The organism is Halalkalibacillus sediminis (assembly GCF_002844535.1).
In the GTDB taxonomy this organism is placed as follows: Bacteria; Bacillota; Bacilli; order Bacillales; family Alkalibacillaceae; genus Halalkalibacillus_A; species Halalkalibacillus_A sediminis.
Window position 1 is genome coordinate 57,672 of sequence record NZ_PJNH01000004.1, and the last position, 57,671, is coordinate 115,342.

Annotated in this window: 63 protein-coding genes, 1 pseudogene and 1 riboswitch (2 of these 65 cut by a window edge); of the genes and pseudogenes, 50 read left to right on the forward strand and 14 right to left on the reverse strand. The window is 39.9% G+C overall.

Annotation, left to right across the window (positions count from 1 at the left end; translation table 11 throughout):
* On the forward strand, positions 1–1,173 hold the 3' portion of the coding sequence (locus CEY16_RS12725) for a transglutaminase domain-containing protein (protein ID WP_101332427.1). Its footprint begins 1,035 nt before the window's first position; only the last 1,173 of its 2,208 coding nucleotides appear in the window; its start codon lies off the left edge, out of view; its stop codon occupies positions 1,171–1,173.
* A 46-nt stretch (positions 1,174–1,219) separates the two neighbouring features.
* Positions 1,220–1,321: riboswitch (purine riboswitch) on the forward strand.
* A 115-nt stretch (positions 1,322–1,436) separates the two neighbouring features.
* The gene (locus CEY16_RS12730; protein WP_101332428.1) at positions 1,437–2,774 is read left to right on the forward strand and encodes an NCS2 family permease; all 1,338 of its coding nucleotides are present in this window, start codon (positions 1,437–1,439) and stop codon (positions 2,772–2,774) included.
* A 4-nt stretch (positions 2,775–2,778) separates the two neighbouring features.
* Here CEY16_RS12730 and CEY16_RS12735 read toward each other — a convergent pair whose 3' ends face one another.
* Positions 2,779–3,207 carry an Hsp20/alpha crystallin family protein gene (locus CEY16_RS12735; protein ID WP_101332429.1) on the reverse strand — a complete coding sequence of 143 codons (429 nt, stop codon included), beginning with the start codon at positions 3,205–3,207 and terminating at the stop codon, positions 2,779–2,781.
* Between the two features lie 124 nt (positions 3,208–3,331).
* Here CEY16_RS12735 and CEY16_RS12740 point away from each other — a divergent pair, with 124 nt between their 5' ends.
* Both CEY16_RS12740 and CEY16_RS12745 read left to right on the forward strand, forming a co-directional pair.
* Entirely contained in the window at positions 3,332–3,898 is a 567-nt protein-coding gene (locus CEY16_RS12740) for a DUF2179 domain-containing protein (RefSeq protein ID WP_101332430.1), read from the forward strand.
* Complete coding sequence (locus CEY16_RS12745) at positions 3,870–4,049, forward strand: NETI motif-containing protein (RefSeq protein ID WP_101332431.1); 180 nt, start codon at positions 3,870–3,872, stop codon at positions 4,047–4,049. The genes CEY16_RS12740 and CEY16_RS12745 overlap by 29 nt, the downstream gene beginning before the upstream one ends.
* Before the next feature lie 143 nt (positions 4,050–4,192).
* Here the strand turns inward: CEY16_RS12745 and CEY16_RS12750 are convergent, their stop codons facing one another.
* On the reverse strand, positions 4,193–4,429 hold the full coding sequence (locus CEY16_RS12750; RefSeq protein WP_101332432.1) for a YgaP family membrane protein: 237 nt from the start codon (positions 4,427–4,429) through the stop codon (positions 4,193–4,195).
* Positions 4,430–4,508: 79 nt separating this feature from the next.
* On the opposite strand from CEY16_RS12750, the gene CEY16_RS12755 reads away from it, so the two are divergent.
* From CEY16_RS12755 to CEY16_RS12765, 3 genes are read left to right on the forward strand one after another with little or no spacing between them, the layout of a single operon-like run.
* Complete coding sequence (locus tag CEY16_RS12755; protein ID WP_101332433.1) at positions 4,509–6,254, forward strand: adenine deaminase C-terminal domain-containing protein; 1,746 nt, start codon at positions 4,509–4,511, stop codon at positions 6,252–6,254.
* 35 nt (positions 6,255–6,289) lie between these two features.
* On the forward strand, positions 6,290–7,378 hold the full coding sequence (locus CEY16_RS12760; RefSeq protein ID WP_101332434.1) for a DUF3048 domain-containing protein: 1,089 nt from the start codon (positions 6,290–6,292) through the stop codon (positions 7,376–7,378).
* Positions 7,379–7,390: 12 nt separating this feature from the next.
* The gene (locus CEY16_RS12765) at positions 7,391–7,696 is read left to right on the forward strand and encodes a YerC/YecD family TrpR-related protein (protein WP_101332435.1); all 306 of its coding nucleotides are present in this window, start codon (positions 7,391–7,393) and stop codon (positions 7,694–7,696) included.
* Positions 7,697–7,733: 37 nt separating this feature from the next.
* On the opposite strand, the gene CEY16_RS12770 is transcribed toward CEY16_RS12765, so the two are convergent.
* The 4 genes from CEY16_RS12770 to CEY16_RS12785 form a co-directional block, all read right to left on the reverse strand.
* The gene (locus CEY16_RS12770; protein ID WP_238378852.1) at positions 7,734–9,653 is read right to left on the reverse strand and encodes a heavy metal translocating P-type ATPase; all 1,920 of its coding nucleotides are present in this window, start codon (positions 9,651–9,653) and stop codon (positions 7,734–7,736) included.
* Positions 9,654–10,234: 581 nt separating this feature from the next.
* Positions 10,235–10,627 (reverse strand): fluoride efflux transporter CrcB, encoded by a 393-nt coding sequence (gene crcB / locus CEY16_RS12775; RefSeq protein ID WP_101332437.1) that lies wholly within the window; start codon positions 10,625–10,627, stop codon positions 10,235–10,237.
* A complete protein-coding gene (locus CEY16_RS12780) occupies positions 10,627–11,013 on the reverse strand; it encodes a fluoride efflux transporter FluC (RefSeq protein ID WP_101332438.1) in 387 nt (128 codons plus the stop codon). The genes crcB and CEY16_RS12780 overlap by 1 nt, the downstream gene beginning before the upstream one ends.
* A 72-nt stretch (positions 11,014–11,085) precedes the next feature.
* Entirely contained in the window at positions 11,086–12,468 is a 1,383-nt protein-coding gene (locus tag CEY16_RS12785; protein ID WP_101332439.1) for a glycine--tRNA ligase, read from the reverse strand.
* A 626-nt stretch (positions 12,469–13,094) separates the two neighbouring features.
* Between CEY16_RS12785 and pcrB the strand changes: the two genes are divergently transcribed.
* The 6 genes from pcrB to CEY16_RS15345 all read left to right on the forward strand — a co-directional run bounded on the left by pcrB (position 13,095) and on the right by CEY16_RS15345 (position 21,502).
* Positions 13,095–13,817, forward strand: coding sequence for a heptaprenylglyceryl phosphate synthase (pcrB, locus tag CEY16_RS12790; protein WP_101332731.1), 723 nt, complete (start codon positions 13,095–13,097; stop codon positions 13,815–13,817).
* Positions 13,818–16,091, forward strand: a complete 2,274-nt coding sequence (gene pcrA / locus CEY16_RS12795; RefSeq protein ID WP_101332440.1) for a DNA helicase PcrA — start codon at positions 13,818–13,820, stop codon at positions 16,089–16,091. It begins immediately after the preceding gene.
* A gap of 11 nt (positions 16,092–16,102) precedes the next feature.
* A complete protein-coding gene (gene ligA / locus CEY16_RS12800) occupies positions 16,103–18,103 on the forward strand; it encodes an NAD-dependent DNA ligase LigA (protein ID WP_101332441.1) in 2,001 nt (666 codons plus the stop codon).
* Between the two features lie 12 nt (positions 18,104–18,115).
* Positions 18,116–19,282 (forward strand): CamS family sex pheromone protein, encoded by a 1,167-nt coding sequence (locus CEY16_RS12805; protein WP_101332442.1) that lies wholly within the window; start codon positions 18,116–18,118, stop codon positions 19,280–19,282.
* A gap of 99 nt (positions 19,283–19,381) precedes the next feature.
* Positions 19,382–20,929, forward strand: a complete 1,548-nt coding sequence (gene pruA / locus CEY16_RS12810; protein ID WP_101332443.1) for an L-glutamate gamma-semialdehyde dehydrogenase — start codon at positions 19,382–19,384, stop codon at positions 20,927–20,929.
* 396 nt (positions 20,930–21,325) lie between these two features.
* On the forward strand, positions 21,326–21,502 hold the full coding sequence (locus CEY16_RS15345; RefSeq protein ID WP_202908637.1) for a hypothetical protein: 177 nt from the start codon (positions 21,326–21,328) through the stop codon (positions 21,500–21,502).
* A gap of 12 nt (positions 21,503–21,514) precedes the next feature.
* Here the strand turns inward: CEY16_RS15345 and CEY16_RS12820 are convergent, their stop codons facing one another.
* From CEY16_RS12820 to CEY16_RS12830, 3 genes are read right to left on the reverse strand one after another with little or no spacing between them, the layout of a single operon-like run.
* Positions 21,515–22,288 carry a carbon-nitrogen family hydrolase gene (locus tag CEY16_RS12820; RefSeq protein ID WP_101332445.1) on the reverse strand — a complete coding sequence of 258 codons (774 nt, stop codon included), beginning with the start codon at positions 22,286–22,288 and terminating at the stop codon, positions 21,515–21,517.
* Positions 22,289–22,310: 22 nt separating this feature from the next.
* Positions 22,311–22,988, reverse strand: a complete 678-nt coding sequence (locus CEY16_RS12825) for a Dph6-related ATP pyrophosphatase (protein WP_101332446.1) — start codon at positions 22,986–22,988, stop codon at positions 22,311–22,313.
* Between the two features lie 8 nt (positions 22,989–22,996).
* On the reverse strand, positions 22,997–24,361 hold the full coding sequence (locus CEY16_RS12830; RefSeq protein ID WP_101332447.1) for an amidohydrolase family protein: 1,365 nt from the start codon (positions 24,359–24,361) through the stop codon (positions 22,997–22,999).
* Positions 24,362–24,461: 100 nt separating this feature from the next.
* Between CEY16_RS12830 and CEY16_RS12835 the strand changes: the two genes are divergently transcribed.
* From CEY16_RS12835 to CEY16_RS12885, 12 genes and pseudogenes are all read left to right on the forward strand, one after another.
* Positions 24,462–25,334, forward strand: a complete 873-nt coding sequence (locus CEY16_RS12835) for a helix-turn-helix domain-containing protein (protein WP_101332448.1) — start codon at positions 24,462–24,464, stop codon at positions 25,332–25,334.
* A gap of 33 nt (positions 25,335–25,367) precedes the next feature.
* A complete protein-coding gene (locus CEY16_RS12840) occupies positions 25,368–26,174 on the forward strand; it encodes a TIGR04104 family putative zinc finger protein (RefSeq protein ID WP_101332449.1) in 807 nt (268 codons plus the stop codon).
* 26 nt (positions 26,175–26,200) lie between these two features.
* A pseudogene (locus CEY16_RS15615) lies at positions 26,201–26,461 on the forward strand (TIGR04104 family putative zinc finger protein); the annotation flags it as partial.
* Positions 26,462–26,500: 39 nt separating this feature from the next.
* Positions 26,501–26,968: a hypothetical protein gene (locus CEY16_RS15460; RefSeq protein ID WP_238378853.1), complete on the forward strand. Its 468-nt coding sequence runs from the start codon at positions 26,501–26,503 to the stop codon at positions 26,966–26,968.
* 24 nt (positions 26,969–26,992) lie between these two features.
* Positions 26,993–27,490, forward strand: coding sequence for a hypothetical protein (locus CEY16_RS12850; RefSeq protein WP_101332451.1), 498 nt, complete (start codon positions 26,993–26,995; stop codon positions 27,488–27,490).
* A 192-nt stretch (positions 27,491–27,682) separates the two neighbouring features.
* Complete coding sequence (locus tag CEY16_RS12855; protein ID WP_101332452.1) at positions 27,683–28,414, forward strand: hypothetical protein; 732 nt, start codon at positions 27,683–27,685, stop codon at positions 28,412–28,414.
* A 24-nt stretch (positions 28,415–28,438) separates the two neighbouring features.
* Positions 28,439–29,218, forward strand: coding sequence for a hypothetical protein (locus CEY16_RS12860; RefSeq protein WP_101332453.1), 780 nt, complete (start codon positions 28,439–28,441; stop codon positions 29,216–29,218).
* Positions 29,219–29,239: 21 nt separating this feature from the next.
* Positions 29,240–29,857 carry a class I SAM-dependent methyltransferase gene (locus CEY16_RS12865; RefSeq protein ID WP_202908638.1) on the forward strand — a complete coding sequence of 206 codons (618 nt, stop codon included), beginning with the start codon at positions 29,240–29,242 and terminating at the stop codon, positions 29,855–29,857.
* Between the two features lie 47 nt (positions 29,858–29,904).
* A complete protein-coding gene (locus CEY16_RS12870) occupies positions 29,905–30,108 on the forward strand; it encodes a hypothetical protein (RefSeq protein ID WP_101332455.1) in 204 nt (67 codons plus the stop codon).
* Positions 30,095–30,496 carry a hypothetical protein gene (locus CEY16_RS12875; protein WP_101332456.1) on the forward strand — a complete coding sequence of 134 codons (402 nt, stop codon included), beginning with the start codon at positions 30,095–30,097 and terminating at the stop codon, positions 30,494–30,496. The genes CEY16_RS12870 and CEY16_RS12875 overlap by 14 nt, the downstream gene beginning before the upstream one ends.
* Before the next feature lie 49 nt (positions 30,497–30,545).
* A complete protein-coding gene (locus CEY16_RS12880; protein WP_101332457.1) occupies positions 30,546–31,265 on the forward strand; it encodes a nucleotidyltransferase domain-containing protein in 720 nt (239 codons plus the stop codon).
* A gap of 47 nt (positions 31,266–31,312) precedes the next feature.
* Positions 31,313–31,498 (forward strand): PspC domain-containing protein, encoded by a 186-nt coding sequence (locus CEY16_RS12885; protein WP_101332458.1) that lies wholly within the window; start codon positions 31,313–31,315, stop codon positions 31,496–31,498.
* 48 nt (positions 31,499–31,546) lie between these two features.
* Here the strand turns inward: CEY16_RS12885 and CEY16_RS12890 are convergent, their stop codons facing one another.
* Both CEY16_RS12890 and pepF read right to left on the reverse strand, forming a co-directional pair.
* Positions 31,547–31,837: a bactofilin family protein gene (locus CEY16_RS12890; RefSeq protein ID WP_101332459.1), complete on the reverse strand. Its 291-nt coding sequence runs from the start codon at positions 31,835–31,837 to the stop codon at positions 31,547–31,549.
* A 175-nt stretch (positions 31,838–32,012) separates the two neighbouring features.
* Positions 32,013–33,818 (reverse strand): oligoendopeptidase F, encoded by a 1,806-nt coding sequence (pepF, locus tag CEY16_RS12895; protein WP_101332460.1) that lies wholly within the window; start codon positions 33,816–33,818, stop codon positions 32,013–32,015.
* 203 nt (positions 33,819–34,021) lie between these two features.
* Here pepF and CEY16_RS12900 point away from each other — a divergent pair, with 203 nt between their 5' ends.
* Positions 34,022–34,336 (forward strand): hypothetical protein, encoded by a 315-nt coding sequence (locus CEY16_RS12900; protein WP_101332461.1) that lies wholly within the window; start codon positions 34,022–34,024, stop codon positions 34,334–34,336.
* Positions 34,337–34,648: 312 nt separating this feature from the next.
* Here CEY16_RS12900 and CEY16_RS12905 read toward each other — a convergent pair whose 3' ends face one another.
* On the reverse strand, positions 34,649–35,197 hold the full coding sequence (locus CEY16_RS12905) for a group-specific protein (RefSeq protein WP_101332462.1): 549 nt from the start codon (positions 35,195–35,197) through the stop codon (positions 34,649–34,651).
* A gap of 153 nt (positions 35,198–35,350) precedes the next feature.
* Here CEY16_RS12905 and CEY16_RS12910 point away from each other — a divergent pair, with 153 nt between their 5' ends.
* From CEY16_RS12910 to rlmD, 10 genes are all read left to right on the forward strand, one after another.
* Positions 35,351–35,839 (forward strand): hypothetical protein, encoded by a 489-nt coding sequence (locus CEY16_RS12910; RefSeq protein WP_101332463.1) that lies wholly within the window; start codon positions 35,351–35,353, stop codon positions 35,837–35,839.
* A gap of 554 nt (positions 35,840–36,393) precedes the next feature.
* Entirely contained in the window at positions 36,394–36,684 is a 291-nt protein-coding gene (gatC, locus tag CEY16_RS12915; protein WP_101332464.1) for an Asp-tRNA(Asn)/Glu-tRNA(Gln) amidotransferase subunit GatC, read from the forward strand.
* Between the two features lie 12 nt (positions 36,685–36,696).
* On the forward strand, positions 36,697–38,172 hold the full coding sequence (gene gatA / locus CEY16_RS12920) for an Asp-tRNA(Asn)/Glu-tRNA(Gln) amidotransferase subunit GatA (protein ID WP_101332465.1): 1,476 nt from the start codon (positions 36,697–36,699) through the stop codon (positions 38,170–38,172).
* Complete coding sequence (gatB, locus tag CEY16_RS12925) at positions 38,172–39,602, forward strand: Asp-tRNA(Asn)/Glu-tRNA(Gln) amidotransferase subunit GatB (protein ID WP_101332466.1); 1,431 nt, start codon at positions 38,172–38,174, stop codon at positions 39,600–39,602. Before gatA ends, gatB begins: the two co-directional genes overlap by 1 nt.
* Before the next feature lie 19 nt (positions 39,603–39,621).
* Positions 39,622–39,990 (forward strand): VOC family protein, encoded by a 369-nt coding sequence (locus tag CEY16_RS12930; RefSeq protein ID WP_101332467.1) that lies wholly within the window; start codon positions 39,622–39,624, stop codon positions 39,988–39,990.
* 48 nt (positions 39,991–40,038) lie between these two features.
* Complete coding sequence (locus CEY16_RS12935; RefSeq protein WP_101332468.1) at positions 40,039–40,941, forward strand: diacylglycerol kinase; 903 nt, start codon at positions 40,039–40,041, stop codon at positions 40,939–40,941.
* A gap of 169 nt (positions 40,942–41,110) precedes the next feature.
* Entirely contained in the window at positions 41,111–41,545 is a 435-nt protein-coding gene (locus tag CEY16_RS12940) for a hypothetical protein (protein WP_101332469.1), read from the forward strand.
* A gap of 157 nt (positions 41,546–41,702) precedes the next feature.
* Entirely contained in the window at positions 41,703–42,371 is a 669-nt protein-coding gene (locus CEY16_RS12945; RefSeq protein ID WP_101332470.1) for a VC0807 family protein, read from the forward strand.
* Positions 42,372–42,923: a hypothetical protein gene (locus CEY16_RS12950; protein ID WP_101332471.1), complete on the forward strand. Its 552-nt coding sequence runs from the start codon at positions 42,372–42,374 to the stop codon at positions 42,921–42,923.
* A 126-nt stretch (positions 42,924–43,049) separates the two neighbouring features.
* On the forward strand, positions 43,050–44,426 hold the full coding sequence (gene rlmD / locus CEY16_RS12955) for a 23S rRNA (uracil(1939)-C(5))-methyltransferase RlmD (protein WP_101332472.1): 1,377 nt from the start codon (positions 43,050–43,052) through the stop codon (positions 44,424–44,426).
* Between the two features lie 71 nt (positions 44,427–44,497).
* Here the strand turns inward: rlmD and CEY16_RS15270 are convergent, their stop codons facing one another.
* Entirely contained in the window at positions 44,498–44,665 is a 168-nt protein-coding gene (locus tag CEY16_RS15270) for a hypothetical protein (protein ID WP_162297938.1), read from the reverse strand.
* 169 nt (positions 44,666–44,834) lie between these two features.
* The gene (locus tag CEY16_RS12960) at positions 44,835–46,898 is read right to left on the reverse strand and encodes a S9 family peptidase (RefSeq protein WP_101332473.1); all 2,064 of its coding nucleotides are present in this window, start codon (positions 46,896–46,898) and stop codon (positions 44,835–44,837) included.
* A 211-nt stretch (positions 46,899–47,109) separates the two neighbouring features.
* Here CEY16_RS12960 and CEY16_RS12965 point away from each other — a divergent pair, with 211 nt between their 5' ends.
* The 14 genes from CEY16_RS12965 to CEY16_RS13030 form a co-directional block, all read left to right on the forward strand.
* On the forward strand, positions 47,110–47,634 hold the full coding sequence (locus CEY16_RS12965; protein WP_101332474.1) for a YehS family protein: 525 nt from the start codon (positions 47,110–47,112) through the stop codon (positions 47,632–47,634).
* A 39-nt stretch (positions 47,635–47,673) separates the two neighbouring features.
* Positions 47,674–48,072 carry a nuclear transport factor 2 family protein gene (locus CEY16_RS12970; RefSeq protein WP_101332475.1) on the forward strand — a complete coding sequence of 133 codons (399 nt, stop codon included), beginning with the start codon at positions 47,674–47,676 and terminating at the stop codon, positions 48,070–48,072.
* A 276-nt stretch (positions 48,073–48,348) separates the two neighbouring features.
* On the forward strand, positions 48,349–48,828 hold the full coding sequence (locus tag CEY16_RS12975) for a DUF2975 domain-containing protein (RefSeq protein WP_101332476.1): 480 nt from the start codon (positions 48,349–48,351) through the stop codon (positions 48,826–48,828).
* A 10-nt stretch (positions 48,829–48,838) separates the two neighbouring features.
* The gene (locus CEY16_RS12980; protein WP_101332477.1) at positions 48,839–49,072 is read left to right on the forward strand and encodes a helix-turn-helix domain-containing protein; all 234 of its coding nucleotides are present in this window, start codon (positions 48,839–48,841) and stop codon (positions 49,070–49,072) included.
* A gap of 142 nt (positions 49,073–49,214) precedes the next feature.
* A complete protein-coding gene (locus CEY16_RS12985) occupies positions 49,215–49,964 on the forward strand; it encodes an SDR family NAD(P)-dependent oxidoreductase (protein ID WP_101332478.1) in 750 nt (249 codons plus the stop codon).
* A gap of 195 nt (positions 49,965–50,159) precedes the next feature.
* Positions 50,160–51,062: a DMT family transporter gene (locus CEY16_RS12990; protein ID WP_101332479.1), complete on the forward strand. Its 903-nt coding sequence runs from the start codon at positions 50,160–50,162 to the stop codon at positions 51,060–51,062.
* Positions 51,063–51,195: 133 nt separating this feature from the next.
* Positions 51,196–51,525 carry a DUF3870 domain-containing protein gene (locus CEY16_RS12995; RefSeq protein ID WP_101332480.1) on the forward strand — a complete coding sequence of 110 codons (330 nt, stop codon included), beginning with the start codon at positions 51,196–51,198 and terminating at the stop codon, positions 51,523–51,525.
* Between the two features lie 141 nt (positions 51,526–51,666).
* Entirely contained in the window at positions 51,667–52,329 is a 663-nt protein-coding gene (locus tag CEY16_RS13000) for a CoA transferase subunit A (RefSeq protein WP_101332481.1), read from the forward strand.
* Positions 52,326–52,976 carry a 3-oxoacid CoA-transferase subunit B gene (locus CEY16_RS13005; protein WP_101332482.1) on the forward strand — a complete coding sequence of 217 codons (651 nt, stop codon included), beginning with the start codon at positions 52,326–52,328 and terminating at the stop codon, positions 52,974–52,976. The genes CEY16_RS13000 and CEY16_RS13005 overlap by 4 nt, the downstream gene beginning before the upstream one ends.
* A 13-nt stretch (positions 52,977–52,989) precedes the next feature.
* Positions 52,990–54,180, forward strand: coding sequence for a thiolase family protein (locus tag CEY16_RS13010; RefSeq protein WP_101332483.1), 1,191 nt, complete (start codon positions 52,990–52,992; stop codon positions 54,178–54,180).
* A gap of 16 nt (positions 54,181–54,196) precedes the next feature.
* Positions 54,197–55,540, forward strand: coding sequence for an aminotransferase family protein (locus CEY16_RS13015; protein ID WP_162297939.1), 1,344 nt, complete (start codon positions 54,197–54,199; stop codon positions 55,538–55,540).
* Positions 55,541–55,804: 264 nt separating this feature from the next.
* Positions 55,805–56,299: a fasciclin domain-containing protein gene (locus CEY16_RS13020; RefSeq protein WP_101332485.1), complete on the forward strand. Its 495-nt coding sequence runs from the start codon at positions 55,805–55,807 to the stop codon at positions 56,297–56,299.
* 152 nt (positions 56,300–56,451) lie between these two features.
* Positions 56,452–57,006: a cupin domain-containing protein gene (locus CEY16_RS13025; RefSeq protein WP_101332486.1), complete on the forward strand. Its 555-nt coding sequence runs from the start codon at positions 56,452–56,454 to the stop codon at positions 57,004–57,006.
* Between the two features lie 261 nt (positions 57,007–57,267).
* Positions 57,268–57,671 carry the 5' portion of a hypothetical protein gene (locus tag CEY16_RS13030; RefSeq protein ID WP_143484629.1) on the forward strand. 286 nt of this gene lie beyond the right edge of the window, so 404 of the gene's 690 nt are visible here — the first part of the coding sequence; the start codon lies at positions 57,268–57,270; its stop codon lies off the right edge, out of view.

Genomic DNA, 57,671 nt, shown 5'->3' on the forward strand with positions numbered 1-57,671 from the left:
ACGAAACTACCTTACCGTTATGGACTATCAGTACTTTTTTCTGAAAATGGAACTGAATTTGAATATAACCCGATTACCGGAGAAATCTTTCCTCTTATAGATGGCGAACGTGAATTGATTGATGGGGTGACCTCGGCGGTGGATGAGCACGCGTATCCGATAAATAAAATGCGTGAATCTACCTACGGAGAAATCCCTCAAGAATATCTCCAACTTCCAGATGATCTACCTCAGCGAGTGGTCGATTTGGCTGAAGAGATTGCAGCTAATGGAGAAAATCCATATGACAAGGCGAAATTGATCGAGAGCTATTTCTCAATGGAAGGGTTCGAATATGAAACTGAGGACGTGCCGGTTCCGGAAGAGGATGAAGATTATGTCGACCAGTTTTTATTCGAATCTCAGAAGGGTTACTGTGATAACTTTTCCACTTCAATGGTCGTCATGTTACGGGCGATCGATATCCCTGCTCGATGGGTGAAGGGCTTTACCGGTGGTGAGCCGCTTTATAATCAAGAGGTATTCGAAGATAATGAGTTGAAATCATACGAGGTTCAAAATAACAATGCTCATTCTTGGGTTGAAGTATACTTTCCAGAAGTAGGTTGGGTTCCTTTTGAACCGACCGTCGGCTTCTCCAATGAATCAGACTTTACACTTGGTGAGGATGTTGAAACGGGAGAAGATGAATCTGAAGAGAATGATCCTCTAGAAGCACCTGAACAAGAAGAGGAACTTCCTGAGCCTGACCAAGGTGAAGAAACACCTGAAGGGGAGTCTGATTCGGATAATGCTGGGGCTATCTATTTCAAATGGCAATATTGGTTATTGGGCTTGGCTTTAATTGGTCTTCTCACATATCTATTGATCAGGTATCGCTATCAATTGATGACTAAATGGAAAAAAGCGAAATTTAATCGAAGAAATGACCTTGATACCTTAACGAAATCTTATAAATACTTGTTGCAAGTCCTTGATAAAGAAGGATTTTCAAGAAAAGAAGGGCAAACATTGAGAGAGTTTGCACGTGATGTGGATCGCTTCTTGGGTAATAGTGATATGAGTCAATTAACGAACTATTATGAGCGTGCTATCTATAAAGAAGAGGATATTCACCAAAATCATGATTATATTTACCAGTTATGGCATCGTATTGTTCGGTATTTGGCTTAAAAAGTATTGACGGAGAGTATATCATTGTGTAAAGTAAGACTGTAATCAAAAAATGAATTGAAACACTTGTATAATATTGGGAATACGGCCCAAGAGTTTCTACCGGACCACCGTAAATGGTCCGACTACGAGTGATTGTAAACGATAGATGTCCGTACATCAGTGTACGGGTGATGTTTGTTGTTACAATTTCCCTCGTAGACACTCTTGGCTAATGGCTGGGAGTGTTTTTTGTGTTTCTTAATAGGGGAGGAATAGAGAGAATGAAGAATTTTTTTCGTTTTGAAGAGTATGGCACGAATTTTAAAAGAGAATCTATTGCTGGTTTAACAACATTTCTGGCAATGGCATACATTTTGTTCGTCAACCCATCTGTTTTATCACTTGGGGGTATTGAAGAGCTGCCTGAAGGTGTTACACGTATGGACCCAGGTGCCATTTTCACAGCGACTGCATTAGCAGCTGCGATTGGTACACTAATTATGGGGTTATTGGCGAAGTACCCGATTGCGCTTGCACCTGGAATGGGGCTTAACGCATTTTTCGCCTATACAGTTGTTTTAGGTTACGGGATTCCATGGGAAACTGCACTTGCTGGGGTTTTAGCTTCTGGACTTATCTTTGTTGTATTGACTGTAACAGGTGTTCGTGAACGGATTATTAATGCCATTCCGAACCAACTTAAATTAGCGGTAGGTGCCGGTATAGGTTTATTCATCGCTTTTATCGGTTTGACGAATGTCGGAATCATTGAAGCGGACCCAGCCACTTATGTAACCCTAGGTGATCTGACAAATGGTCCGACTTTGTTAGCCGTGTTCGGGGTTCTCGTCACAGTGATTCTGCTTACGTTAGGCCTTAAAGGCGGAGTCTTTTACGGAATGATTATTACAGCAGTTGCAGGTATGCTTGTAGGTTTGATTGATCCACCATCTGCTATGAGTGATGTTGTTGGGCCTGTACCAAGTTTAGAGCCGACATTTGGCGCAGCAATTACACACTTTGGTGAGATTTTCACGCTTCAAATGCTAGTTGTCATTATGACATTCTTATTCGTCGACTTTTTTGACACTGCTGGAACTCTTGTTGCAGTAGCGACTCAAGGTGGACTGATGAAAGATAACAAGCTACCACGTGCAAACAAAGCGTTATTCTCAGATTCAGCTGCAACAGTTGCTGGTTCTGTTTTAGGTACTTCGACTACCACCTCTTATATTGAATCAACAACGGGTGTTAGTGCTGGTGGACGGACAGGTTTCGCTTCCGTTGTCACCGCAGTACTTTTCTTATTAGCACTGTTCTTTTCACCACTACTTGGCGTAGTTACTGCAGAAGTGACAGCTCCTGCGTTGATAATTGTAGGTATTTTGATGGCAGCGAATTTACGCCATATCGAGTGGGACCAATTCGAAATTGCTGTTCCATCTTTCTTGACGGTATTGGCGATGCCTTTAACATATAGTATCGCGACTGGTATTGCTATTGGTTTCATTTTCTACCCAATTACGATGTTAGTTAAAGGGCGTGGCCGTGAAATCCATCCAATCATGTACGCTTTATTCCTGATTTTCATTTTATACTTCATTTTCTTGACGGAATAAACCGTTACTCTTCGTAATCGATGGAGATGGATTTGGAATCTTCGTTGTTAGAAACTAGTTTATATAATTGAATCCAGACAAGTCCGTTCTTGTAACGGGCTTGTTTTTTATCTTTCCTCACAGGGAAGGGAAGTTCAATTTCCCGTTTAAAAGCACCTTGCATGATTTCTTCTTGTACAAGTTGGAAGTCATGGGGTTCTATTTTGATTTCGCCTTTGATCAACAGACGCTGGTCATGGATTTCACAACTGATATCGTCTATTTTTTTCAAACCTGGTACATTAATTACACACAAAATTTCATATTCTTTTCGAAAAAGATTGACTTGTGGTAAGTTCGGATTTAAAATACCTTCAAATTGATTCCAAAAATTATCACCAAAAAAATGGTCCATATTTTTTTTCCAGTCATGCATGTTCTTAAATGAGTTCAACTTGCCGCCCTCTTTTCTATTGTTGGCTAAAAGTGAGTATTCTTAATTTTATATCTATGCGAAAGTTTTGGGCTGGTGCATTTTTGGGAACTAAATAGATGTTTAGATAATAGGAGGCTTTTTCATGCTTGAATCAGGGATTGTCATGCTACTGATTATTTTGTGTGTAAATATAGTTTACGTGTCATTACTGACGGTGCGTATGATATTTACCTTTAAAGGAAAAAGATACTTAGCTGCTACGATTGGTGTCTTTGAGATTACCGTTTATACCCTCGGACTAGGCTTAGTACTTGAGAACCTCGATGCAATTCAAAACTTAGTTGCCTATGCGCTTGGTTTCGGAATTGGGGTAATCTCTGGGATGAAGATCGAGGAGAAGTTGGCGATCGGTTACATTACAGTAAATATCATTTCATCTGATCCGGAAATTCCGTTCACAGAGACTCTTCGCGCAAAAGGATATGGGGTCACGAGTTGGTATGCTTATGGGATGGAAGGTGATCGACTAGCCGTGCAGGTGTTGACTCCGAGGAAATATGAACTGATGTTATATGATACAATTAAAGAAATTGACCCGAAAGCGTTCATTATTGCTTATGAACCGCGCCAAATCTTTGGCGGATTCTGGGTGAAGAAAGTAAAAGGGAGTAAGTTAAGACGTGAAGAAGAAGAAATACAGAGTCAGTGATTATAAGTCAGTAGATGAGTGTTTGGATCAGATGGCACGCGATGGTTATCGACCAGTACGTCGCATGGAAAAGCCTGTTTTCGAAGAGCGTGGAAAAGAAAGAGTTCCAGTTCAACAGGATATCGTGTTTGAAGCAGTGGAGAAGGAATAGTCACGACTATATAGAAAGCATAAATAATTCTGAGAAAAACTTGGCTTATCGCCAAGTCTAATGGCGAAAGTCTTAGTTTTTCACATACTTTAATCCTTTAACAAGGTTAAACATTCTAAAAGTAAAAAAATCAGCTGGCTTCATTAGAAGTCAGCTGACTGATTTTGGTCAGATGATTTTGTTTGGCTTTGCCACACATCGGTCACCGGGCAATAGCGCACGATTCCTTCTGCGATTTTCATAGCGGAGGCGATAATGACGACCCAATAGCTTTGGTTCCAAGGCCTTTTCGTCAATCGGACTGCTCCGTATGTTAGAAAGAATAGTCCACAAGTGATTCGGACAAGTGCATTTATCGTTCCTATGTTCTGTTTTCCCATTTAGCTCTTCCCTTCACGAATTTAATGTATTAAAATTTTACATAGAGACAAACTTTTAAAACTACTAAGGAGGGCGCTTATGAACGATCACTTATATCGATGGAGAAATCGACAAATCAGAGAACACGTTGCGGTCATAGATGGCAAGCTACCTCCTACCAAGGTACTTAAGAATGCGACTTACTTGAATGTATACTTAAAGAAATGGTTACAGGCCAACATTTGGATTTACGAAGATCGAATTGTCTACGTTGGGGAGGAGATGCCTCCTAACCATTCGAAAACGGAAATGGTCGAATGTGAAGGCCAATACTTAGTCCCGGGATATATCGAGCCTCATGCGCATCCATTTCAGTTATATAATCCCCATTCATTAGCTGAATATGCGTCAAAATCAGGAACATCTACTTTAGTCAACGACAATTTAATGTTCCTATTATTAACTAATCAAAAGAAAGCGTTTTCTTTAATAGATGAACTGGGCAATTTACCGGTCTCCCTCTTTTGGTGGTCGAGGTTCGACTCGCAGTCAGAACTGCGCGATGAAGATGAATTCTTGGACAACGATAAAGTGCTTGAGTGGCTTAACCACGAAGCGGTGATTCAAGGTGGAGAGCTGACGAACTGGCCAGATATCTTACAAGAGGATGACCGTGGATTGTATTGGATGCAGGAAACGAAGCGTCTGAGGAAAGTTGTTGAAGGTCACTTTCCTGGTGCTTCTGAGCGTACGTTGACTAAGATGAAGTTACTCGGTGCCGATGGTGATCATGAGTCAATTTCTGCAAAAGACATATACGAGCGTTTGAAGTTGGGATACTATGCTGCGATTCGGAACTCCTCGATCCGTCCAGATCTACGCAAAATCTTACAGGATCTGAAATCTTTTGAGGTGAACAAATACGATCATCTTCTCTATACGACCGATGGATCCACTCCATCTTTTCATGAAAAAGGGTTTATAGATGACTGTATCCGTATTGCTATTGAAGAGGGTGTACCTACTGAAGATGCTTATGCGATGGCTACGATCAATGCGGCGCAATATTTTTCTCTAGACCACCGTGTAGGAAGTATTGCCCCAGGGCGAGTCGCTCATATCAACTTCTTAACAGAAAAAAATGATCCTACTCCAGAATCTGTCTTATCCAAAGGAAAGTGGATAAAGCGTGATGGAGTCATTAAAATGGACCGTTTTCAAGAGATTGAATGGTCACAGTTCGGATTATCAGAATTGAAAATTGATTGGAATATTACTGCTGACGACCTTCGATTCTCGATGCCATTTGGAATGGAAATGATTAATGATGTCATTATGAAACCATATCCGGTTAAATCGGAGTCTCAAAGTACAGTGTTGAATCGTTTAGAGGATGAAGCATATGTGATGTTAATGGATCGCCAAGGTGAATGGAGGACATCCACCTTCTTAAAAGGATTTACGAAATCACTGGGGGGTCTTGTCAGCTCTTACTCTAATACAGGAGATATTATCTTTATAGGTAAAAATCAACACGATATGAAAATGGCATTTGAGCGGATGAAGGAATTAGGCGGAGCAATCGTGCTCGTTCATGAAGGGGAAGTGATTTTCGAATTACCACTCCCGCTTAAAGGGGTCATGACAGATATACCGATGGAAGATTTGATCGTCAAGGAACGTGAACTCAAGAAAATTCTAAAAGATTATGGCTACCATCATAGTGATCCTGTTTACACGTTATTGTTTTTATCATCTGTCCACTTGCCGTATATCCGCATTACACCGCAAGGAATCATTGATGTAAAAAAGAAAGAGATTCTCTTTCCTTCGGTTATGCGTTAAAATAGTAATGAATAAAAGTAAAGAGGGGAAAAAAGATGAGAAAGTGGTTACTTTTTGTTGTGATCATCAGTTTAGTGGCATTGATTGCTTGTAGTGATGATACAGCTACTGAAGATGAAGTGGAAGAACCAGAAGAGGAAACTGAAGAGACAGAAGAGGCGGAAGAAACAGATGAAACTTCCGATGAAACTGAGACTGAAGAAGAGCCCCAAGAACCAGAGTTCACTTATCCATTGACTGGTGAAGAAGCTGAGCAGGAAGTGACGAATCGAGCGATTGCGGTTCAAATCAATAATCACTCGAAAGCACGCCCGCAAACGGGATTGATTCATGCTGACATGGTTTATGAATTTCTGGCAGAGGGACCAATCACTCGTTTAGTCGGTATCTTTCACAGTACCATTCCTGAAATGGTAGGGCCGGTACGTAGTGCTAGGTATTATTATATGGATACGGCTAAAGCACATGATGCGATTTATGTGTATCATGGTGCTGCGAATTTTATTGAAGAAGATTTGAGAAATGGCTATGTCGATAATTTGAACGGCATGTATTATGATAACGACCAATTTCTGTTCAAACGTGAATCGTTCCGTCAAGCACCTCATAATTCATACACATTTTTAGAAAATGTATATGATATGGCGAGTCGGAACAACATCGAGACGGAGAGAGAGTACGAATCATATGGCTTTTACAATGAATCCGAATTAGGTTCCATTTCAGGGGACACGGCAAACCGTGTGAATGTCAGATATTTCTCTGAGGAACAGGTGACTTATGAATATGATGAAAATGAAGGTGCTTACACCAGATATTCAGATGGTCAAATGTCGCGTGATTTAAATACCGAAGAGCCTATTCAAGTTGAAAATATTCTGATCTTCGAGACAGGTCATCAAGTGATTGATGATGTGGGTCGAAGAGAGGTTGATTTAACATCGGGCGGAAACGGGTATTTGATTCAACAGGGAGTGGTTAAAGAAGTGGAATGGCGTAATGTTGACGGATTGATGAAACCATTTACAGATGGAACTGAAGCAAAACTAGTACCGGGACAAACATGGATTAACGTTATTCCGGGATCACCAGGATTGACTGAATCCGTAACGATAGAGGAATAAGGAGGCATACCTATGCAAATTGATAAACTAAGAGGTCGCGAGCTGGACCAATTGTTCGATGCCATTTTATCTTTAAAAGATCGAGAAGAATGCTACCGATTCTTTGATGACGTGGCGACGATGAATGAGATACAAGCTTTAGCGCAACGTTTAGATGTTGCACGTATGTTGACGCAAGGCCATACGTATCAACGGATTGAAAATGAGACCAGCGCATCTACCGCGACGATTTCCAGAGTGAAGCGTTGCCTGAATTATGGGAACGACGCGTACGAGCTAGTGTTAGATCGTGTTTCTGAAAAAAATAAAGAAGAATAAAAAAGAGCCTGGTAGATTATTCTCAATTTACCAGGCTCTAATTTTTTAATAATCTTAAGCCGTTCAATATGACCAAGATCGTGCTCCCCTCGTGCCCAATGACACCTAGGGGCAACGTTAGTTGTTGCATAAAGTTCGTCACAATCAAGATAAGGATGACAGCGACGGAAAATATCAAGTTCTGCTTGATGATACGGTTTAGTTTTCGTGATAGCTTGAACGTAGAAGCGATGTTCTTAAGCTGATTGTTAGTTAGTACGAGATCTGCTGTTTCGATGGCCACGTCTGTTCCGGATCCCATTGCGATACCGATATGCGCTTTAGCAATTGCTGGGGCATCATTCACCCCATCCCCGACCATAGCAACAACATCATACTTCTTAGTCAGTTTCTCAACTTCGGAAACCTTTTGCTCAGGCAGACATTCAGACACCCACTCTGATAATCCGGCTTCTTTACTAATCGTTTGTGCTGTCTGTTCATTATCTCCTGTAATCATGATCGTTTTGACGCCTTTTTTATTCAATTCAGCAATCAAAGCTTTCGCTTCAGGTCTGATTTGGTCTTTTACCGCAATCAAACCGACAATATCTCCGTTATACCCGACATACATTACGGTTTTTCCTTCGTTTTGTAATACTTTTCTCTTCGCATCAATTTTCTCAGGTATAATGTCAGTTTCGCCCATTTTTTTCATAAGACCTAAATTACCTATATACCATTCGTGTTGGTTGATGACTGCTTTGACCCCATGGCCTGTAACATCTTGAGTATGTGTAATCGTCTGTTGTCCACTGATGGATCGGGTTTCACCGTAATTGACAATCGCTTGGGCGAGAGGGTGACTGGACTGTTTTTCGACCGTTACCAAATGATCCAGGATATCCTCTTCCTGATGCCCTTCAGTTACTATAAAATCAGTGACTACAGGTTTTCCTTTAGTAATCGTTCCAGTTTTGTCGAATGCGACTGCTTTCGCTTTGGCAAATTGTTCGAGATGAATGCCACCTTTAACTAATACCCCGCGTTTAGCGCTCGCACTAATACCAGAGAGCAATGCAGGCATGATCGAAGCGACAACTGCACAAGGTGAAGCTACTACTAACAGTACCATTGCACGGTAGAAGGTCTGTTCAAAATCAGTTCCAAAAATAAAGGGAGGGATCGTCAGCATTAGTGCTACTACGATCAGCACGGTCATTACGTATGGGCCCTCTATCTTTTCAATCAATTGTTGACTAGGTGGACGGCTACTTTTCGCCTCTTGAACAAGGCGAATCATCTTTTGAAATAACGAATCTTGGTTATCCTTCTTGACTTCGACGATAATCGAACCATTGCCATTCATTGTCCCATTGAACACTTCATCACCCGCTGCTTTGTCCACGGGTAGTGATTCTCCTGTTATGGCAGATTCATCAATGGCGCTGGTTCCGTTTCGTACAATGCCATCCGCTGGAACTCGTTCTCCGTTCTTAATAAGAATTCGGTCACCTATTCTCAATTCGTCTACAGGAATGGTCATTAAAGATCCATCCTCGTTGTATCTGTGAGCTTCCTCTGGGGCTAATTGAATCAACTTAGAAAGGTCGCGTTCACTTTTTTGAAGCGAATAGGTTTCCAGGGCTCCACTTAACGAAAAAATGAAAATCAATATGGCCCCTTCATGAAAATAACCGATCGATGCTGCGCCTAAGGCAGCAATAATCATTAGGATTTCTACGTTCAGTGAACGGTTTTGGACTAAATCCAACAACCCTTCTTTAGCTTTGGAGTAGCCTGCAATTCCGTATGATAAAAGATAAAGGACTAAGGTTACAAAAGTAGCTTCATTCCTGTCGGCAATAAACGCGAACAGTAAAAACAAGCCCCCAATGATCGAAAAAATAATCTCACGGTGCGTCTGGAATTTATGTAATAGCCCAACTCGGGACTGTGTGGCTGCAATCGAGTTCATATGTGACCCTCCGAAAGATTGGTTAATTAATAGTATTGTAGCATTGTTCATGTTAGTAGTAATTTCTAATGCTTGATGAATGAGGTATATAATAGTTGATAGAAATACATAAAATGAGCCGGTATCCGTTAAAAAACGATGAACCACTACCAGGATGGTAATCGAGACTTATGGTTATGAAGTTTCTGTTAGGAAAGGAACCGCGACATTTAGCCAATTTGATGGGGAATACTTTTATATCTTGAGCTCCTATACTCGAGAAGGTAAAGATGGTTGGGCAGCAGTTGAAAAATGAAATCTTTGAAGAGTGGGAATTCAAAAAGAACGGAGAGGCATTAGAGGAAGCTGGAAAGGAATAATAGTTTGTGAAGGATTTTTATCCGTAACTAATCAAGCGTTTTAGAATGAAAATAGCGATATTTACGCTAAAATTGGAAAATAATAGGTATTTATCCGTAACTATTTTCGATTTATCCGTAACTATTGCTCTCGAAATTACTCGTATAAGGAGAACCGGACGTCTAAAGTACGTCCGGTTCATTTATTTTATTGCGTCACTTTTTAAAAATTCAATCGTTCTACTACATATAGTTACTCAATATAAACATATAAGCTAGGCTGAATAGTGTGATCGAACCGATGAATGTAAGTGACGAATAGATCCAAAACCTTTTCATCTCGCCTTTATGTAGCAGTTGAAAGGCTTCGACGCTGAAAGTAGAAAAGGTTGTGAATGCACCGAAGAATCCTATATTTATAAGCAGATACCAAGGGTTATCTCCACCTTCGTTTGGGGAGTTCATCACGCCATACATGCCGAGAAATATTCCAAGTCCTGCTGCACCGATCAAGTTCACAATGAGCATTGCTTTAGGGATTCCGGGCTGTTTGGTTCGAGCCATTATTCTTTTCCCTAATTCATAACGTAGGATTGCACCGACTGCGCCCCCGAGTACGATTAATAGAAAGTTCATTATTTAGCCTCCATTACTTTAAGTGTTGCAAGATACCCTATTGCTGCTGAGGCGATACCACCGATAAAGGATAAGGCGACGTAACCGATGAAAAGAAATGCATAATCAGGTGTCATAAGCGTGAATGAATCTGCTGCGAACGTGGACATGGTCGTGAGTCCGCCGCAGAAACCGACACCTACGAATACTTTGAATGTTTCATCTGGTGATTTCGTATTCGAGTATGCGGTGAAAGCACCTAAAATCAAGCTGCCAATCACGTTGACAAGCAATGTCCCTAAAGGGAAGACATCTAATATCGTCAGGGGGTGGGCAAGATAGCGAAGATAAGTTCCGATCATGCCACCAGCTGCGACCGCTAGCCATAGGACAATCAATTTTTTCAATAGTTACGCCTCCTTTCATGCTCTGTTATGTAAAAAACAACTGACCGGATCAACGGCCAGTTGTGGTTGAATTTAGTAGTTTACTTTTTCTTGTAAGAAGTCTTTTAAATCAGCAATCGGCATACGAGTTTGTTCCATCGTGTCACGATCACGCACGGTTACTTGGCCGTCTTCTTTAGAATCGAAGTCATACGTGATACAGAAAGGTGTTCCGATTTCATCATGACGACGGTAACGTTTACCGATGGATCCAGAATCATCGTAGTCGACCATGAAGTTTTTCGCAAGGTCTTGGAAAATTTCTTGTGCTTCCTCAGATAATTTTTTGGAAAGAGGAAGTACTGCTGCCTTGAATGGTGCAACTGCTGGGTGGAAATGCATCACTGTTCGGCTTGTTCCATCTTCAAGTTCTTCTTCATCGTAAGCATCCGTTAGGAAAGATAATGCTAAACGATCCGCCCCGAGTGCTGGTTCGATAACGTATGGCAGATAGCGTTCGTTCGTTTGCGGATCGATATATTCAAGGTTTTCACCTGAATGTTCTGCGTGCTGAGTCAAGTCGTAATCCGTACGGGATGCTAAGCCCCAAAGTTCACCCCAACCGAAAGGGAACTGATATTCAAGGTCCGTAGTTGCGTTACTGTAATGAGATAGCTCTTCGGAGTCATGGACACGACGGCGGATACGTTCTGGATTTAGTCCGAGGTTCGTGAGCCAGTTGTGACAGAAATCAAGCCAGTAGTCGAACCATTCGAGCTCGTCTCCTGGTTTACAGAAAAATTCCATCTCCATTTGTTCGAATTCGCGCGTACGGAAAATGAAGTTACCTGGAGTAATCTCGTTACGGAAACTCTTACCGATTTGTGCAATACCGAATGGTACTTTTTTACGCATCGAACGCTGTACATTTTTGAAGTTGACGAAAATACCTTGAGCCGTTTCCGGACGCATGAAAATTTCGTCAGATGAATCATCTGTTACCCCTTGATAAGTTTTGAACATCAAGTTGAACTGACGGATTTCTGTGAAGTTGTCAGAACCACAAGTTGGACACGTGATGTTTTCTTCCTTGACGATTTTTTCAAGCTCATCGAATGGAAGGCCATCTACGACCTTTTCTTCACCTTTTGATTCGTAATAGTTTTCGATCAAGTGGTCAGCACGGTGACGAGATTTACAGTCTTTACAATCGATCATCGGGTCGTTGAAATTACCTAAGTGACCAGATGCTTCCCATGTCTTAGGATTCATCAAGATCGATGCGTCCAGGCCGACATTATATGGGGATTCTTGTACGAATTTTTTCCACCATGCATCTTTTAAATTTTTCTTCAGTTCGACACCGAGTGGACCATAATCCCACGTGTTCGCAAGTCCTCCGTAAATTTCAGACCCTTGGAAAACGAAGCCGCGATGTTTACAGTGATTAACGATATTCTCCATTTGTTTAGCCATTTATTTTTTCCTCCTTAGTAATTGGAATCGGTAGCCTCTGCTTGGGCAGAGGCTTTTTATACACAAAAAACTCCCGCCCATGGGCCAGTGATAGCCCAGGGACGAGAGTTATATTCCCGCGGTTCCACCCTGATTGGTACTTGTCAGTCAGAAAGTACCCTCTTTCAGTCGCTCACACTCCAGATTGCCGTTTCACTGCTCCTTGTTCCAGGCTCACACTATCCCTGAATCGCTTGTTACAGAGGGTTCAGCTACTATTGATCCTTCGTCGTGTATTTGCTTTTGTAAATTGTAGCATAACCAACTTCGATTCTCAATATTTTGGTGCGGGTTGGGAATGTAATTGCGTCACTTTTTAGCTAAAAGTATACGAAAAATGGGTTAAAAAGTCATTATATTCTAAATTTTAGGATAGATTACGCCACTTTTCTTCATAATTGCGCCACTTTTGGCTGAAATGATGATTTCGTACGACGGATCATAATTTATCCGTAGTTATTTTGTGTTTATCCGTAATTATTCCCTTCAATCTTTTGTGAAAAAAACATCCTTCTTCCCAATGAAAGTTCTACCTTAAATCTGATATAATAAATAGCGCATAGTTAGATTTTGGAGGCGTTTGTGTGATTGAAGATTATCGAATGTGGCGACACATTTTTAAACTAGACCCTAATAAAAAAATAACAGATGAAAATCTTGAGCAAATCTGCGAATCAGGTACGGATGCTGTCATTGTCGGAGGGACAGATGGTGTGACTCTCGACGATGTGTTAGATTTGCTTGCGAGAATCAGAAGATATACTGTTCCTTGTATTATGGAAGTGTCGAACCTCGAATCGATCACTCCAGGATTTGATTTTTATTTTATTCCAATGGTATTGAATAGTACCGATAAAAAATGGATGCTCGATCTACATCATCAAGCGGTGAAGGAGTATGGCGATTTCATCGAATGGGAAGAGTTGATGGCGGAAGGGTATATCATGCTCAATCCAGATTCGAAGGCGTATCAGCAGACAGACGCCAAAGCAACGACTGAGGAAGATGTCATTGCTTACGCTCAAGTTGCTGAACATCTTTTTAATTTACCGTTCGTCTATTTAGAATATAGCGGTACATATGGAGATCCAGCGTTGGTTGAGAAGGTAAATCAAACGCTTGATCAATCGATGCTCATCTATGGCGGGGGTATCGAATCGAAAGAACAGGCAAAAGAAATGGCCGAACGATCAGACATCGTCGTCGTTGGGGATGTCATTTATGAAGATATAAATAAGGCACTTAGAACCGTGCACGCGGTGAAAGTCCAGGCTAGTCGGGACGCGAATTCAAACGAAGGTGGTTTATAAATGAGTTTGACGATGAAAGAGATATTACAATCAATGAATGATCCACAAAAAAAAGCGGTTCAGCATACGGAAGGCCCTTTATTGATCATGGCGGGAGCAGGTAGTGGAAAAACACGCGTATTGACTCACCGGATCGCCTATCTTTTAGCTGAAAAGGGGGTACAACCTTACAACATTTTAGCGATTACCTTTACGAACAAGGCCGCTAAAGAGATGAAGTCACGTGTCGAGACATTAGTCGGTGAAGACGCGAAGAGTATTGTCATGTCAACGTTCCACTCACTTTGTGTGCGTATATTACGTCGTGATGGAGACCGGATCGGCATCAATCGTAACTTCGGGATATATGATGCAAGTGACCAGAAACAGGTCATCAAAGAAGCACTTCGTATCAACAATCTCGACTCGAAGCAGTTTGATCCTCGCGCAGTCGGCTTTGCGATCGGCCAGGCGAAGAACCAATTGATCACTCCTGGAGTGATGAAGCATCAAGCGGGTAATTATTACGAAGAAAAAATTGCGGAACTATACGAAACATATGAAAAATTACTACGTAAAAATCAAGCGCTCGACTTCGATAGCTTGATTATGGAGACATACTTTTTATTCGAACGGGTGCCGGAAGTGCTGAAGTATTATCAGAATCGATTCCAGTACATACATGTCGATGAGTATCAGGATACGAACAAAGCCCAGTACCAGCTAGTAAAATTGCTTGCGGATCGATTCAAAAATTTATGCGTTGTCGGTGACTCGGACCAGTCGATCTATAAATGGCGCGGGGCAGACATTTATAACATCCTTTCATTTGAAGAAGACTATCCGAACGCACGAGTAATCTTACTCGAACAAAATTACCGTTCGACTAAAACGATTTTACAGGCTGCCAACGATGTCATTGAACGTAATTCATCGCGCAAGCCGAAGAATCTTTGGACGGACAACCCTGATGGTACGAAGCTTAAAGTGTTCGAAGCGATGGATGAGCGTCAAGAAGCGCGTTATATTGTCGACCAAATTCAGGATATGACAAAAGAAAAAGATTTATCTTATCAGGATTTCGCAATTCTTTACCGGACCAATGCGCAGTCGCGTGCGATGGAGGACGTGCTCGTAAAATCAAACATTCCTTATCAGATGGTTGGCGGCACGAAGTTCTATGACAGAAAAGAAATCAAAGATTTACTCGCATACTTACAACTGATTGTGAATCCGAATGACGACATCGCATTCCAACGTGTTGTTAATGTGCCGAAACGCGGAATCGGGAAAACGACGATCGAAAAATTACAGATGCACGCTGAAATGAACGATTTATCTTTATATGATGCTGTGCTAGAAGCGGACTTCATGCCGATCAGTAAAAAAGCATCGAACCAGCTTAATCTTTTCAGAGGGATGATTGAAGATTGGAAGAAACAACAGGAATTCCTCGGAGTGACTGAGCTTGTTCAGGAAGTGCTGAAACATTCTGGGTATGAAGAAGAGTTGATGCGGGACCGCTCGATCGAATCGCAAAGTCGAATGGAGAACTTGGAAGAGTTCAAAACCGTTACGCAACAATTTGAAAAAGCGAGCGAAGATAAGTCATTGCTTGCGTTCTTGACTGATTTAGCTCTGATTTCTGACCTTGATCAGACGGATGAAAACGATACAGATAAAGTCACGTTGATGACGTTGCACTCGGCGAAAGGACTTGAGTTTCCTATCGTCTTCTTGATCGGTATGGAGGAGAATCTATTCCCACACAGTAGATCATTGATGGATGAAGAGGAAATGGAAGAGGAGCGCCGTCTAGCTTACGTGGGAATCACGCGTGCTGAGCAGCAACTCTTTTTGACACTTGCATCGTCACGTACGATTTTCGGCCGCTCGCAGTACAACCAGAAGAGTCGTTTCCTAGATGAACTGCCAGTGGATCTCGTTGAACGTGAAGGGGAAGTCTTCGGTGGAGGATCTTCAGGAAGTTCTTCTGGAAGTTTTGGGGGGCAATCAGATTCCTTCTCGAAAGCGTTGAATGACCTTTCATCTAAAGGTGGGGCTACAGAAAAACCTCAGCCGAAACGAAAAGCGAAGACGATGAAAGAGAAACCTTCGACTCCACAAGAGTGGAGTGTCGGCGATAAAGTCTCCCATAAGAAGTGGGGAGAAGGAACAGTCGTCAAAGTGGAAGGTGCAGCGGATGATATGGAACTGGACATCGCATTCCCATCACCTGTTGGCATCAAAAGAGTACTCGCACAATTTGCACCGATCAATAAATCGAATGGATGAGGTGGCAAACAATGAATCAAAAGGAAGCAGCATCAGCGATTGAAGAACTTCGCGATGAGCTGAATCAATACAATTATGAATACCATGTGGAAGATGCGCCAACCGTATCTGACCAATATTATGATCAAAAAATGCAGGAATTGATTAAATTAGAAGATGAATTTCCTGAATTAGTCACAGAGGACTCCCCTACTCAACGTGTCGGAGGGGCTCCTCTAGACAAATTCGTCAAAGTCGACCACACCGTACCGATGCTCAGTCTTGGAAACGCATTTGGTGAACAAGATCTGCGCGATTTCGACCGACGGATCCGTGACCGTGTAGGTGGAAATTTTCGGTACGTTTGTGAGTTGAAAATTGACGGATTGGCCGTATCACTAAGGTACGAAAATGGTCGTTTCGTACGCGGAGCGACTCGTGGAGATGGTAAAACGGGTGAAGACATTACCCAAAACTTGAGAACTGTCAAAAGCATTCCCCTTAAAATCAAAGAAGAAGAAACGATTGAAGTCCGCGGGGAAGTTTTCATGCCACAGAAATCTTTCATCGCATTGAACGAACGTCGTGAAAAAGAGGGGCAAGAACTCTTTGCGAACCCGAGGAATGCTGCAGCTGGTTCGTTGCGCCAACTCGATCCGAAAATCGCAGCAAGCAGGAATCTGGATATCTTTTTATACAGTGTGGGTGAATGGGAAGCTTCATCTACAAGCTCACATAGTGAAAGATTGCAGTACCTTCGTGAACTGGGTTTCAAAACGAATCAGGAGACGCAAACGTTCGATTCGATTGAAGACGTGATTAACTATACAGAGGAATGGACGATGAAGCGGAGTGACCTTCCGTATGAAATCGACGGAGTGGTCATCAAAGTAGACTCGATTGAGCTTCAGGAACAGCTTGGTTTCACCGCGAAAAGTCCACGCTGGGCGATTGCATACAAATTCCCTGCAGAAGAAGCGATTACGACGATTCGTGATATCGAGTTGAGTGTCGGCCGGACAGGTGCGATTACACCTACTGCAATCCTTGATCCGGTTCAAGTAGCTGGTACTACAGTGCAACGCGCGTCATTACACAATGAAGACCTAATCATTGAAAAAGATATCCGTATTAACGATACGGTCGTGATCAAGAAAGCTGGAGATATCATCCCAGAAGTTGTCCGTTCAGTGAAAGATGAGCGTACTGGAGATGAAAAGGAATTCCGCATGCCAGAGCATTGTCCTGAGTGTGGAAGTCGTTTAGAGAAAATCGATGGCGAAGTCGCTTGGCGCTGTATGAACCCCAACTGTCCAGCTCAACTGAAAGAAGGACTGATTCATTTTGTTTCGCGGAATGCCATGAACATCGATGGTCTTGGTGAAAAAGTGATTGAGCAGCTATTCGATCATGAACTGATCCATGACATGGCTGATCTTTATAAATTAGAAAAAGATGAACTACTAGAACTCGAACGTATGGGTGAAAAATCAGTCACCAATCTACTTGAAGCGATTGAAGCATCGAAAGAAAATTCACTCGAGCGATTATTGTTCGGGCTCGGGGTCCGTTATGTCGGCAATAAAGCAGCAGATACATTATCAGCTCATTTTAAGACGATGGAAAAATTGCAGCATGCAACAGTAGATGAACTTGTAGCGATCGATGAAATCGGTGAGAAAATGGCCGACTCTATCCACGCATATTTTCAAAAAGAGCAAGTAGTCGAACTGATTGAAGAATTACGTTCATTAGGGTTGAATATGGAATACTTACATGAGGTCCAAGAGGCTTCAGAAGATTCACCTTTTTATGGAAAAACGGTCGTATTGACTGGGAAGCTCGAACAGTACTCCCGACCTGAAGCGAAGGAAAAGATTGAAGCAGCAGGTGGAAAGGTGACAGGAAGTGTAAGTGCAAAGACAGACTTACTAGTTGCAGGTGAAGATGCAGGATCGAAGCTTGAAAAAGCGAAAGAATTAGAAGTCGAAGTATGGAATGAGCAGCAAATGATCGATGCATTTGATGCATAAGGAGTGCCTACAATGAGAAAGTTTACAATTATATTTATCTTGACTGGGTTTGCTCTAGCAGGGTGCGCGCCAGATTATGAACAAGAAGATGAAGTTATCCAAGAGACGGACGAAACGATGGACGAACAGCGATTCATCGTTCCTAATAATAATTTATCTGAAGATAACTATAGTACGATCCTCCCTTATCAGCCAAGTGCGGCTCGTGGTGTCATCACTAATCAGGTTGCTAATCGGTATGATATCGACGAACTTGAGCAAGGGCTGATCCGACAGTCGAAAGATTACTTTGATACAGAGGAATATCTTTTCCAAGAAGGTCAATATATTTCTGGAGATGAAGCCTTGAATTGGATCGAGTCAAATACATTGAGTGATGAACAACTACAAGAGTATTTGGTAGAGCCGAACCCTGATGTAACAATGGAGGCTCTTCGTGAAGGGGAAGAAGCGGGTGTATGGAAGCCCCGTATTCTCTCTCACATCCTTGAACAGAACTATCTCGTTCGAGCTGAGGAGAGCCGGGTGGAACTGGCGGGAGTTTCGATTGGTATTGCGGTCAAATCACAGTTCACCTACCAAACTGAAATAGGTGGACCGACTTATTATGGTGATATCCCAGAAGAGTATATTTTAGAGCATGGTAAAGAGATTGCTGATGATATATTAAAGAAAGTCCGTAATAAAGAGGCGTTACAAGAGGTGCCAGTAGTTATTGCTCTTTATAAAGAGAATGAGCGCGGAGCCATCAAGCCTGGTAACTTCATGCAGAAAACATACGTCGAACCCCTTGATATGACAACGAATGAATGGGAGTCGGTCAACGAACAATATGTTCTTTTCCCGTCCAACCAGGCAGAGGAAGAATATTACGAACATGCTGAAATGATGCAGGACTTCACGAACGGTGTCTCAGATTATTTCCCTAACTATATCGGTGTAGTGGGCAATGGTTTTTATATTGATGATGAACTTCAAGAGCTTTCAATCAATATCCCTATCGAATTCCAGGGAAAACAGGAAGTCGTCGGTTTCACACAACATATATATGGATTGATTCAAGAACACTTCCCGAACTATTTTGACGTTGAAGTGACTGTCGAATCTCCGACGAAGCAGGAGAGTGTCATCACGAAAGATGCAGGGGATGAAGAGCCATTTGTCCATATTTACCAATAACAATATGAATTTTGTTTGAATAACGATTATCTATCATATAGAATATAAAATGGAAGCGCTATAGTAGGCGCAGAAATCGTAAAGAGGAGGCTTTAATTCATGGTACAACCATATCGTCATGAACCATTTACAGATTTTTCGGTAAAAGAAAATGCTAAAGCACTTGAAGACGCACTGAAGCAGGTGGAGAAAGAACTTGGACAAGACTATCCACTGATCATCGGTGGCGAAAGAATTTATACAGACGACAAAATCGTATCTTACAACCCAGCTAAAAAAGACGAGGTTGTTGGAAGCGTATCTAAAGCTGATACAGAATTAGCAGAAAAAGCTTTGAATGTAGCTAACGAAACATTTGAATGGTGGAGAAAGTCTCGCCCAGAAATGCGCGCAGATATCCTCTTCCGTGCGGCAGCGATCATCCGTCGCCGTAAGCATGAATTCAATGCATGGATTATCAAAGAAGGCGGAAAGCCATGGAAAGAAGCTGACGCTGATATCGCAGAAGGAATCGACTTCTTAGAATATTATGGTCGTCAAATGCTTGAAATCAACGAAGGCGTGAAAATCAACAGCCGTACGATCGAACATAACCGTTTCGAATACATTCCATTAGGTGCAGGCCTAGTCGTTTCACCTTGGAACTTCCTATTCGCAATCATGTGTGGTACAGCTGTATCTCCAATGGTTACTGGTAACACAGTACTATTGAAGCCAGCTAGTGCAACACCAGTTATTGCGTACAAATTGATGGAAGTACTTGAAGAAGCGGGTATGCCAAGTGGAGTAATCAACTACATCCCTGGTAGCGGTAAAGAAGTAGGGGATTACGTTGTTAATCATCCAAAAACACGTTTCATCAGCTTCACAGGTTCTCGTGATGTTGGTACTGGTATTTTCGAAAAAGCAGGAAAAGTACAAGAAGGTCAAAAGTGGTTGAAGCGCACAGTTATTGAAATGGGTGGTAAAGATACCATCGTTGTCGATAACGAAGCTGACTTAGAGCTTGCGGCTCAATCGATCGTACAATCTGCATTCGGTTTCCAAGGACAAAAATGTTCTGCATGTTCTCGTGCCGTAATCCACAAGGACGTATACGACGAAGTTCTTGAGCGTGCGGTTGAACTAACAAAAGATCTATCAGTGGGTAACACTTCTGATAAAAACTATTATATGGGTCCTGTTGTTGACCAAGGTGCTTATGACAAGATCATGGGTTACATCGAAACAGGTAAGAAAGAAGGTAAACTTGTCCAAGGTGGTGATGGAGACACTTCTAAAGGTTACTTCATCAACCCGACAATCTTTGCTGACGTTGACCCGAAAGCAACAATCATGCAAGAAGAGATCTTCGGACCAGTCGTTGCATTCACTAAAGCAAACGACTTCAGTGAAGCGATTGACATTGCAAACAACACTGACTATGGTCTAACTGGTGCAGTTATCTCTAATAACCGTAACCACTTAGAAATCGCTCGTGAAGACTTCCACGTTGGTAACTTATACTTCAACCGTGGCTGTACTGCAGCGATTGTTGGATACCACCCATTCGGCGGATTCAACATGTCAGGTACAGACTCAAAAGCAGGTGGCCCAGACTACCTTTACAACTTCCTACAAGGAAAAACAATTTCAGAAACATTCTAATGAATGGAATGATGAGAGAACCTCAGCTTCGGCTGAGGTTCTTTTTTTTATATTTAGTAATTTATGGGGCGAAATTTCAGGGAACGAGAGCGGAATTTCAGGAAATGGGAGCGGAATTTCATCGAAAGAGCGAGAATTCACGGGCAAACCCAGAAAGTCACGGGAAAGGAGCGAGAATTCACGGGTAAAACCAGAAAGTCACGGGGAAGGAGCGAGAATTCACGGGCAAACCCAGAAAGTCACGGGGAAGGAGCGAGAATTCATAGGAATAAGTTTATCCTTAGGATTGTTATAGTATGTAGGAGTCCACCCAATAATCCATTTTCAAAAAAATGATTTATGGATATTTATGTTAAAATTATATAAAGCAATTTTAGATAAAGGGGGGATTTCGAAATGAACAGGTTTTTTTATGGATTGTATGCATTCTTATTAGGGGTAATTTCCTTAGTGACTGGGGAAATAGTAACCTTCGTCCTGCTTGGTTTCATTCTAATGACACTTCATAGCATACATAGCACATTGAAAGAAATTTTGGAAGTGAACAAGAGGGGAAAGGAGCAAGAACAATAAGCTCTCTCCCCTCTAGTACAACTTCTCTCGACGATCATCAAAAATAGGGATACGCTTCCGCACTTCTTCGACTAACTCTAGATTGATTTCAGCATTTAAAATCTGTTCGCGATCGTCAGCTTCTGCGACTATCTCTCCCCAAGGGTCGATTACGATCGAATGTCCACCGAAATCATTTTTAGGATCACTTCCTACACGGTTACAAGCAACTACATAGCATTGGTTTTCGATTGCACGAGCAATCAACAATGTTCGCCAATGATCGATGCGTGGCGCTGGCCATTCGGCAACGACATATAAAACTTGAGCTCCGTCCATCACATGTGCTCTAACCCACTCTGGAAAACGAATGTCATAGCAGATCAAGCCAGCACTTGGTATGTTGTTTAAAGTGAAAGGACCACGTTCTTGGCCTTCAACCAAATATTTTTCTTCTTCCATCAGGCGAAATAGGTGAACCTTACTATATTCACCTAGCTTTTTACCCGTAGAATCATGTGCATACATAGTATTCGTGAATCCTCGCTCACTAGACTTAGCGACAGAACCGCCAACTAAATTGACTTCATACCTTTTCGCAAGGTCAGATAAAAAATTCTGAGAGTCCTTGCCATCAGCATCCGCAACTTCATCTAGTCGCTTCAAATCGTAACCAGTATTCCACATTTCAGGTAACACGACTGTATCGGCTGACTTATCTAGTTCAGCAAAGTATTGTTCAATCGACCGCTTATTTTTCTCTGGTTCACCGAAAGCTATATCCATTTGAATCAGTGCAAGTTTCATTTGATCACCTCATTAAAATCAATTAGCCTTTTTTACTTTCTATCGTAACATCCACATAAGTATAAAATTCTTCCTCACGAATCTCATCAGTCAACGCAGCGGGGATCCGTTTGCTGAACATTGGCCCATCAACAACCAACGTGTGGAACTCTCCATATTCACCACAAGGATCCACATCCTTAGGCAAAGCTTTAACAAATTCGTGAGTCATCATTTTCCCTAAAAAATACTGAGGCACTCTCTTCGGGTCGATCGTTGTAATGATCGTTTCATAACCTAGCTCGATAAACTCGTGCATCAGGTCTGCAGTCGACTCGCCCCAAATAGGAAAAATAGCTTCACAAGAGGTGCTCTCCAAATTCTTTTCGCGATATTCTCGTATATCTTCTAAGAAAATGTCCCCGAACATTACATGGGTCACACCATCTGCTTCAGCTTCTTGCATGATTTGAGCCATTTCTTTTTCATAAAATTCATTAGAAGGTTGCTTAGGCAATTGGACTTTCCTAAGGGGGAATCCTAGCGATTCAGCTTGCAAATCTAGTATTTCCTCTCGAACGCCGTGGATGGAAGTCCTATTGTATGCTTCATTCACAGTGGTCAAAAGACTATCAATAACGACTTCTTCTTCCTGACTCAGGCGGTGTAAAGCAAGCATCGAATCCTTACCACCGCTGAACGAAACCATCACCCGTTTCATGTGAAAACCTACCCTTCATTCAACTCTTGTTTAATGTCATCATACCAATCTTCACTCACCTCGTCATGGAATTCGTCGATGAATCGGTGGAGATTTGCCATAATAGAACCTTGGTCAGGCAGGTTCTCTAAGATTTCTTTTTGGGTAAGAATTTTACCACCTTTGATCACCCAATGAATCTCTTTTGTATGACGAATGTCTTCTAAAGGATTTTTATCTAAAATCACCAAATCCGCTATCTTACCAGCGCGAATATCACCTAGATCACTCAAGCCAATTGATTCAGAAGCAATTGAAGTTGCTGCGCGCAAAGCTTCAATTTCAGTGAATCCACTTCTAACAAAAAGCTCTAACTCACGGTGGAGCGCAAGACCTGGCCATGAATATATCCCGGCCGGAGTATCTGTTCCTGCAACGACCACTCCTCCCATTTCTTTATAAACTCGTGCAATTGTGCGGTTCATTTTACTTTGGATGCCTAACCTTTTTAGGGCTTTCTCATGTTGAGAAATTGCCTTCCACTGAGCCATCAGCTGCTCTTCTTTTTCAATTTCGCTTGTTAAGAAATCATCCGCTTTCCACACATTTCGTTGCCTATCCATTTGATCAAAAAGCACCATCGTGGGGCACAATTTCACCCCATGATCCAACCACACCTGGCATACTTCTCTGATTTTTTCTTCATCAGGTACATCGAACGGGACATTCTCCCAAACAGAATCATCCGCTCCCATCGTCCATTCTGAATACATCGCTTGAATCACTCCCGAGGCGTGTTCATTCCATGTAACACCTATTCGTGCCGCCTCCACTGCGTTAACATCACTAGAATGAATCAAGTCACAGCTGACTTCCAAGCCTAATTTGTTAGCTTCATCAACAACTTGATTCATCACATGGCTTGGTAACAGTCCGTATACTTTAATCAGGTTTGCACCAGCTTCAGCTTGTCGGCGCACTTCTTTTCGAGCGATTTCAGGATCTGTTGTGTTCATATTCCAAGGACTTGTTGCTCCCCATAATCCAGGTGGCCCGTCAATCATTCGATCAGCAGAATAAACCCTTGGGGTCGGAGCCTCAGTTGGAGCATTAATTAAACCTTTCAACTCGCATACATTCCCTCCCGTATTCCTCACAGTGGTCACCCCAGCCGCCAGAAAATAAGGAGCGTGCCCATCCTTAATATGAACATGCATATCGATCAGCCCCGGAATAACATACTTTCCTTTAAAATCAACAACATGAGGAAACTCAAAATCAGGATTGTGAAGCTCTACTATCCGACCTCCTTCTACTTCTATGGAGGCTTCCACAAAATTTTCATTCTCTAAATCTAATACCTTCGCATTTTTTATTAAATAATGATTATTCATTAATACCACCCTCCCAATTACTAGATTAATAAAAACGGAGAAGCGGACGATATAATTCTCATATAGTGGAATCGGTAATCAAAAAGGGGGCATGTGAACGGTGAAAACGTACGGAGAGACATTCCGAAAAATCCGTAAACAAAAGGGATATACCATGAAACAGGTAGCGGAGGGTGCAGTTTCGGTTTCTTTTTTATCAAAATTCGAGCGAGGAGAATCAGACATTTCCATCCAACACCTCGTGCCATTGTTAGAAAAGATGTTCATCACCATTGAAGAATTCATGCATATTTATCGTAATAGAGAACATGCTTCATCCATTACGATTTTTGAACGGGCTTCGGACGCCTTTCATTCACGAGATCTCAAACAACTTCATCGATTAATAGAAGAGCAACTAGTTCTATACCATAAAAGTCAGTTAGCTCCATATCGCTGCAACGTCGTGATGCTTGAGACTTTTGAAAGGATTATTAAAGCTGAATATATTGATGAAAAAGATGACGGCCACCAAATTCTTTTAAACTACCTTTTTGATGTAGAGGTCTGGAATCGTTATGAGCTGAATTTATATCGTTCAACGATGCTTGTTATGTCAGAAGCAACTGTAATCAACATGACGAAGATAGCAGTAGAAAAAAGCTATTCAGATGATAAGCGTCTTATTCTTAGCATAATAATGAACACATTGATACATCTATTAGGGCCAGTGAACAAGATTAATTGTGAATTTAACGAACAAGCATTTCAACACTTCTTTAAAATAGCTGAAGCACACTGTGAAGAAACATATCTTTATGAGAAAAATAATATCTTACAATTAAAAGGAATTTATCTTATAAAAAAAGGAAATTTGTCAGAAGGTATCGAAATGGTAACAAGTGGTATTGAACTTTTAAAAAAATACGGATTTAACAAAGAAGCTGAGAAAATGGAACATTATCTAGAATTGATGATTCAAAATATAGACTGAAATAAGCTAAGGCATTGATGGAAGAGGGATTGCGTGCATAGATGTAATTACTGTGATAGAAAATTCAAATGGATTGAGATCGTATTAGAAAGCAACAAAGGGCAACCAAATGAAATTCGTTGTAAAAACTGCGGAATGTTGTATAAAACAACAGAAGAGACGAAGAAACTAGAGGTATCCCTACTTGCCCTACCTGTATTTTTAATCATAGCCATTTCCGTTGAAGTTAATTGGGCCCTGAGTTTAATGATCTTTCTGCTGATGTTTTTAATGACTTTAGTCAGACCTTTCTTCGCAAAGTATGAATTTGCCGAAGAAGACGGAAAGAGCAAAAATAAATTTGGTAAAGTATTCGGTTCAATAGTAGCAATAGCTGCTTTGGGATTTATCATATGGAGTATTATTCCGAAACATGTTTCTGGTACTTACGATGGGCCTATCGAGGGAGAGGGTGTCGAAACTAATGAAAATTTTCATGTCGAGATCGATGGTACAATAACATTTAATATTTTTACATTTAACCAAAGGTTTGAAGGAGATTTAGAAATCGAAGGAATTAACTTGCCTATATCTACTAAAAATTCAACTGCAGTCATAGAATTCGACTCAAACAAAGTTGGGGATTTTTATTATAAATATCAGGAAAAAGGTGAAGAAAAAGAATATGAATTTGGCACAGCTCATGCTGATTTTGGTCTTGGATTTGGCTTAAAAGATCTGACTTTATTCCATGCAGACACAAAGACCGTCTATAGGGCTCCTGCAAATCATTCTTTTGATAATAGATTATTTTATTGGATACCATTTAAGTCTACTATTGAAGTGATAGAATTTTATTGAAAAATTGAGATGTAAAAGGTGATGTCATGCAAAGCTGCCCAAAATGCGAAAAGAAATTCAAATGGCATGAACTATTTTTGCAGAGTTGGAGAGGTAATAAGCGTTGTAAGAATTGTGATACTTTGCTTCAAGAGTCAGGGAAGTCAAGATGGGTATTGATTTTATTATTCTTTGTCTTTTCAATTATACTATTGTTCTTTTCAGTAATGGTATATATGAACTTTGGTGTTGTTATATGGGGTTTAATAATTCTAGGGTTTATATTCGGGATTTTTTCTCCTTTTTTCGTAAATTATGAAGTGGCTGAAGAGCAAGGGAATAGTAGAATGCAAAAAATCATTGGGGTTATTTCTCTGACAGTATCCCTCGGTTATTGCGTGTGGTTGGTCTACCCTAAAGATATTACAGCTAATTATGATGGAGCTGTTTGGGGAGACGACCTTTATAGTAATGAAACTTTTGAGATAATAGTCGACGGTACAGTATCAACTAACTTACTGACGTTCAAGAAAACTTTTGAAGGAAAGTTGGAAATTGAAGGTTTCGACTTACCTACTTCCACCAACGGTCACCATGCTGTAGTTGAATATCATGCTCATAAGGAAAATGATTTTTACTATATATATGAGGAAAATGGTGCGGAGAAAGTATATAACTTTGGCTTTGCTCTTTCTGAATTTAATGATGATGGCTTTGTATTGTTTCATAAAGAAGAAGACCTTTACTACGGTGCACCTGCGACCAACTCTGCTGAAGTAAGGAATATTATGGATGACATTTTGTTTGATCGGTAACTGTATAAAAAGAAGGGGAAAGTTATGAAGAAATTGTTCATCATTCTAGGAGTGTTAGGTGTTATCGTCTTCACAGCACTCGCATGGTACCTCTATCCAAAAGATGTTTCAAAACAGGTAACTGCTTTCGAATATACGGCCGGTTCTAATCAGCCTGAAGTTGATAAGGAAATCGAAGTTCTAATAGAAGGGACGTTAAGGAAAAAACTATTTGATGGACCTACTTTCAATGGATTCATTGGAATTGAAGGGATTAAGATACCTGGTGGAAAAAAGGATCAGAAAATGACTATATCATTTTCTGAAGATGGAACAGGCATCCTTACATATGGCTTTTATGAAAATAACAAACCAAAGACTCATTCTATAGGAAGGATTATTATGGAAGGAGACTTTGATATATTTACAATCTTGATGGGGAATTGGAATTATAATTCAGGGGAGAGTATCGCAGCTCCTGCAGGTAATCGTGAAGAAGCAAAAAAGGTTACCGAGAAACTAGTAAATAAAGTGTGGGAGTGAAATTAGAATTTTTCAATTAAGTGAAACCAATGGGGTATGTTCGAGCGTACAACAGAATAAGAAGGTTATAAAGAATGAAGATGAATCTGAAAAATCTATTATATGGGGCATCGGCTGAGTAAGGGACCGATGCGTTCCAATTTTTTTTTTGAAATATTGATTAAACCAATTTAAACAGTTAGGAAGAACACAATGACAAGATGTATTAGTTGCGGTCAACGTTTGCCGTTTTTTCAAATGCTGAGGTACGGTGGTTATCAAATTGCCGTAACCTGCAGGTCCTGTGGGGAAAAGCACGAATTAACATTTGAATCAAAATTCTTAGGTATTTCGGTGAATATAGGAATGGTTATTATTTTCATGACACTTATGAACAACATACCTTACCCTGGAATAGCCATTTATGGAATGCTTCTTGCATTGTTTTTATTTAACACGATTTTTCCGATATTCGCGGGTTTTGATGGCTCCGATAAACCGAGTAATGCTAATAAGTGGGTGAAGATATCTGCATCGCTTTCATTATTAGGTGCATTGTACGTTGGTTGGAACTTTTTAGCTCCTGTTGAACTTAAAGAAACCTATGAAGCTTCAGTTGATGGAAGTGATATTGATCAGGTGCAAGCAGATAACGTCGAGATTATGTTTGATGGTCGTGTGACGACGAACTGGTTAACATTTAACCGTACATATGAAGGGAAAATCGTTATCGAAGGATTCCCTTATGAGTTCGAGGTGGAAAAAGCCACTGCTGTTATTGAATTTGGTTTTGAAGAGAGACCAGAATTTTATTACGAGTATGAGGAAAATGCAGAAATAGTAGAAGATTATTTCGGCAGTGTCTATGCTAATAATAATTATGATCGAATTAGCTTTAATCTTAAAAAGTTGGATGTTTATTATAACGCTACTAGAGAAGGTTAGAGTTGATTCTTTGGGGAGAAGGCTATGAAGATATGTGAAGAATGTAATAATCGAATATCTATTAAACAATACTTCCGCAGAGGTAAGAATAACAATCTACTAGTTTGTGAAGAGTGCGGAACAAGATATGAAATGATAGGGAAGTACAGTGTAATAGAGGGGACTATAGGAGTTGCTCTCACAGTTACTTTAACTATTCTTCTTAATATTAATATGGTTTATCTGGGATTAGCTGTAATATTACTTGCAGTTCTAACTGGATTTTATCATATGATTTTTCCGATCTTCTCTAAATACCGTAAAACCTTGGCTTCATCTACACCAAGTCGTAATAGAAGACGAATAAGTTACTTCATTTCTGCTGCAGTGTTTTTAGGTTTGGCTTGGTTTTTTTACCCCAAAACGATAGACGAAACCATGGAGGGTTCTGCGTTTGGACCTGCTGTACACCAAATGGGAGACACGAACGTCTCAATTGAATTCGACGGTAAAATAACTACCAATCCTTTAACTTTAAATGAAAGGTATGAAGGGAAGCTTATCATAGAAGATTATGACTACGATTTTGATCCATACGAAGCGGAAGCAAAGATCATTCAAAATAATGAAGGTACAAAAGAACTTATCTATACTTTTGAGGAAAACGGAACAGCCAAAAAGGAAGCTATAGCAATCGTATACAAGAATTTTTGGAACACTAAATTCATTTTTATTCCAATAGATGAGGACCGGGATATTCGGTATGGTGCACCAGCGAACTCCCCATCTGAAGCGAATGAAATTTTGCACGATATTTTGTTTTAAAGTTATTTATGGAGGTATTTGATGCTAAATCAACAAGGTTTCGATTTATGGGCGGATAATTACGACAAAACTGTCCAGGTCAGTGAACAAAACAACGAATATCCATTTGCGGGATACAAAGAAATTCTAAATAGAATTTATAACGAAGTGATGCAGAAAGAGAACGCGTCTGTCCTTGATATCGGCTTGGGCACCGGGGTTTTAGCGAGTAGGTTATACGAGAATGGACACTCGATTGATGGCATCGATTTTTCGAAAAAAATGCTCCGAATCTCTCAAGAAAAGATGCCGAAAGCCAACCTTTATCAATGGGATATTGCTGAAGGCGCGCCACCGGAGATTTCACAAAAGAAGTTCGATTTCATTGCTAGTACTTATACACTGCATCATCTAGATGACAAAGAAAAAGTATCGTTTATCAAAAAGGTAAGACCTTTGTTAAAAGAAGACGGGAAAATTTTGATTGGTGATATCGCTTTTGGTACGCGTGAACAATTAGAAGAATGTAGACAAGAAAACATTCACCAATGGGACGATGACGAATACTATTTCGTGGCCGATGAATTTAAAGTTGGAGTAAGAGGTAAGTTCCATAAATTCTCTCATTGTGGTGGGATATTTGAGATAGAAAAGAAATAGTATAGTATCTTTTGTTTATCTAAAATCAATCTAAAGTGAGGGATAAAATGATTATACTAGAAATTATAGTATCTATTGTCGGTGGAGGGTTATTCGGTTTCATTACCGGAATTATACTGGGAAGTTTCATCCAAACTGGTGATGAACTAGCACTTCACGCAGTTTATTACGGAGCTATAATAGGACTTATAATACTGTTGATTTGGAAGGTGAACAATTTAACTCAGGGGGGAAACCATGAGCAGAAATAATATCCTTTTCTCCATTTTCATAGTTAGTGGAATGATTGTTTTACTTTACTTAATGAATGACACATTCAGGATAGTAAGATTTACCCTCAGTGAGTATGAAAGTCCTTATTTTGTGCTTTTTAGAATGAGTTTGTGGGGTTTTTTATTTGGAATACTAATCGAATGGAAAGGTCTAAAGAATTTAATTCTTGGATCATTTCATATAAACTGGTTGCTTATACCGGCGTTATTACTTACAACCTTAGGATTTATCCCTATCATAAAATGGTTTTCATGGTTTGGAGTTGGTAATCCGTTTTATATAGAGGCACTTTCCCTACCAGAAGTAAATCTGGCAATAACCATTCTCTCGGGTGTACTTTTAATAAGAGGTTTGACCAATAATTAACTTTTTGTATTTTGATTTTATATTTATATGTTGAAAAAGGGGGGTAGCAATGGAGAAGATAAATAGATTAGCACCCTTAGATGCTGCACACAAGATTATCAATAATCGTTATCCAGCCAGTGAAGCTGCTTTATTAGCAGGAAGTGTGGTTCGAGCTGAAGCGACAGAAACTTCTGACCTTGATATTGTAATATTTGATAAGGCACTCACTTCTTCTTATAGAGAATCATTCATTGAGCTAGATTGGAAGGTAGAAGTATTTGTCCATAGCTTAACTTCTTATAGAGAATTTTTTCAAAGTGATTATGAAAGGGCTAGACCTTCACTGCCACGAATGGTTGCGGAAGGTATTGTTCTGAAAGATAACGGGATAATTGACTCTATCAAAGAGGAAGCGAACCATTTATTGTCAGAAGGTCCGGAAGAATGGCCAACTGAAACTATTGATATAAAGAGATACTTCATTACAGATGCACTTGATGATTTTATCGGTTGTACTAATAGAGCGGAAGAGATTTTTATTGCTAATACTCTTGCCGAACTTGTCAGCGAATTCGTATTAAGAACAAATAGAAGGTGGATGGGTGCTTCGAAGTGGGTGGTACGTTCATTGAAGGATTATGATGAAGAATTTGCTGATCGGTTTGTTGAAGCTCTTGATATGTTTTATAAATATTGTGAGAAAGACGGTATCGTAAAGCTCGTTGATGATATTCTTGAGTCTTACGGAGGACGGTTATTTGAAGGTTTTTCTTTAGGTAAGAATTAGAGGGCTCTATATTTGGCTGGTTACTATACTTACTGAGGGGTGATGCTTTGAATAATAATAAATTAAGAAAATCATCAACTGATAAAGCTATAACAGGGGTTTGTGGAGGGATAGCTGAGTTCTTTGGAGTTTCCTCTATAGCAGTGAGACTTATCTTCGTTTTCTTACCAGGTAGTCTGCCTATTTATATTATTCTGGTCTACTTCCTACCAGAAATCCCTCCATCATTATAATGATTTTGACTTGTAAGGGGGAAACCCATAATCATCCCCCGAGCTCAATTATTTATTAATTACAGCCTCCTCATGAATGTATGTAGTTCCATTAAGGTCTTCTAATTTCTCAATAGCCCCATAGATTTCTAATTCACCGCCATTATTGGTGACCGTTCCATTTACAGTACCGTAGATAATTACGATTGATCTTTCAATGATAGATAAGTTCCCATTTATCGTCCCATGTAAATTAAGGTTTCCTTTTGCAACTAACACATCACCATTGACTTGACCCAGTATCTCCAGGTCTTCATTGATGGTTAAATCTCGATCGTACTTTCCTTCAAGCTTGTCCATTCAATCACTCTCCAATTAGTAAAAAAAAAGATTTCAAATTGCCATGATTTTTAACTTATTTTACCATAAAAAGTAGATTTACATTTTCCTATAAAAAAGTAGTTCAATTAAGGGTACAATTACAATTTGTACTCCAAAAATGAACTACTTAGTCAAACCTTTAAACTAATTCTCTTTACTCGTAACTCTTCTCCAGCTCATCAACCAGCTCACCGACATAGGCAACAGCTTTCTTGATCGGTTCTGGTGAAGTCATATCGACACCTGCATATTGCATCAATTCTTGAGGTGTTTTCGTTCCACCGAGCTTCAGTACTTCTAACCAACGATCAATCGCGGGCTGACCTTCTTCTTTGAACATCTGTGAAACGAGCGTAGAAGCGGTCAATCCTGCGGAATACGTGTATGGATATAAGCCCATATAATAGTGCGGCTGGCGCATCCATGTCAATTTCGCTCCTTCGTCGATTTCTACAGCATCGCCCCAGAAGTTCTTAAGGGTTTCGCCTTTTTGTTCTGACAATGTCTGTGCTGTAATTGGCACACCTTTTTCAGCTAAATCGTATACGCGACGCTGATATTCACCTTCCAGCAAGTGCGTTACGAAGTTGTGATAGTACGTCCCTAATAACTGCAAAATCACCCAACGGCGCATGCGAGGATCATCTGTTTTCTCCAGCAAATGATCAGCCAGCAGCATTTCGTTCATCGTTGATGGAGCCTCGATGAAGTAAGTCGAAGGACGTGTATTGAAGATTTCTTGGTTCTGGTTTGCTAAATGTAAGTGACCAGCGTGTCCAAGCTCGTGAGCCAAAATGAACGCCCCGCGCATTGTGCCTGTGAACGTCAACAAAATGTATGGGTGTGAACCATAAGGACTTGCACAGAATGCACCTGTCGCTTTCCCTACGTTATCCGCACGGTCGACCCAACGTTCCGTCAAACCTTTTTCCATGATTTCGGTATATTCAGGGCCCATTACCTTCAACGCTTCAAGAATCGTATCACTCACTTCTTCATACGAAGTTTCAGGGTTGAAGTCAGGATCAAGCGGAGCTTTCAAATCACTGAACTTCATCACATCAAGACCAAGCAGACGCTTTTTCAACTGAGCGAACTTACGCATAATCGGCGCCAATTCCTCCTGGATCACGTCTAATTGGTTATGATACATCTCAAGCGAGACCTTTTGAGGCTGCAATAACATCTCCGTCACCGATTTGTAGTTACGGATACGTGACATCGCCACTTGCTTCTTGACTTCTGTCGCGTACGTCGCAGCAAATGTATTCTGGTACTGCTTGAGCGTATCAACAAACGAATCATACGCTTTTCTGCGAACTTCTGTGTTTGGTGAAAATTCATACTCATCCTCGAAAAGAGCGAATGAATTCGGATATTCCTCTCCGTCAGATGTCTGGAAAGACCCAAAGTCCATGTCTGACAGTTTGCTACGGTTATAGATCAAGTAAGGTGCCGAATGGATTTCACTCAAGGATGCCAGAACTTTTTCCGTCTCAGGTGCCAATGAGTAAGGCTTTTTCTCTAAAATATCATGCAGAACTCTGCGATAAGGTTCGAGTTCCTTATTTTCATCTAAGTATTGTTCGATCGTACCTTCAGGTAGAGCTAATAATTCAGACTCGACGAATGATAAAGAGGACTGGATACGTGCCATCGCTGAACCAAATTTACTCGCATTCGCCTGGTTCACTGGATTCGTTCCATCTTCAGAGTTTCGTAGATTTACATACGTACCAACCTGGATCATTTTTTCCTGAAGTCTTGCTTGCGCTTGAAGGCAAGACAAAACAACATCAGATCCTTCGCCTAACTTTCCTTGGAATTTAGTCACCGTCGGAACCATTTCCTCTAATTCCTGAAGTGCTTTTTCCCACGCTTCATTCGATTCAAATAAATCTTCCACGCGCCACGTCTGTTCGACTGGCACTTCCGAACGCTTTAATCTGGTTTTAGCCATTTAATAAACCACCTCTAAAAATTTATTTCGAAACACTAAGTAAATTATAATCGATAGAGGGGGATTGTTGTCAAACATATCAGAAGATTTTTATTAATCTTCAGTCGCGAAACTTTTTCTTTTTTCTAACGTATTGATATTTAAAGGTGTAAGCATTTTTCTTTAAAGTTTATTAAGTAGATAAAAAAAGGGGAATGGTGAGAATGATTGTATTGCTTAACGTTGGCAGCCTTTTACTTGGGCTGGTTGCATGGCTACTACCAATTGTTAATCTTTTAACACATGAAAAGCATAACCATAAGCGCTGGGTGACCCTATCCATCATGAGTTTCAGTGCTTGCGCGATTGCATTATGTTTTCAAATTTTCTATAGTTACCATCTTGTGAAAATTGAAGATTGGTCTGCACTGATGGATATTACTGGTTCAGTAGCTTTCGCAGCAACAGTTCTTCTCGTGGTTACTATCTTATTGAATGTAATGACTCTTTTTGTATATCGTAGCGATACAGCGAAATAATTTTTTGGAAGAAAACAATCATATAGAAGAAAAAAAGCATTGACCTATTTATTAAGTCAATGCTTTCTCATGAGTTACCCTTTACTGTTATATTTCTTAAATAATGTACGCTATTATTTTAAAAAGATATAACTTTGATAGGTTGCTAACATGAGGAAAATGGTTGTAACTATTAGTATGAACCATGAAAAAGAATGTTTTTGATCTCTAAGAACCCGGTAGATTAAGATTACACAAGCAGTGATTATGAGTAGTATGAAAAGAGAAACGAACAAAGAGGCAGAAATTGATATCATGAATTTATCCCCTCTGTTAATCCACCGAATCGGACCAACGCACGGTCTCAACATTTTGTAGGTTGATATTTCCTAGGCTGAATACGTGAGGAATGTAATGGAACATCGCAAATTGTGGGTCATCTTTTGTATAGCCATTTTGGTAGAAATGGATCGTTTCGTTTGGAACCGTCAACAATTCATCATATTGACCAACGTCCAGTAAACGAATATCAAATGGAGTAATATCAATGCTAGAACTGAGGTAGTTTGATTTTTTGAAGAGGTAATAGACATTTACATTCGGTCTTAACTGCTCAACTGGTATTTGGTAGAATTCCATGTCGTCATCCAATTGGATCCCCATTTCTTTTAACGACTTGTAAATCATATTTGGGTGGATGGGAGAAAGATGGACAACGTCGTTGAATAAGCAGTCTATTTTAGGTATCTTTTGTGTAAGTAGCTTTTTTCTTTCAGGATGTTGTATGTATTTTTTAGTGTATTGATTGTATAGTCTCCGGTCGATGGTCTTCATTTCATTGAGCGGGATCAACTGCTCACCCTTCAACTCTTTTGGTACCATATGGTAAACATATGAAATATAAATTTCCCCTTTCTTTAAAATTGTTTCAAGATTACGAGCCTTGTATAGTTAGGCTATTTTTATTTTCATCTTAATACATTTTTATAAACTTAGTATAAAAAATTCGTATATATTCATTCTAGGGGAGATAGCATGCAAAAGTCTAACATTTTAAAAGAGGAAATACCTAGGAAAGTTGTAGCGGCTTCGATTTCGGGATCTATATTTGCAATACTGATGGGAATTACGGATCCTAATCCGTTCGGTGACAGTAATTTATCAACCTTCCAATATATCCGAGCGTTCTTTTTAGCGACACCGGTGTACTTAATGTATAGTTTTCCAGTCATTTTGATTTATGGGGTTCTAACATCAGCTATTAGTGATGCAGTTGCTAGACTTATAGCTCGAAGGACAAAGCTTGGTTTTGATACATATTTTTCATTAGTATTTCATGTGATATTTGGATTGATTCTACTTTGGTACAGCTTAGTTGCATCTATTTTGTTTTTCATAACAGATTATGTGCTACGCAGAAGAGACAAATACAACTGGGTGAGTGCTGTGAAAAGCTTAGTGATTCCAGTCCTGACAATCATAGGTTTCATGTTTGTGGTTTACTTGATGGATATAGGTAGATAATAGGAATGATCGGTGCAGTTGACCGATCATTTTTTTGTTCGGTTCAATCTTTTATGTTCTGATGCACGAGTCAGCGAATAGTAACGGTGAGTCAGTATTTAAGGGGAAAAAGTCCGCGAATAGCGATAAAAAGTCCGCAAATAGCCCTAAAGAACCCGCGAATAGTAAGTAAGCGTCAAATTTTGCGACCTCCTTCACGGCATAAGGGCAACTAGGTCTCTGACTTCGTCAATCGACAAGTTTTCTTTCGCAGTTGAAGGATTCGTTCCGCCTCCTTCACGGCATAAGTGCAACTAAGCCTCTGCCTTCACCGCTGGTTCGTCAATCGACAAGTTTTCTTTCGCAGTTGAAGGAGTCGTTCCGTCTCCTTCACGGCATAAGTGCAACTAAGCCTCTGCCTTCACCGCTGGTTCGTCAATCGGCAAGTTTTCTTTATTATTTTTTCGTGCAATTAGTGATAGAATAGGACTGGAGTGGTTATTGCCACTGGGATGAAAAATTTGCTATCATAGATAGTATTGTGAAACGTGAAATGTACGGAGGTGCAATAATAGATGTCAAAGATTTCAACAGATCAAGTGAAGCATGTTGCGAACCTTGCGCGACTTGCGATTACTGAAGAAGAAGCTGAAAAGTATAGTGAGCAGTTATCGAAGATTATCGATTTTTCCGAGCAATTGAACGAACTGGATACGACAGGTGTCGAGCCGACGACGCATGTATTGGACATGAAGAATGTCATGCGGAAAGATGAACCTAAAGAATGGATCACTCGTGAAGATGCACTTAAGAACGCACCAGATAAACAGGATGGACAGTTTAAAGTCCCTTCGATTTTAGAATAGGGAGGTTTCAGGATGTCGCTTTTTGATATGACAATCAAAGAATTACAACAACAATTCAATGAGAAAAAATTAACCGTTTCCGACTTGATCGATCATAGTTATAAGCAGATCGACCGTACGGAAGACAAAGTAAAAGCATTTGTGACATTGAACGAAGAAGATGCTCGCAATGAAGCGAAGAAGATGGACGAGCAAGAAGTGGACCCAGCGAAATATCCGTTATTCGGTATGCCGCTTGGTATCAAAGATAACATCGTGACGAAAGGACTTCGCACGACTTGTTCATCACAAATTTTATCAACATTAGATGACCCGTTATACGACGCTACTGTTATTCAGAAGCTAAAAGCTGCAGGCGCGATCAATATTGGGAAACTGAACATGGACGAATTCGCGATGGGTTCATCGACTGAGAACTCAAGCATGCAGGCGACTCGTAATCCTTGGAATACAGACTATGTGCCTGGTGGATCAAGCGGTGGGTCAGCAGCAAGTGTAGCGGCTGGACAAGTTCCATTCGCATTAGGTTCTGATACAGGTGGTTCTGTACGTCAACCAGCTTCATACTGTGGAGTTGTAGGAATGAAGCCTACATATGGACGCGTCTCCCGTTTCGGGTTAGTCGCTTTCGCTTCATCCTTGGATCAAATCGGGCCAATTACTCGTACCGTAGAAGATAACGCACGTATTTTAGAAGTGATCGCAGGCCATGACGAAATGGACTCGACAAGTGCACACTTAGATGTTCCAAAATATACCGAAGAACTGACTGGAAATGTCGAAGGTTTGAAGATTGCCGTGCCAGCTGAATACCTTGGTGAAGGTGTCGATGAACACGTCAAGTTAAGCGTAAGAGAAGCTCTTAAAACATTCGAGGATTTAGGCGCAACTTGGGAAGAGGTCAATCTTCCTCACTCGAAATATGCGATTGCGACTTATTACATGATCGCGTCATCTGAGGCATCCGCGAACTTGGCACGTTTTGACGGCGTCCGTTACGGTAAGCGTTCAGAAAATGCGACGAACATGGTGGATATGTTCAAGATGTCACGTAGCGAAGGCTTTGGAGATGAGGTTAAACGTCGTATCATGCTTGGAACTTTCGCGTTAAGTTCAGGTTACTATGATGCTTATTATAAAAAAGCACAACAAGTACGTACGTTGATCAAACAAGATTTTGAAAAAATATTTGAGAACTACGATATTGTCGTAGGTCCGACTGCCCCGACAACAGCATTTAAAGTCGGCGAACAGATCGATGATCCACTGACGATGTATGCCAATGACTTGTTGACGATTCCAGTTAACCTAGCTGGTGTACCTGGAATTTCAATTCCTTGTGGATTCCATAAAGAAAACAATATGCCGATCGGTTTACAGATCATCGGTAAACACTTTGATGAGAGCACGGTTTACCGTGCAGCGCATGCATATGAACAAACAAAACCATACAACGATGAACGACCTCAATTAGGAGGTGCTGAATAATGAACTTTGAATCCGTAATCGGCTTAGAAGTCCACGTAGAATTAAAGACAGACTCGAAGATTTTCAGCCCGAGCCCGAATAAGTTCGGCGCTGAAACGAACTCGAACGTCAACCCGATCGACCTTGGGTATCCAGGTGTCTTGCCTGTTTTAAATGAAGAAGCGGTGAATTACGCGATGCGTGCGGCGATGGCATTGAACTGTGAAATCGCGACTGACACAAAGTTCGACCGTAAAAACTATTTCTACCCAGACAACCCGAAAGCTTATCAAATCTCTCAGTTCGACCAACCGATCGGTGAAAACGGATGGATTGAGATCGAAGTAAATGGTGAGAAAAAACGTATCGGTATCACACGCCTTCACTTAGAAGAAGACGCGGGTAAACTTACTCACGGAGAAGATGGCTATTCATTAGTCGATTATAACCGTCAAGGGACGCCTCTGATTGAGATCGTCTCTGAGCCGGACATGAGAACTCCGGAAGAAGCATATGCATATTTAGAGAAGCTCAAAAATATCATTCAATTTACAGGTGTTTCTGACTGTAAAATGCAAGAAGGTTCCTTACGTTGTGATGCGAACATTTCACTTCGTCCAATCGGACAAGAAGAATTCGGAACGAAAGCTGAACTGAAGAACTTGAACTCGTTCAGTTTTGTCCAAAAAGGGCTTGAATTCGAAGAAACACGCCAAGAAAAAGTCTTACGCCAAGGCGGAGAAATTTTACAAGAAACTAGACGTTTTGATGAAAAGACGAAAGAAACCATTCTAATGCGTGTCAAAGAGGGTTCTGATGATTATCGTTACTTCCCAGAGCCAGACTTAGTGCCGCTTTATATTGATGATGCATGGAAAGAACGTATCCGTCAGTCGATTCCTGAGCTTCCGGACGCGCGTCGTAAACGCTATGTTGAGGAATTAGAACTAGACGAGTACGATGCGAATGTGCTGACAGGCTCAAAAGAAATGTCTGATTTCTTCGAAGCGACAATCAACCAAGGTGCTGATCCGAAACAAGCAACCAACTGGTTAATGGGTGACGTTTCAGGGTATATGAACAAGCAACAGGTCGAACTCGAAGACTTGCCATTAACCCCTGAAGCTCTCGCAAAAATGATCAAGCTCATCGATGAAGGTACTCTATCATCGAAGCTTGCGAAAAAAGTCATTACGGAACTTGTGAAGAACGGCGGTGACCCAGAGAAAATCGTCGAAGAAAAAGGGCTCGTCCAAATTTCTGACGAAGGACAACTGCGTGAAATCATCACAGGCATTCTGGATGAAAACCAACAATCAATCGAAGACTATAAAAACGGTAAAGACCGTGCACTCGGTTTCCTTGTCGGTCAGGTAATGAAAGCGACAAAAGGGCAAGCGAACCCGCCAATGGTTAACAAGATCTTATTGGAAGAGATGGATAAACGCTAAACTGAGAGGAGACGTTTCCATGTCATATTCATTAACGAAGATTGACCATGTACAATTGTCTGCACCACCCAACTCTGAGGATAAAGCACGTGATTTTTTCATCAACGTGCTCGGGATGGAAGAAGTCGAAAAACCGACCGCCCTTAAGAAAAATGGCGGTGTTTGGTTTCAAACTGACGGGGTCCAATTACACGTAGGAATTGAAGAAGACTTCACGCCGAACAAAAAAGCACATCCTGCTTTAGAAGTATTGGGGTTAGAGGCTTTAATGTCACAACTAGACTTACACCGAGTGCCTTATCAAAAGGATAATAAGATTCCGGGAGCCAACCGTATTTACATTCACGATCCATTTGGTAACCGAATCGAAATGATCCAATGGGTTTAACCTTAAAATAGAGATAAATCGGGGAATTTTTGAACGAAGGTGAACATAATGGAACTTAAACGCGCTCGAGTCATATATAATCCATCATCAGGACGAGAAGCCATGCGCAAAGCTCTTCCAGACATCCTTGAATCACTGGAAATCGCAGGATTTGAGGCATCGACTCACGCTACCACTGGGGACGACTGTGCTAGACGTGCCGCGAAAATCGCTTGTGACAGGAAGTACGATATGGTCATTGCTGCTGGTGGTGACGGCACGGTTAACGAAGTTGTCGACGGGATTGCCTCCAAAGAATACCGTCCGAAACTTGGGGTCATACCAATGGGAACAACAAACGACTTTGCTCGTGCACTTCATATTCCGCGCGATTGGAAAAAAGCGATGGAGATTATTTTAGATGGGTACTCCAAAAAGCTCGATATCGGAGAGGTAAATGGCAAGCACTTTATGAATATTGCTGGTGGAGGTCGTTTGACGGAGCTGACATACGAAGTCCCAAGTAAGCACAAGACTGTATTAGGTCAACTTGCTTATTACTTGAAAGGCATTGAGATGCTACCATCAATCAGACCAACTAAAGCTCGCATCGAATATGATGGTGAAGTGTTGGAAGAGGAAATCATGCTCTTCTTAGTATCGAATACCAACTCGATCGGTGGATTTGAAAAAATCGCACCTAATGCTGAAATGGATGATGGGAAGTTCGATTTACTCATATTGAAAAAATCGAACCTAGCTGATTTCATTGTGCTAGCTAATAAAGCACTCCGAGGAACTCACCTTGGCGACAAACACGTAGTCTATGCACAAGCTAGTGAAATTAAAGTCGAAGCAGAAGACAACATGCAGCTCAATCTCGATGGAGAACATGGAGGAAGTCTACCTGGAACGTTCAGGAATCTGCATAAACACATCGAATTCTTTTTACCTGAAAAAGATGTGAAATAAGAAGTAAGAGAGTGGACTGGCTGATTTAAAGCTGGTCCATTTTTTTAGAAAAGATTTCTTAAGTGAATGAATCTCAAAACAACAAATACGAAACTTTTACTGTAATCCAAGCTAAAATAATTTCTATAATATGGTATTGTTGGGGTGAACACAAAAAGGGGGATATTCATTGGTAAAGAAGTTTGCGATTATTCTAGCTATAGTGTTACCGATTTTTACCTTTGTGATATACACAATATTTTCCGAGTCTAATGATACAGAGGTAAAAATCGAAGCTTATATGATGAACTCGATGTCTCATGAAGAAGGTACATATAAGAAAGTGAATTCTGTCATTGAAATTGATAGTAAAGACCCCAAAAATTATATTGAAGTACAGATGATAGAAGACATTTACGATGAGAAGGATCAATACATAAAAACGAAAGTCATCCAATCTACTCAAAAAGGTGAGCAAGAAAAAACCTTAAACGAAGAAACAACTTTATTTTTGCCTGATCAATTCGAGTTCAATGATGGTCATAGATTTCCTATTGGAGAATCTTTGACTGCCGATGAAAAAGCTCAAGTCCAAGAGTTGATTGAGGAAGAAATAGACTTCTAACTAGGTATATTCAGGTATTTACTTAAGAAAAACATTATATAAAAATCCTCTAATCAAGCTAATATTTTCACCACAAACTTTGTATCAAGTCCTTGGCAACAAGAATCTGAGTTTTGGATTCTTGTTCAGAAAATTAGTTCAAATGGGATGATCATAAATGAATCGAAAAATCGCAGCGTTTGATATAATTTTTTATGGTGCACTTCCGTATCTTATTTGGACATACGGACGCGATCCGATGGGCGATTATTATGCTATGCTCCTATCAACTGTGCCAGGTTTTATTTACACTATTTATCGATTTGTTAAAGAAAAGCAAATCAACTTTTTAGGACTCTTTATCATAGTATCATTGCTCATCTCCACTCTAGTAAACGTGCTCTCTGGAAATGCGGAAGATATGTTGTGGAATCAGGTATACATAGGGTATGTAACTGCTAGTGTTTTTCTGATTTCCATCCTGGTGAAAAGACCGCTAGCGTTATATTTTGCAATAGATATGGCGTCACTACAAGGGTATAAGAGGAGCGATAGTAAATGGCTATTCACGAGAAAAGGTCTCTTCATGTGGTTTCAATTGTTTACAGGGTTGTTTGTCTTCAGAAGTCTTTTTCAAAGTGGATTAAAAGCTTGGCTAATCGAACAATATGGTGTGGATGGATATGGGAAAATGATTATTTATATGCAAGTAAGTGGATGGATTTTTAGCGGTTTGATTTTAGGAATGATGGTATTACTTAGTTATAAAATAAATCAACACTTGAAAACAAATGTCTTTAAAAGCTCTACCACTTCATCAACAACCAATCAAGAGGGAGAGAGGTAAATGGAATATTCACATGCAGAACTAAAAAACTTGAGAGTCAAATATGCTGTAGCAATGAACATTCAAATTCTTCTATTGATTGGTGTTATGATATCAATTGTTCTTATGTACGAGGTCACTATAAGTCACATGCATTTAGTGTTGTCAATCATTTTCATTCTAGATGCAACTAGGCTTGTATGGAAAGGTGACTCAACAAAGTCGATCATACCAATTTATCAACAAATGCATACATATGAGAAACAAATAAAAGGAGAAGCTTGGCTGGAAGACCGAAAGAGAGCTATTTTTCTTCAATATTTTTTGGGGTTTTTCTGGCTTATCTTATCATTTGCAGGTATGGGCGAGGATAATACATTAAAATCAGATTTCCAAGTGGCTGTTATAATAGCTTTTGTTGTAGCATTGGTTAATGTGGTATGGTTTCTTGATAAGAAAAAAGAGTACCGAGAGGAAGATGAGGGGGGCGGTATATCAAACGCTGTGAAATTTCTCGCTGGTTTAACGATTGCTCTTCTCATCCTAGCATTTGCAATAATATTTTTTCAGTAGAGGCATGTTTGATCATGACTAAAATATTTAACTCGTTCATCGAACTGATTTCTGCCTTTTTCTTTTACCAATAAGAGGGTAGAATAGGGTATAGACGAATGAACGAATAACAAAGGACGGATCAACATGGCGAAAACAAAAGCACCAGTAACCAAGAACGAATATATAGATGTAACATTTGTGGACCTTACGCATGAAGGTCAGGGGGTGGCCAAACTCGATGGCTACCCGATATTCGTACCGTACGGGCTGCCAGGTGAAAAGGCACAAATCAAAGTCGTGAAAGTGAAAAAAAATCTCGCATTCGGGAAATTGGTGGAGCTACATGAAGCAAGTGAAGATCGAATCGAACCACCGTGTGATGTCTTCTACAAGTGTGGTGGCTGCCAGATTCAACATATGAGCTACGATCTCCAACTACGTATGAAACAAAAACAAGTACAAGACGTCATGAAAAAAATCGCACAAATGTCTGATGTACCTGTCCATTCTACAATCGGTATGGAAGACCCATGGAATTATCGCAACAAAGCTCAGATTCCTGTCGGTAAACGAGATGGGAAAATTGTAACTGGCTTTTATCAAATGCGTAGCCACAACATCATAGACTTGGATGAATGCCCGGTACAAAATCATGTGAATGACATGATCATCCGTGAAATGAAAACGATTATAGGTGACTTAGGCATTGAACCATATGATGAACAAAGTCATTCTGGAGAAATCCGTCATATTGTCGTCCGATCAGGTTATCACACCGAAGACGTAATGATTGTTGTAGTCACGCGAACGAAGAAATTGACCAATGAAAAAGAATTCGTGGAAAGAGTAAAAAACTTGAGCCCTGCGATTAAAGGAATCGTCCATAACATTAATCCGAAACAAACGAACGTCATCATGGGAAGAGATGAAAAGCTTCTATGGGGAGAAAGCGAGATTACTGATAAAATTGGTGATCTTGAATTCTCGATCTCAGCTCAATCTTTCTATCAAGTGAATCCTGAACAGACAGAAAAACTGTATGAACAAGCGTTGAAGTACGCTGATTTAAGTGGAAAAGAAACTGTTATTGATGCTTACTGTGGTATCGGGAGCATTTCGCTATTCCTTGCACAAAAAGCCAAGAAGGTTTATGGAGTGGAAGTTGTTCCTAAAGCGGTTGATAATGCTAAAGCTAATGCAAAGAGAAACCATATTGATAACGCAGAATTCTATGTCGGACAAGCAGAAAAAGTCATGCCATGGTGGAAATCACAAGGTCTAGATCCAGATGTCATTGTCGTCGACCCACCACGAAAAGGTTGCGACGAAGAACTGTTGGAAGCAATGATCGCGATGCAACCGGAACGGATTGTGTATGTATCGTGTAACCCATCAACATTGGCACGTGATTTGAAGATATTATCCGATGGTGGATTTGAAGCGAAGGAAATCCAACCAGTGGATATGTTCCCACAAAGTAATCATGTAGAATCCGTAACATTAGTTGAGAGAAAGTTGTAGAACTACGAGAATCAAATAGAACGTAAAAGAAGACAGGGAGATCCTTTTATAACAAGGATCTCCCTTTTTTATTAAACTAGTGCAATAAAGTATTTACCCGTCCACCATAAGAAACCTAATGTTGCGATTGTAAAAGTTACTACTACCCATTTAGGTTTGTTATTCCTTCTAGCATTTAAGAAAAGCAAAAAGAAACTAACTGTTAATACAGCAAATAATAAGAACATCCAACCATTCATTCTTAATTTCCCCCTCAAATATTTTTAAATTTAATTGAGTATTATACGATTCCGAAAAATGGATGTTATTTATAACTCTTTAATAGGTACTTACTAAACTAAATTCTAATTCCTAATATTGAAATGACCCCCGAAAATTAGTTTTTCTAACTTCGGGGGTCTTCCATCATCATTTGACTATTTGATCAACTGTAACACCGAGCTTATCAAGAATGAATGAATAGGTTTCTGCGGATTCCTTCAAGTGGTTGAAGCGGCCTGAAGCACCGAAATGGCCGGCACCCATATTAGTTTTTAACACAGTGACGTTATCATCGGTTTTCATGGATCTTAGGCGTGCAACCCACTTGGCCGGTTCCCAGAAAGCGACTCGAGGATCGTTAAGACCAGTGGTGATATACATATTTGGATAGTCTTTTGCTTCAACATTATCGTACGGACTATATGATTTCATATAGAAATAGTCCTCTGCCTTGCGTGGGTCTCCCCATTCATCCCATTCTAACGTGGTAAGAGGAATGGTTTCATCCAACATAGTCGTGACTACATCGACGAAAGGCACTACTGGAACAATGACTTTAAATAGATCTCCAGCCATATTGGCTACTGCACCAACGAGCAAGCCTCCTGCGCTTCCACCACAAGCTGCCATTTTGCTTGGTGTTGTAAATTCATGTTCAATCAGATAGTTTGCTGCAGCTATAAAATCGGAGAACGTGTTTCGTTTATTCTGCATTTTCCCATCAATATACCAATTTCTCCCCATTTCTGAGCCACCACGAACTTGCGCTGTGACTAGCACGACTCCTTTGTCCAAGAGTGGGAGGTGATAAGGACTGAAATGAGGATCGCTGTTTGCTCCATAAGATCCATACCCATAAAGAACTAAAGGCGCAGGTCCAGATTTTAGCGCTCCTTTACGATAGACAACAGTCATTGGAACTTTTACACCATCATCGGCTACTGCCCACAATTGCTCTTGATGGTAGTTAGAAGAATCATATTCCCCACTTACAGGAGCAACCTGCAAGCAATGTTTCTCACCAGTCAACAAGTTTAGTGAGTAAGTTGTATCTGGAGTAAGATGGGATTCATATTTAATTAACACTTCCCGTGCCTCATAGCTTTGTCTAGATACTACCGAGACCGAATAAATAGCTTCATTCCACTCAATTCTCTCTAAATCATTGTCTTGAAGTAGCCAGATTTGCGTCAATCCGTTCTCCCTGCCAAATAGAATTAACCCATCTTGAAAAGGGCACATGCCTTGAATAAAACGGTCCTTGTTATACTCTATAACTTTTTCCCGTGAATCAAGATCATTTAGTGGGCAGCGAAGTAGCTGGAAGTTAACTGCTCCTTCATTAGTAAGTATAAGCAGGTCATCGCCCCAATGTTCGACATCATATTCTATACCGTCTCTTCGTTCATCCAACAATCGTAAAGGGGACATTGGGGAATCTGCGTCTAACAAGCGGATCTCACTCGTCGTCTTCGAACTTGACTCAACAATAATAAATCTACCGCTTTGTGATTTCGACATGAATATTGTAAAGGTGGTATCTTTTTCTTCATAAAGTAGTTCATCACTATTTACATCAGCTCCAAGACGATGCCGCCATACACGGTACGCACGCTGTTGTTCATCGACAGTCACGTAAAAAATATATTCACCACAACGGCTCCATTCTAAACTACCAGCTATAAAGACATTCGGAATCCGGTCAGGTAGAAGCTCTCCAGTATGCATGTCCTTTATGTAGACGGTATACCGATCGGAGCCATCACGATTTTCTAAATAAGCTAATAGGTTATGATCGTCACTCATACGCTGGACTGTCACATTTAAATATTCATCCTCTACGGCAAGCTCATTCAGATCGAGTACCACTTCCTCTGATACTTCTGTCAGTTGCTGACGGCTAGTCGCTCGTTTGCGTGCATAGATAGGGTATTGCTTTTCTTTGTCCATGCGTGAATAGTAAAAGAAATGCCCATGCTGTACCGCTACGTTCACTTCTGAATCTGGAACCCGATCTACCATGCTTTGATAAATTTCTTCAGTTTGTTTTTCCATTGGACGCATGATCTCTTCATAATAGTGGTTTTCTTCCTCTAAATAATCAATCACCTCTGGATTGGTTTGGTCTTTTAGCCAATAAAAGTCGTCTTCTCGCACATCTCCATGCATTTTATGTTGGTGGGGGATGCGTTTTGCTACAGGTGGTTTCATCAAATTCTCCTTCCTTATACTTAATTATTTTCGCGCCAGGGTAGTTGAAATCCTCTATTTATTACCATATTTTACTGCCAACTAAGTGTGGATTATAATAGATTATTAAAGTGAAATAGTTAGTAAAGAATAACGAATACGAAGCAGCTGATAAAAATTGCTGTTATTATTAAGGTGTTACCTAATTGATTAAGGAACAGGAGGTTTAGACATGGATAATAATGATATATTAATCAGATTAAGATATGCACTGGATATAAAAGATAGCGATATGATAGAAATGTTTAAGCTCGGTGGCGTTGAGGTGACCAAAGAAGAACTATTAAAGATACTTACAAAATCAGAAGAGGACCTCGATGGTGAGGAGGACTATGAGGTTGAAGCTAAAAATGAAGAACACATAAAATGCACAAATAGTATGTTAGAGTCGTTTTTAAATGGGATGATCACTTTTAAAAGAGGTGCTCAAGAGCCAAAGCCCGGACAACCTTCAAAACCAGACCGATCGATCAAGAATCATTCAAGTGTGAATAATGTCATGCTTAAAAAAGTGAAGATAGCCCTATCATTAACGACAGAAGATATCATTGATATTTTTGAAGATGCAGGGGTCACGATTACAAAAGGTGAATTAAGTGCTTTCTTAAGAAAAGAAGGTCACAAAAATTATAAAGAATTTGGAGATCAATTCGCTAGAAATTTCTTAAGAGGGTTAACGATAAAATATAGAGGTTAAGCTTTTCCAACTACTGATCCAAAAAGAAAGGAGTTTAAAATGAAGAAGGATAAACAATATACTTCAGAATCCGCCCTTAAGGAAAAGGCAGTGTCTTTTCTCGAACTTGTAGTATCAGGCGATGTTCGTGAAGCCTATAGAAAATATGTTGGAGAAGACTTCCGACATCATAATCCTTATTTTCCAGGTGATGCCGAAGCCCTCATGTTGGGGATGGAAGAAAGTGAAGAGCAAACTCCAAATAAGATATTTAACATCAAACATGCTCTTCAAGATGGAGATAGTGTGGCGGTTCATTCCCATTTAAGGCAGAGTGAAGATGACATTGGAATGGCTGTAGTACATATTTTTCGATTTGAAAATAACCAAATTGTTGAGATGTGGGATGTTGGGCAATCCGTTCCTGAAGAATCTCAGAACGAGAATGGAATGTTTTAAAATGCATTTTCTTTGAGTGATTTTAATAGGCCTATACTAACTAATACCGAAAGACTTCTGTGAATAATTCAATCTACAGAAGTCTTTTATTAATGGAGAATATTTCTTGGATGAATCGTATTTGAATAAATATTTATTGATAAACAATAAATTAATTGCTATAATCCTTATAAATAATCAAATCTTTTTAAGTTTAAAAGTGAATCGTCAAATGAGAAATCGTTGTTTATTAGAAATTCATTCGCATTCATAATTTGAAAAAAGAGGTGTATTTTCATGAGGAAAGGTTCTACTACATTTTTAAAGGTAGTTGTTGTTATCATTGCATTAGCTGTAGTTGCATTGTGTATCTTTGTGTTACCTATGATCGCTAGAGCTGTGGCAGGTGATCAAACGTTTGCTAAATGGGTTTATCCGGTGTTGATAGGCATGTATATATCTGTTATACCTTTTTTTGTTGCAATGTTTCAGTCAATAAAATTATTAGGCTATATTGACAAGAACGAGGCATTTTCTGATATGTCGGTAAAAGCGTTAAGGGTTATTAAATATAGTGCGTTAACCATCAGCCTGGTCTACACGGCTACGATGCCTTTCTTTTTTATGATTGGTGAGCTTGACGACGCTCCGGGAGTGATTGTAATCGGTATGGTATTGGTATTTGCATCTTTCGTTGTTGCAGTCTTTGCATACGTACTACAAAATATCTTAAAAAGTGCACTAGATATCAAATCCGAAAATGATCTAACTGTGTGAGGTGAAAAAAATGGCCATAATTATAAATGTGGATGTGATGTTAGCAAGGAGGAAAATGAGCGTCACTGAACTATCAGAAAAGGTAGGCATAACAATGGCTAACCTATCTATTTTAAAAAATGGTAAGGCGAAAGCGATTCGATTCTCTACGCTAGAGGCGATATGTAAAGCTTTAGACTGCCAACCAGGAGATATTATTGAGTATGTTCCAGAAGAAACAGAAGAAACAGAAGAAAAGGGGTAGATGGTCAACCAAATATGGTGATGCATGAAAAATTGCCCTACTTGTACATCAAAAAGTCAAAAATAATTCGTTCTAATTGTTTTAAGATCCATCTCTAAAAGGAATAACATAGGTAGGCTCTAAATTAGAAGGAGGTCTATTTATGAGTAAAGTAGCAATTATTACAGGTGGAGGAAGTGGTCTAGGTCAAGCCACCGCAGTAAAGTTAGCTGAAAAAGGAATCAATATAGTTATTGTTGACATCAGTGAGGAAGGTGGTCAAGAAACCATTGATTTGGTAAAGAAAGCCGGCTCTGATGCTTTTTTCGTAAAAGCCGATGTTTCAAAAGCTGATGAAGTGAAAAAGTATGTCGATCAAACAGTTGAAAAATACGGCACGATCGATTACTTCTTTAACAACGCTGGAATCTCTGGAAGCGGGAAACAGTTCTTGGATACAGATATTGATGAGATAGAGACAATTGTTGGAATCAATATGCTTGGTGCCTTATACGGTATGCATTATGTAGCAGATGTGATGGTGAAAAACGGTGGGGGATCCATTGTTAATACGTCATCAAGTGCGGGCGTTATTGGTCAAAGTACAGTTGTCACATACTCAGCCACTAAACATGGGATAGTCGGTATGACGAAAAGTATGGTCGCTGAATACGCGAAGGACGGATTACGTGTCAATGCGGTTGCACCCGGACCAACTGAAACGCCAATGGTCAAAAAATATTTTGAAGATAATCCTGAAATGAAAGAAAGCGCTGAGCAAGGCATCCCTCAAAAGCGTTTAGGAACTCCTGAGGAAGTAGCAGAATTGGTCACATTCTTACTCACATCAGATGCACCATACATTAACGGTGATGTGATACGAATTGACGGTGGATTTACGAGCACAAAGTAGTTATTTTAATTAGGACTTCGAGATTTCGAAGTCCTATTTTTATTCAAACGTAATTAATGCTCGTACCTTATTAACCACTACCCTTGCTTTTGCTACCTATCCCTTGTAAGATGAATCCACATTCGAATATCATTCATATGAATTCTTATGAAAACCTGTACCTGTACAGATAGAGAGAACAAGGGAGGGCGACTAATGAGAATGAATCAATGGATCGCTTATAGTTTGGTCATTACTGGTGCTGCACTATGGGGGATTGTCGGGTTATTCGTTCAATATTTGAATGGATATGGACTTTCTTCGTGGGATGTTGTTACGGTAAGACTAAGTCTATCAAGTATCATTTTAGTTTCATTATTGGCCATTTTTTCAAGGGGTTATTTGAAAATCCGACTCCGGGATCTGCCGTACTTCATCGCACTTGGTGTGGTGAGTATCGCAATTTTTAACTGGTTTTATTTCCAAGTCATGGAGCTCGCATCTCTGTCGGTGGCGGTTGTGTTTGTGTATTCGTCACCAGTTTTTGCTACAATCATTTCCTACTTCTTCTTTCGAGAGCCCATTACCGTCGCAAAACTCATCGCAATAGTTCTAACCATTTTTGGCAGTGCTCTAGCCATCGAATTCATCCCATTAACTGAATCGACTCTGAGTATGCAGACGATTCTTTTCGGTTTGTTGGCAGGGTTGTTCTGTGCTACCTACAGTCTTCTTGGGAAAGATATCAGCCGTTACTATCACCCGTTTACAATTACATGTTACGCAATGGTTTGTGGGAGTTTGTTTCTGATTCCTACTAGCCAAATTTGGCAGCATCATGAAGTATTGATGAACCCTGACGTTTGGGTTCATATGATCGGCATTTCAATATTTTCTACGGTCATCGCTTATTTGTGTTACACCATTGGACTCGCGTATATCGAATCGAGTCGAGCGACAATCTTGTCATCTACTGAGATTGTAATCGCAGTTCTCGTCGGAGTTCTCGTGTTTAAGGAAAACCTTACTATGTGGCAATTCGTAGGAATCCTTTTTGTGTTAGCATCACTAGCGATTACGGTGTTCTCGTTTAGAAATATAATCCGCACAAAACAATAGAACATCAAGAACATTCTAGGAGACGACCTAATAGATATCCATCAAAATGGTAGTACTTCTGTAGAAAATTTGATATATTAAATATAATAATATAAAATATTTTATTAGTTTTAGAAAAAAAGTTGGAATGATTATGCGAAAACTGAACACATTTTTAGTGACTGGATATTCGCGTGCGCCTCAAGGCACTTCGATGTATGAGGTTCACAAGCATGCGGGTATTGTACTTGAAATTAACTTTGATACGCATACAATCGAAAGAGTAGACTTTACCTTTGTAGCAGATCTAACAAAAGACTTTTTCAAAAGGTTACTTGAAGGATATTGCTTGGAAAAAGGTTTGGATTCGTTGATTGAACGTATTCAGAGCCATTACTTTGCACCCTCACAACAGGCAGTTATTGTTGCGTTACAGGCAGCAGTTCAACGCTATTGGGATTGTTTAAAAGAGAAAAATGAATAATCTAGTTTGGTTAAAGTGTTGTAGAGAAATGACCTTTCTCTATTTACTCATTGGAACCTAGCTAATAACTACACCTGCTTATTGTGGGCATGCTGTGGTTATTTTAGCTAGGTTTTTATTATTTTATGGGAGGTTAGGAAGATGGAAAAAATCATTACATGTCAAAAAGCTATCTCTAATATTAAATCTGGGGATACCGTAATGGTAGGTGGGTTTGGTTTAGTTGGATGCCCACTACAATTGGTTGAATCAGTAGAGGAGACAGATATAAAAAATTTGACTGTTATTAGCAATAATTTGGGTGAGCCAGGTAGTGGTCTAGGTAAATGGGTGATTCAAAAGCGTGTAAAAAAAGGCGTAGGTTCGTTTTTTACCTCGAATCCTGATGTTGTAAAAGCATATCAAGATAAAGAATTAGAGATAGAGTTAGTACCCCAAGGTACGTTAGCTGAATCAATTCGAGCTGGTGGTGCTGGAATTGGAGGTTTCTATGTAAAAACGTCGGTCGGAACTAAATTGGCAGAAGACCTTGAGGTTAAAGAAATTAAAGGCACACCTCATGTGTTTCGAGAGTCATTTACAGCTGATGTTGCTTTAATCAAAGCACATAAGTCCGATCGGTTAGGAAACTTAGTTTATACCAAATCTGCACGCAACTTTAACCCAGTTATGGCAACTGCAGCAAAATATGTTGTTGCGGAAGTTGATGAGATTGTTGAAATCGATGAGTTATCACCGGAAGAAATAGTGACTCCTCATTTATTTGTTGATGCCATAGTCTGTCCAGGGGGTGAAAATAAATGAATATGAAAGAGCGCATCGCTGCACGAATAGCAAAGGAATTTTCTGACGGAGACATTATTAATTTAGGGATTGGAATTCCTACTTTAATCCCCAATTTTATATCAGAAGATCTGGATGTTTTTCTTCATTCAGAAAATGGAATTTTAGGAGTTGGTCACACTCCAGAAGAAGATGAAGAGGATCCTAATATAGTGAATGCAGGTAAGAAACCTGTAACCGTAAATAAAGGTGCTTCTTTTTTTGATAGTGCAAGCTCTTTTGCGATGATTCGTGGGGGACATATTGACATATCTGTGCTAGGTGCATTAGAGGTTAATGCAAAGGCACAGATATCTAATTGGGCTGTACCTGGAAAACCAGTCTTAGGTGTAGGTGGGGCGATGGACCTTATTGAGGGATCAAAAAAAGTGTTTGTTACAACCACACACGTAACAAAGGATGGAAAGCCTAAGATTGTACAAGAAAATAAGTATCCTCTTACATCCTATAGAAGTATTGATATGATCGTTACAGATAAAGCAGTATTCCACGTTCAGGATGAAATGTTAATACTAACTGAAATAGCACCAGAGAGTAGTTTAGATGAAGTGGAACAATTAACAGAAGCCCCATTCCAAGTGAGTGAATCTATAAAAAAGAACAAATGAAAGGAGAGTTAGTATGGTAGTAGTTGTAAATGCGTATCGTACAGCGATTGGCAAGTATGGTGGTTCTTTGTCTGGTCATACTCCAGAATCATTGCTTACAACATTGATGAAGAATAACTTATCAAGTGCCGGGTTGTCATCCGATTTGGTTGATCAAGTCATCATGGGTCAAACGAAACAAAGTGCTCACGCTGCAAATATTGCTCGTGTTGCTAGTTTGGCCGCAGGTATACAAGAGACAACACCCGCCCATACCGTTAATATGCAATGTGCATCAGGCATGCAAGCAGTTTATGATGCATGGATGGCCATTGAAACCGGTCAATCAGACGTTGTTATAGCAGGTGGTGTAGAGAGTATGTCACAAGCCCCATTTTACACTGTAGGAAATCGGTTCCAACCTAAAACAGGGAATCAAACACTCTATGATAGCAACACAGAAAGTCAGAATAAGTCACAACCAGAAGATATTTATGGCAGCTTCAACATGGGTGAAACTGCGGAAAATTTAGTTGAGAAATATAGTATTTCTTTCGAGGAACAAAATGATTTCGCATACAAAAGCCAAATGAAAGCGAAGAAGGCAATAGAAACTAATCGATTTTCCGATGAGATTATCCCTATTGAAGTGGCCGACGGTAAACGTAGAACCCGTTTGTTCGCGAGGGATGAGCATCCAAGAGATGTAACGTTTGAAAAGTTGAACAAACTACCTCCAGTTTTTAAGAAGGGGGGAACGGTCACCGCAGGTAACTCGTCTGGAAGAAATGATGGTGCTGCGAGTTTATTATTAATGAGCGAGCAAAAGGCTGAATCACTAGGTTTGAAACCAGTGGCTAGGATTAAATCATTGGCTTCTGCCGGAGTGAATCCAACCGAAATGGGAATTGGCCCTGTCGCATCAACCCTCAAGGTTCTAAATCGATCAGGTCTTTCTCTAGATGAGATTGATTTAATCGAGTTGAATGAAGCTTTTGCGGCTCAGTCTTTGGCTGTTTTAAAAGAATGGGGAGAAAAACATCACCACAAAGTGAATGTGAACGGTGGTGCAATAGCGTTAGGACACCCGTTAGGTTCATCAGGAGCACGTATTTTAGTAACGCTTATCCATGAAATGCAAAAAAGGGAGTCCAATTATGGCTTAGCTACCTTATGTGTAGCAGGGGGTCAAGGTGTTTCAACAATTGTTGAGAATTATAAGTAGAAAGCGAAGTGAAAACTTGAGCCAAGATCATGTGTTTCATAGAAACTTCAATAATAATTACCCACTCATTGAAAGGGGCGAAGGTGTTTATCTTTATGACACACAAGGGGTTCGTTATTTGGATGGAAGTTCTGGGGCTGTAGCTGTAAATATAGGTCATGGAGTGCAAGAAGTAGTCAACGCTATGACTAAACAGGCATCTCATGTTGCTTATGTTCACACTTTACGTTTTGAAACTTCACTTCAACATGAACTTGCATCGATGATTGCTTCTCTTGCACCAGGGGATTTAGATACTGTTTATTTTACATCTGGAGGAGCAGAGGCAAATGAAAGTGCATTGAAGCTAGCTAGACAATACCATCTTGGCAACAATGATCAAGAAAAGTTCAAAGTGATCAGTCATAGTATTAGTTATCATGGCAACACCATGCGAACACTATCAATAGGTGGTGATCAAAAAAGGAAAGAACTTTATGACAAAGAACTTCACGGAGGTGTTATTCATCTAGCCCCTCCCTATGGTAAAAGAAGTGATTTTGAGAATCTTCAAGAGGATGAATATGTAGATTATTGCTTAAATCAAATTGAGAAAAAAATCCTCGAAGAAGATCCTGAAACAATAAGTTGTTTTCTTATTGAACCAATAGTAGGTAGCCAAATTGCTGCTTTTCCCATGCCTGATGGTTATTTGAAAGGGATTCGTAAACTATGTACTCAGTATAATATTTTACTAGTGGCAGATGAAGTGATGACAGGATTTGGGCGTACAGGTGAAATGTTTGCGGTGAATCATTGGAGAGTAACACCGGATATTATAACGTTTGCGAAAGGTGTGTCTAGTGCGTATGCTCCCTTAGGTGGAATGATTGTTAATAATAAAACCATTCAGACAATTAAAGATAAATGGGATGGAAAATTTGCTCATGGGTATACATTTAGCGGACATCCAGTGGCGCTAGCAGCAGGAAAAGCAAATATTAATTACTTATTAGACAAAGAACTGGTCCCAAATGTTAAACAAAAAGGACGATATTTACGCAAGAGATTATCTGAATTAATGGAAAAGTTCACATGTATTGGAGATTTGAGAGGACGCGGATTAATGTTAGGTTTTGAAATTTATAAAAATAAAAAGACTCGCGAACCTTTCAATCAGTCGCAAAAAGCTGCTGAAGAATTAAATCAAATATGTATCGAAAATGGTGTTGTATTTTACCCAGGACAGGGGTTAATTGATCAACAGCCTTTCGATCATATTCTTGTGGCTCCTCCATTTGTAATTACAGATAATGAAATAGATCACATGGTTGACTTATTAGAAAAGAGCCTTAAGATTTTTGAAAGAAGGTTTAAATAAGATTTAGCTCATTATGAGTTCAAGGAGCACAAAAAAAGTAAAATTAACCACAGTTTAGGATGGGAAAGGTCAAGATTTTAAAAGAATGGACGTTTTCTAAATTTTATCTAAAAAGTTCATCCACCTATAATCCTTCATCCTTATTATCGTTATATCTGACAACCTTTACTTAAAATTACCTTAACATAAATTAACAAAATAAATTCCCCTTTTTAACAAACACTATTCTCTGAAGAATCAATCCATAAAAGGAGGAATTTGTGAATGAAGAGGAAATGGCTTATTTTAGGTATGTTAACTTTGTTTATTGTAGGTTCTTTCTCATTAGGAGCTTTAGCTGAGGGTAAGGCAGCACCTGAGAAAGACATCGTTGAAACAGCGGTTGATGCGGGTGATTTTACAACATTAACTGCAGCACTTGAAAAAGCTGGATTAGTGGAAACGTTAAAAGGTGACGGTCCGTTCACTGTTTTTGCACCAACTGATGCTGCGTTTGAAACTCTTCTAAAAGAGTTAGATATTACTGCGGATGAATTGTTAGCTAGAGATGACTTAAAAGATATCCTTTTATACCACGTTGTAGATGGGAAAATCATGTCTGACAGTCTAGAAGATGGTATGAAAGTGAAAACCTTAAACGGAAAGAAAGTTAAAATTTCTTTAGATCCGACCCAAGTGAACGACGCTAATGTCATTATGGCAGATGTTAAGTCTTCCAATGGTGTGATCCATGTAATTGATAAAGTGTTGCTTCCATAACACAAATTCCTATATCAGGTTATCTGTGACACGGCTGGTTTTAAAATCAGTCGTGTTTATTTTTTACATGATTTCCCTAATTCTTTTAACTCTCCTATAGGCAGTTGCATAAGATGAAGAGAGATTATGGAATAATGGGAGGAGAAATGAATATGTATCCTAATCCGTACGGTTATTATCAGGGATATTACCCTGTACGTAATAACTGGTGGCACCCTCACGGATATTATGAACCAAGAAATAATATGAACTGGGGCTATAACAACTGGCAAACTAACGAAAGTTATGAACAGATAAAAGATTACGGTGGCCAGCCATACGTAGTGGATATCGAGAAAGTTACCAAGCAAAACAATACATTCCGAACGGCTCTTTGGACAGGAGAACACTTACAGGTGACTTTAATGAGTATCGGTGTAGGTGAAGATATCGGGTTGGAGATTCACCCGGATATTGATCAGTTTATACGAGTCGAAGAAGGTCAAGGGATTACTCGAATGGGTGACAGTGAAGATAATCTGGATTTTGAAGCATATGTCCAGGATGATTTCGCGATCATGATACCCGCGGGTAAATGGCATAATCTGATTAATACAGGTAAGGTGCCACTAAAAGTATACTCTATTTATGCACCACCTGAGCATCCCTTTGGAACCGTTCACCGAACAAAAGCCGAAGCGATGGCAGCAGAAAAAGATCATTCATAATTTGTATTAGAGAATCTATAGGTCAACAGGGAAAAGGAAGGCGGCGAAAGCCGTTCTTCTTTTTTTGCAGGGAGTTAAATTTCCAATTATGCTACATTAGTGAATGGATATTTATGTTAAGATGTAGTGGTTACAACATTTGGACTTACATAGTATGAGTAGAAGGAATAAAGTTGGGGAGTGTATGCTCTCTAGTATAGAAGAGGGGGGTTCGGTATTAATAATTTTGAGATGAATTTTTTCGCTGAAGATACCAATGTAGTGTTAGTTATTTCCAATTTCCTGGCTTGGGTGATAATAACGGCTATAATTCTTATTTATTATAAAAAGTTAGAAGACAAACCAAGACTATGGAAGGCTCTCCTGATAGCATTTATAGGGATGTTTACTTTTAATTTTGATTTAAATATTCTACAAACATTGATAAGTATCCCAATCCTGCCACTGGGTGTCTGGCTTTTGATGATTATTTTCAGGAATAAAGAGGATAGATGGAATGTTTATCGTCCTTTTGCTTGGTTAGGATTTTTTAGTCAATTTATTTTTATATTAACTGTGTTAATATCGATGCCTCTAAATAACTTACTATACCCTCAAGATCAACTTTCTACATACATATCGAATGCTGAAGATGCATCCCTCATTTCCACTCATTCTTCTGGAGA

Excerpts from the sequence above, each read along its gene's own strand:
- CEY16_RS12730 (WP_101332428.1), top strand. The coding sequence starts at position 1,437 with ATGAAGAATTTTTTTCGTTTTGAAGAGTATGGCACGAATTTTAAAAGA.
- CEY16_RS12740 (WP_101332430.1), top strand. The coding sequence starts at position 3,332 with ATGCTTGAATCAGGGATTGTCATGCTACTGATTATTTTGTGTGTAAAT.
- CEY16_RS12750 (WP_101332432.1), bottom strand. The coding sequence starts at position 4,429 with ATGGGAAAACAGAACATAGGAACGATAAATGCACTTGTCCGAATCACT.
- CEY16_RS12755 (WP_101332433.1), top strand. The coding sequence starts at position 4,509 with ATGAACGATCACTTATATCGATGGAGAAATCGACAAATCAGAGAACAC.
- CEY16_RS12760 (WP_101332434.1), top strand. The coding sequence starts at position 6,290 with ATGAGAAAGTGGTTACTTTTTGTTGTGATCATCAGTTTAGTGGCATTG.
- CEY16_RS12765 (WP_101332435.1), top strand. The coding sequence starts at position 7,391 with ATGCAAATTGATAAACTAAGAGGTCGCGAGCTGGACCAATTGTTCGAT.
- CEY16_RS12770 (WP_238378852.1), bottom strand. The coding sequence starts at position 9,653 with ATGAACTCGATTGCAGCCACACAGTCCCGAGTTGGGCTATTACATAAA.
- crcB (WP_101332437.1), bottom strand. The coding sequence starts at position 10,627 with ATGAACTTTCTATTAATCGTACTCGGGGGCGCAGTCGGTGCAATCCTA.
- CEY16_RS12785 (WP_101332439.1), bottom strand. The coding sequence starts at position 12,468 with ATGGCTAAACAAATGGAGAATATCGTTAATCACTGTAAACATCGCGGC.
- pcrA (WP_101332440.1), top strand. The coding sequence starts at position 13,818 with ATGAGTTTGACGATGAAAGAGATATTACAATCAATGAATGATCCACAA.
- ligA (WP_101332441.1), top strand. The coding sequence starts at position 16,103 with ATGAATCAAAAGGAAGCAGCATCAGCGATTGAAGAACTTCGCGATGAG.
- CEY16_RS12805 (WP_101332442.1), top strand. The coding sequence starts at position 18,116 with ATGAGAAAGTTTACAATTATATTTATCTTGACTGGGTTTGCTCTAGCA.
- pruA (WP_101332443.1), top strand. The coding sequence starts at position 19,382 with ATGGTACAACCATATCGTCATGAACCATTTACAGATTTTTCGGTAAAA.
- CEY16_RS15345 (WP_202908637.1), top strand. The coding sequence starts at position 21,326 with ATGAACAGGTTTTTTTATGGATTGTATGCATTCTTATTAGGGGTAATT.
- CEY16_RS12820 (WP_101332445.1), bottom strand. The coding sequence starts at position 22,288 with ATGAAACTTGCACTGATTCAAATGGATATAGCTTTCGGTGAACCAGAG.
- CEY16_RS12825 (WP_101332446.1), bottom strand. The coding sequence starts at position 22,988 with ATGAAACGGGTGATGGTTTCGTTCAGCGGTGGTAAGGATTCGATGCTT.
- CEY16_RS12830 (WP_101332447.1), bottom strand. The coding sequence starts at position 24,361 with ATGAATAATCATTATTTAATAAAAAATGCGAAGGTATTAGATTTAGAG.
- CEY16_RS15460 (WP_238378853.1), top strand. The coding sequence starts at position 26,501 with ATGCAAAAAATCATTGGGGTTATTTCTCTGACAGTATCCCTCGGTTAT.
- CEY16_RS12850 (WP_101332451.1), top strand. The coding sequence starts at position 26,993 with ATGAAGAAATTGTTCATCATTCTAGGAGTGTTAGGTGTTATCGTCTTC.
- CEY16_RS12855 (WP_101332452.1), top strand. The coding sequence starts at position 27,683 with ATGACAAGATGTATTAGTTGCGGTCAACGTTTGCCGTTTTTTCAAATG.
- CEY16_RS12860 (WP_101332453.1), top strand. The coding sequence starts at position 28,439 with ATGAAGATATGTGAAGAATGTAATAATCGAATATCTATTAAACAATAC.
- CEY16_RS12865 (WP_202908638.1), top strand. The coding sequence starts at position 29,240 with ATGCTAAATCAACAAGGTTTCGATTTATGGGCGGATAATTACGACAAA.
- CEY16_RS12870 (WP_101332455.1), top strand. The coding sequence starts at position 29,905 with ATGATTATACTAGAAATTATAGTATCTATTGTCGGTGGAGGGTTATTC.
- CEY16_RS12875 (WP_101332456.1), top strand. The coding sequence starts at position 30,095 with ATGAGCAGAAATAATATCCTTTTCTCCATTTTCATAGTTAGTGGAATG.
- CEY16_RS12880 (WP_101332457.1), top strand. The coding sequence starts at position 30,546 with ATGGAGAAGATAAATAGATTAGCACCCTTAGATGCTGCACACAAGATT.
- CEY16_RS12890 (WP_101332459.1), bottom strand. The coding sequence starts at position 31,837 with ATGGACAAGCTTGAAGGAAAGTACGATCGAGATTTAACCATCAATGAA.
- pepF (WP_101332460.1), bottom strand. The coding sequence starts at position 33,818 with ATGGCTAAAACCAGATTAAAGCGTTCGGAAGTGCCAGTCGAACAGACG.
- CEY16_RS12900 (WP_101332461.1), top strand. The coding sequence starts at position 34,022 with ATGATTGTATTGCTTAACGTTGGCAGCCTTTTACTTGGGCTGGTTGCA.
- CEY16_RS12905 (WP_101332462.1), bottom strand. The coding sequence starts at position 35,197 with ATGGTACCAAAAGAGTTGAAGGGTGAGCAGTTGATCCCGCTCAATGAA.
- CEY16_RS12910 (WP_101332463.1), top strand. The coding sequence starts at position 35,351 with ATGCAAAAGTCTAACATTTTAAAAGAGGAAATACCTAGGAAAGTTGTA.
- gatC (WP_101332464.1), top strand. The coding sequence starts at position 36,394 with ATGTCAAAGATTTCAACAGATCAAGTGAAGCATGTTGCGAACCTTGCG.
- gatA (WP_101332465.1), top strand. The coding sequence starts at position 36,697 with ATGTCGCTTTTTGATATGACAATCAAAGAATTACAACAACAATTCAAT.
- gatB (WP_101332466.1), top strand. The coding sequence starts at position 38,172 with ATGAACTTTGAATCCGTAATCGGCTTAGAAGTCCACGTAGAATTAAAG.
- CEY16_RS12930 (WP_101332467.1), top strand. The coding sequence starts at position 39,622 with ATGTCATATTCATTAACGAAGATTGACCATGTACAATTGTCTGCACCA.
- CEY16_RS12935 (WP_101332468.1), top strand. The coding sequence starts at position 40,039 with ATGGAACTTAAACGCGCTCGAGTCATATATAATCCATCATCAGGACGA.
- CEY16_RS12945 (WP_101332470.1), top strand. The coding sequence starts at position 41,703 with ATGAATCGAAAAATCGCAGCGTTTGATATAATTTTTTATGGTGCACTT.
- CEY16_RS12950 (WP_101332471.1), top strand. The coding sequence starts at position 42,372 with ATGGAATATTCACATGCAGAACTAAAAAACTTGAGAGTCAAATATGCT.
- rlmD (WP_101332472.1), top strand. The coding sequence starts at position 43,050 with ATGGCGAAAACAAAAGCACCAGTAACCAAGAACGAATATATAGATGTA.
- CEY16_RS15270 (WP_162297938.1), bottom strand. The coding sequence starts at position 44,665 with ATGAATGGTTGGATGTTCTTATTATTTGCTGTATTAACAGTTAGTTTC.
- CEY16_RS12960 (WP_101332473.1), bottom strand. The coding sequence starts at position 46,898 with ATGAAACCACCTGTAGCAAAACGCATCCCCCACCAACATAAAATGCAT.
- CEY16_RS12965 (WP_101332474.1), top strand. The coding sequence starts at position 47,110 with ATGGATAATAATGATATATTAATCAGATTAAGATATGCACTGGATATA.
- CEY16_RS12970 (WP_101332475.1), top strand. The coding sequence starts at position 47,674 with ATGAAGAAGGATAAACAATATACTTCAGAATCCGCCCTTAAGGAAAAG.
- CEY16_RS12975 (WP_101332476.1), top strand. The coding sequence starts at position 48,349 with ATGAGGAAAGGTTCTACTACATTTTTAAAGGTAGTTGTTGTTATCATT.
- CEY16_RS12980 (WP_101332477.1), top strand. The coding sequence starts at position 48,839 with ATGGCCATAATTATAAATGTGGATGTGATGTTAGCAAGGAGGAAAATG.
- CEY16_RS12985 (WP_101332478.1), top strand. The coding sequence starts at position 49,215 with ATGAGTAAAGTAGCAATTATTACAGGTGGAGGAAGTGGTCTAGGTCAA.
- CEY16_RS12990 (WP_101332479.1), top strand. The coding sequence starts at position 50,160 with ATGAGAATGAATCAATGGATCGCTTATAGTTTGGTCATTACTGGTGCT.
- CEY16_RS12995 (WP_101332480.1), top strand. The coding sequence starts at position 51,196 with ATGCGAAAACTGAACACATTTTTAGTGACTGGATATTCGCGTGCGCCT.
- CEY16_RS13000 (WP_101332481.1), top strand. The coding sequence starts at position 51,667 with ATGGAAAAAATCATTACATGTCAAAAAGCTATCTCTAATATTAAATCT.
- CEY16_RS13005 (WP_101332482.1), top strand. The coding sequence starts at position 52,326 with ATGAATATGAAAGAGCGCATCGCTGCACGAATAGCAAAGGAATTTTCT.
- CEY16_RS13010 (WP_101332483.1), top strand. The coding sequence starts at position 52,990 with ATGGTAGTAGTTGTAAATGCGTATCGTACAGCGATTGGCAAGTATGGT.
- CEY16_RS13020 (WP_101332485.1), top strand. The coding sequence starts at position 55,805 with ATGAAGAGGAAATGGCTTATTTTAGGTATGTTAACTTTGTTTATTGTA.
- CEY16_RS13025 (WP_101332486.1), top strand. The coding sequence starts at position 56,452 with ATGTATCCTAATCCGTACGGTTATTATCAGGGATATTACCCTGTACGT.